This window comes from Acinetobacter sp. WCHAc060006 (genome assembly GCF_004209135.1).
Classification (GTDB): Bacteria; Pseudomonadota; Gammaproteobacteria; order Pseudomonadales; family Moraxellaceae; genus Acinetobacter; species Acinetobacter cumulans.
This window is the reverse complement of sequence record NZ_SGSS01000012.1, coordinates 57,672-111,695: the sequence shown is the minus strand read 5'-3', so window position 1 is coordinate 111,695 and position 54,024 is coordinate 57,672. Positions and strand designations below refer to the sequence as shown.

35 protein-coding genes (1 of these 35 cut by a window edge) are annotated in these 54,024 nt (G+C 37.0%); 14 read left to right on the top strand and 21 right to left on the bottom strand.

Annotation, left to right across the window (positions count from 1 at the left end; all coding sequences use genetic code 11):
* Nucleotides 1-141: 141 nt before the first annotated feature.
* From EXE29_RS09235 to EXE29_RS09200, 8 genes are all read right to left on the bottom strand, one after another.
* The gene (locus EXE29_RS09235) at nt 142-1,518 is read right to left on the bottom strand and encodes a hypothetical protein (protein WP_005005738.1); all 1,377 of its coding nucleotides are present in this window, start codon (nt 1,516-1,518) and stop codon (nt 142-144) included.
* 3 nt (nt 1,519-1,521) lie between these two features.
* Entirely contained in the window at nt 1,522-6,747 is a 5,226-nt protein-coding gene (locus tag EXE29_RS09230) for an AAA domain-containing protein (protein WP_005005740.1), read from the bottom strand.
* 894 nt (nt 6,748-7,641) lie between these two features.
* On the bottom strand, nt 7,642-8,448 hold the full coding sequence (locus tag EXE29_RS09225; RefSeq protein ID WP_010591556.1) for a hypothetical protein: 807 nt from the start codon (nt 8,446-8,448) through the stop codon (nt 7,642-7,644).
* 228 nt (nt 8,449-8,676) lie between these two features.
* Complete coding sequence (locus EXE29_RS09220) at nt 8,677-10,317, bottom strand: LPD1 domain-containing protein (RefSeq protein ID WP_120364235.1); 1,641 nt, start codon at nt 10,315-10,317, stop codon at nt 8,677-8,679.
* Nucleotides 10,318-10,335: 18 nt separating this feature from the next.
* Nucleotides 10,336-10,719 (bottom strand): hypothetical protein, encoded by a 384-nt coding sequence (locus EXE29_RS09215; protein WP_042892771.1) that lies wholly within the window; start codon nt 10,717-10,719, stop codon nt 10,336-10,338.
* Nucleotides 10,720-10,725: 6 nt separating this feature from the next.
* Entirely contained in the window at nt 10,726-11,493 is a 768-nt protein-coding gene (locus EXE29_RS09210) for a hypothetical protein (protein ID WP_043041614.1), read from the bottom strand.
* Nucleotide 11,494: 1 nt separating this feature from the next.
* Complete coding sequence (locus EXE29_RS09205) at nt 11,495-12,817, bottom strand: hypothetical protein (RefSeq protein WP_043041615.1); 1,323 nt, start codon at nt 12,815-12,817, stop codon at nt 11,495-11,497.
* 90 nt (nt 12,818-12,907) lie between these two features.
* A complete protein-coding gene (locus EXE29_RS09200) occupies nt 12,908-13,453 on the bottom strand; it encodes a hypothetical protein (protein WP_223213854.1) in 546 nt (181 codons plus the stop codon).
* 48 nt (nt 13,454-13,501) lie between these two features.
* Between EXE29_RS09200 and EXE29_RS09195 the strand changes: the two genes are divergently transcribed.
* On the top strand, nt 13,502-13,855 hold the full coding sequence (locus EXE29_RS09195) for a hypothetical protein (protein ID WP_044432035.1): 354 nt from the start codon (nt 13,502-13,504) through the stop codon (nt 13,853-13,855).
* 99 nt (nt 13,856-13,954) lie between these two features.
* Here EXE29_RS09195 and EXE29_RS09190 read toward each other — a convergent pair whose 3' ends face one another.
* A complete protein-coding gene (locus EXE29_RS09190; RefSeq protein ID WP_044432037.1) occupies nt 13,955-14,701 on the bottom strand; it encodes a hypothetical protein in 747 nt (248 codons plus the stop codon).
* A gap of 60 nt (nt 14,702-14,761) precedes the next feature.
* On the opposite strand from EXE29_RS09190, the gene EXE29_RS09185 reads away from it, so the two are divergent.
* Nucleotides 14,762-15,124 (top strand): hypothetical protein, encoded by a 363-nt coding sequence (locus EXE29_RS09185; RefSeq protein ID WP_005005750.1) that lies wholly within the window; start codon nt 14,762-14,764, stop codon nt 15,122-15,124.
* A 175-nt stretch (nt 15,125-15,299) separates the two neighbouring features.
* On the opposite strand, the gene EXE29_RS09180 is transcribed toward EXE29_RS09185, so the two are convergent.
* The 6 genes from EXE29_RS09180 to EXE29_RS09155 form a co-directional block, all read right to left on the bottom strand.
* The gene (locus EXE29_RS09180) at nt 15,300-15,599 is read right to left on the bottom strand and encodes a hypothetical protein (protein ID WP_005005752.1); all 300 of its coding nucleotides are present in this window, start codon (nt 15,597-15,599) and stop codon (nt 15,300-15,302) included.
* A 147-nt stretch (nt 15,600-15,746) separates the two neighbouring features.
* Complete coding sequence (locus EXE29_RS09175) at nt 15,747-16,688, bottom strand: hypothetical protein (protein WP_024160864.1); 942 nt, start codon at nt 16,686-16,688, stop codon at nt 15,747-15,749.
* Between the two features lie 15 nt (nt 16,689-16,703).
* Complete coding sequence (locus EXE29_RS09170) at nt 16,704-17,483, bottom strand: M48 family metallopeptidase (protein WP_005005756.1); 780 nt, start codon at nt 17,481-17,483, stop codon at nt 16,704-16,706.
* Complete coding sequence (locus EXE29_RS09165; RefSeq protein ID WP_005005757.1) at nt 17,476-17,964, bottom strand: hypothetical protein; 489 nt, start codon at nt 17,962-17,964, stop codon at nt 17,476-17,478. The genes EXE29_RS09170 and EXE29_RS09165 overlap by 8 nt, the downstream gene beginning before the upstream one ends.
* 9 nt (nt 17,965-17,973) lie before the next feature.
* The gene (locus EXE29_RS09160; protein ID WP_005005759.1) at nt 17,974-18,483 is read right to left on the bottom strand and encodes a hypothetical protein; all 510 of its coding nucleotides are present in this window, start codon (nt 18,481-18,483) and stop codon (nt 17,974-17,976) included.
* 5 nt (nt 18,484-18,488) lie between these two features.
* Complete coding sequence (locus EXE29_RS09155) at nt 18,489-18,911, bottom strand: hypothetical protein (protein ID WP_065995271.1); 423 nt, start codon at nt 18,909-18,911, stop codon at nt 18,489-18,491.
* Between the two features lie 164 nt (nt 18,912-19,075).
* Here EXE29_RS09155 and EXE29_RS09150 point away from each other — a divergent pair, with 164 nt between their 5' ends.
* The gene (locus EXE29_RS09150; RefSeq protein ID WP_120364234.1) at nt 19,076-19,729 is read left to right on the top strand and encodes a hypothetical protein; all 654 of its coding nucleotides are present in this window, start codon (nt 19,076-19,078) and stop codon (nt 19,727-19,729) included.
* Nucleotides 19,730-19,794: 65 nt separating this feature from the next.
* On the opposite strand, the gene EXE29_RS09145 is transcribed toward EXE29_RS09150, so the two are convergent.
* The 6 genes from EXE29_RS09145 to EXE29_RS09115 all read right to left on the bottom strand — a co-directional run bounded on the left by EXE29_RS09145 (nt 19,795) and on the right by EXE29_RS09115 (nt 26,130).
* On the bottom strand, nt 19,795-20,307 hold the full coding sequence (locus EXE29_RS09145; RefSeq protein ID WP_005005767.1) for a hypothetical protein: 513 nt from the start codon (nt 20,305-20,307) through the stop codon (nt 19,795-19,797).
* Between the two features lie 7 nt (nt 20,308-20,314).
* Entirely contained in the window at nt 20,315-21,445 is a 1,131-nt protein-coding gene (locus EXE29_RS09140) for a hypothetical protein (protein ID WP_005005771.1), read from the bottom strand.
* A gap of 685 nt (nt 21,446-22,130) precedes the next feature.
* Nucleotides 22,131-22,976: a hypothetical protein gene (locus EXE29_RS09130; protein ID WP_024160863.1), complete on the bottom strand. Its 846-nt coding sequence runs from the start codon at nt 22,974-22,976 to the stop codon at nt 22,131-22,133.
* A 124-nt stretch (nt 22,977-23,100) separates the two neighbouring features.
* On the bottom strand, nt 23,101-23,703 hold the full coding sequence (locus EXE29_RS09125) for a hypothetical protein (RefSeq protein ID WP_005005776.1): 603 nt from the start codon (nt 23,701-23,703) through the stop codon (nt 23,101-23,103).
* Nucleotides 23,696-25,486: a hypothetical protein gene (locus tag EXE29_RS09120; protein ID WP_005005779.1), complete on the bottom strand. Its 1,791-nt coding sequence runs from the start codon at nt 25,484-25,486 to the stop codon at nt 23,696-23,698. The genes EXE29_RS09125 and EXE29_RS09120 overlap by 8 nt, the downstream gene beginning before the upstream one ends.
* 167 nt (nt 25,487-25,653) lie before the next feature.
* The gene (locus EXE29_RS09115; protein WP_005005780.1) at nt 25,654-26,130 is read right to left on the bottom strand and encodes a hypothetical protein; all 477 of its coding nucleotides are present in this window, start codon (nt 26,128-26,130) and stop codon (nt 25,654-25,656) included.
* 1,692 nt (nt 26,131-27,822) lie between these two features.
* Here EXE29_RS09115 and EXE29_RS09110 point away from each other — a divergent pair.
* The 11 genes from EXE29_RS09110 to EXE29_RS09055 form a co-directional block, all read left to right on the top strand.
* Entirely contained in the window at nt 27,823-29,457 is a 1,635-nt protein-coding gene (locus tag EXE29_RS09110; RefSeq protein ID WP_005005782.1) for a hypothetical protein, read from the top strand.
* 31 nt (nt 29,458-29,488) lie between these two features.
* Nucleotides 29,489-36,121 (top strand): strawberry notch C-terminal domain-containing protein, encoded by a 6,633-nt coding sequence (locus tag EXE29_RS09105; RefSeq protein ID WP_120364233.1) that lies wholly within the window; start codon nt 29,489-29,491, stop codon nt 36,119-36,121.
* A 312-nt stretch (nt 36,122-36,433) separates the two neighbouring features.
* The gene (locus tag EXE29_RS09095) at nt 36,434-40,867 is read left to right on the top strand and encodes a hypothetical protein (RefSeq protein WP_120364232.1); all 4,434 of its coding nucleotides are present in this window, start codon (nt 36,434-36,436) and stop codon (nt 40,865-40,867) included.
* Between the two features lie 2 nt (nt 40,868-40,869).
* Entirely contained in the window at nt 40,870-41,763 is an 894-nt protein-coding gene (locus EXE29_RS09090; protein ID WP_032055064.1) for a hypothetical protein, read from the top strand.
* Nucleotides 41,764-41,831: 68 nt separating this feature from the next.
* Entirely contained in the window at nt 41,832-42,260 is a 429-nt protein-coding gene (locus EXE29_RS09085) for a hypothetical protein (RefSeq protein ID WP_005028693.1), read from the top strand.
* Between the two features lie 9 nt (nt 42,261-42,269).
* On the top strand, nt 42,270-43,070 hold the full coding sequence (locus EXE29_RS09080; protein ID WP_227555118.1) for a hypothetical protein: 801 nt from the start codon (nt 42,270-42,272) through the stop codon (nt 43,068-43,070).
* 25 nt (nt 43,071-43,095) lie between these two features.
* Complete coding sequence (locus EXE29_RS09075) at nt 43,096-44,058, top strand: hypothetical protein (protein WP_044108754.1); 963 nt, start codon at nt 43,096-43,098, stop codon at nt 44,056-44,058.
* A 12-nt stretch (nt 44,059-44,070) separates the two neighbouring features.
* Entirely contained in the window at nt 44,071-44,907 is an 837-nt protein-coding gene (locus EXE29_RS09070; RefSeq protein ID WP_005028686.1) for a hypothetical protein, read from the top strand.
* A gap of 5 nt (nt 44,908-44,912) precedes the next feature.
* Nucleotides 44,913-46,103 carry a hypothetical protein gene (locus EXE29_RS09065; protein ID WP_005028684.1) on the top strand — a complete coding sequence of 397 codons (1,191 nt, stop codon included), beginning with the start codon at nt 44,913-44,915 and terminating at the stop codon, nt 46,101-46,103.
* Nucleotides 46,104-46,115: 12 nt separating this feature from the next.
* Nucleotides 46,116-47,357: a hypothetical protein gene (locus EXE29_RS09060; protein WP_005028681.1), complete on the top strand. Its 1,242-nt coding sequence runs from the start codon at nt 46,116-46,118 to the stop codon at nt 47,355-47,357.
* A gap of 208 nt (nt 47,358-47,565) precedes the next feature.
* Nucleotides 47,566-54,024: the 5' portion of an LPD1 domain-containing protein gene (locus EXE29_RS09055; RefSeq protein ID WP_120364231.1), read on the top strand. The gene runs 828 nt beyond the window's last position; 6,459 of the gene's 7,287 nt are visible here — the first part of the coding sequence; the start codon lies at nt 47,566-47,568; its stop codon lies off the right edge, out of view.

Here is a 54,024-nt window from a genome sequence, read left to right as displayed (position 1 = left end):
GGCTCAATTAGGGGCGCTTTGCATTTCAAATCTTTGTGCAACAAAGCCACTTCAAAGTAGAAATGTCTGGTCTGGATTGTTGCCACTCTAATTTGAGTTTAAAAAAGCTAGCAAATCTGCTAGCTTTTTAAGATGATTATTCTATTTTTTAGAATTTAATAAACCAAAGAAGTTCTCTCCATCGTTCTCTAAGTCTTCAAAAAACTTATAAAACGATTGGGCAATAGCCTTATTTTTGACAATAATACCCACAGGCACTGTTGTTAAAATATTTGTGGATGAATCACTAACGTGAATAATCAAAACACAAAAAGAGTCTTTCATAACCAAAAGCTCAAAATTACCGTCAAAAACTACACTACTTTCCTTAAACGTTAGAAAGTGCTTGGCTCCTGCCTCAGCTGTGATTAGTTTTTTATAACTTGCGATTGATTGTTTATCATTTCTGTATGCCACTGGTAAGAAGCATTTAAAGTTTTTGGTAATTGTGGTTGTCGATAAACGATCAATAAAATCACTAAATCTATCTGACTTACCCCAAAATTCATCTGATGGAGCTAACCAATACAGCTGTTTATCATCATTATTCTGGTCTTGATATTGTTTGATTGTTTTGAAAAACAGGTCTGAATTTTCCTTAGAATATATTGGCCCGATAAAGTATTCATTGGATTTGTGTTCTAGCTTAAATAAGCGATCTAAATTAAGCTTATTCTCGCTAAAAATAGATTCAACTGAAAAAGTATCCTCCATATCTAATTCATGGAGTACCTTTAGAATATCCTCAATATTTTGTGGCTTCTTAGCTGATCTAAGAGCAGCGTAAAGAGAATCTTCGATTTTGTTAAGATTTTCCATGTGATTAAAATCACTAATCTCTGTAGGTGTATAATTCTCATCAAGCGTCAATGGTAATGTAAAACGACGAGAATGGTCTCGCAATTTTTCCACTTGGCTCATTTTATACAGTTGCAGCTTCTTTTCATCCACTGATGGATTCAACTTAACTAATCCTTGGCTGAAATAAAATCGAAAATTTTTCTGAAACTCCTTACTAACCAAAGACTCACCATTTGAAAGGTATTGGTTAGAAGCATCTAATTTAATTGAATTTGCCCCATTGTCAGATGCGTTGGGATTAACTGGCTCAGGATTCAAGCCAATCATCTCAAAACTCATCTTTTGAATATTGTCCTCAATCTTATTTACATAAGGAATTGCACAAACATCCGAGAATGCTTTCTCAAGTCGCTGAGTCAGAGCAAATCGATCATCTTCAAGATGTTTTATCTGCATTTGTTTTAATAATTTAGTTAATAGCACATCTGTTTCATGATTAGATAACCCTAAGAACCGCGCTATTTTTTCAGCAGAAAGTGGTGCAATTACCAATAGGCGCAATACCATAGAATCAATAAAATCTAAGGTATCTGTTGTGGTATAGCTAAATGCCACATTGAATAGTTGTGATGGCAATGTAACATCTACGTCATGATAGCTTCTTAGTGAATTTTCCATGAGTTATACCCCTGCCTTTCTATATTTTTTTGATCTATTTTTATTAATGTGCGGATTGTTTTGTACTATTTTGACAATGGCGCGTTTTGAAATATATCGATATTCTAAAGTCTGATTTTCACGGCACTTGATGTAATTTAATACGCGTCCTAAAGGTAAGTTACTGTTGACTCCTTGCCACATTTCTGACGCACCAAAGATTACAAGACGATCCATTGCGCGAGATAAAGCCACGTTCACACGATTTGGTGACTTCAAAAATGCAGGAAACTTAGTTGGATCATTTCGCGTAACTGAGAGAATGATGATCTTATTCTGTTTACCTTGATAACTATCCACCGTATCAATACGCACAATTGATCTCAATGCATCTGACACTTCACACAAAGAGAAGGCTTTTCTTAACCGGTTTTTTTGCTCAGCATAGGTACAAATTACACCAATAGCAGGCTCTTTAAGGGAATCAGGCTCTGGCACTAATTTATTTAACAAGAGTTTGTCTTGGTCAATCCGCTGAAGAAAATCGATAATTTCATTAATTTCATGTGGGTTATAAATACTACTACCTTTCTCCATTTTGAAATGCTCAGCATTCCCAGTATCCACCCAAGTAACTGTTGAATTCAATTCTATTACGATGTCGGATGCATAGTTATCAGGCACAATCCGCTTTAACTTAATTTCTTTCAGCTCTTCATCACTTAAACCACGAGAATCGACAACTTCAGTTTCAAGTTTTCCTTCATAAAAACAGTCTGAAACTAATTCGCCGATGCTCGGACTCATTCGGTACTGTGACAAGAGTTCTGAACTAGCCTTTAGTCCATAATGTGAATTAAAGATACGGCCAAAGTCGCTTTGTAATTTATCTTCCAAATCATCATCTGATATCTTAAGTTGCTTAGCTAAAGCCTTTATATGATCGCTCGAATATAGTGGAGGAAGTTGGTCTTGATCCCCAACTAATAAAATACGTGCACCTGACTGCATTGCAATTGCCAATTCTGAAGCGATTGAACGTGCTGCTTCATCAATAATCACCCAATCAAATACGTGATTGGCGATTCCAATACTTTGTTGGCCAACACCAACGCATGTGCCACAGACTAATTGCCTTGTTTTGACCAGAAAACTTTCATAATTAGCATTTTGGCTTTCAATTAATGGTTCATAATCTAGGGCAATATTGATCAAGGCTTTCGCTTTAAGTCCTTCCTCATTAGATACCCCGTAGTATTGATTAAGTGCTGCGAACGTAATCATGTCGATCTTATTTAACTGGTTTAATACTGTTATCTCTTTATCATTGATACAGTCTTCCAGTTGATCCCAAAAGTCTTGATTTCCGTCAAACATGCTCTTCAGCTTATGCATTGCTGATTTGAAAGCCTGGGTATACTCTTCTAATGAGAAACTAAACTTTTGATCAAGATCATCTTGGTCGATTGACTGATACGCAGATTTAAGACTATTTAAAATAGTGACTCTGATTTCATAAAGATCGCTCAAGTATTCAGCTTCAAGTGATAAATCTTTTGCAAGCTCAAGCACTCTTTCTTTAATATTAGACTTAAACAGCTCTATCTGGCTCGTAATAATTGAGCCTGTATAGACATCTTTTAATTCAGGAGACACAGCACTCTCTTTATTGCTTATTCGAGCAATACTTAATGGTGTGTCATACTCTGTGCATAGCTGACGTATACGCTCAACACTTGTATTTACAGCTTCGTGCGACTGACTAACAATTAAGATGTTAGATACATTTTGTTTATCATAGAGATAGTGAGCCAGTATAGAGATAAATTCAGTTTTGCCGGTTCCTGGTGGTCCCTTTAATAGTGATACAGGTCCATACTTAAGCACATTACGGAACGCTTTACGTTGTAATGGATTGAGGGCTTTAACCAATTCCCCATTTTTGTATTTGTTATAGTGATCTAGATCTTCATCAGGCACTTCAATCTCATAATCTTTTGCTTCAATCACTAATGATGGTTCAAAGTAATCTACGAGATTTTCAATGACAGCCTTATTACTCAGAATATTTGTCAGAGCATCTGCACGTTTCCGATTAGATGACTTATCTGCCTTGCTTTGTAGAAACAGTGTTGCTTCTTCAGGAACTTCATTTGTTTTTTTACAAAAATCGATCCACAATTCTCCGACTTTTGATTGCGCAATATTCACCGTACCTATGCAGAAAGTGTAATCACCTCCCGCCCCAGTTTCTTTAGTGCACATTACATCGACTTTATCGGTCTTTGAAAATTTAGCTGAAACATCTTCTGCAGAGTCATAGTATGCAATAGCACTCTTTGAATCTTTAAAATGTTTGCTCGAAACTATCTTTAACGGCTCAGACAGAGTGATTGTAGGATGTGCATGACGCTCAGTCGCCATGACTTTTTTCCACAACTCTTTCGTTTCAATATCAATTAAGTGGCTATGTGTAGGCAGATGACTCATTGGCTGTGCCATAAGCTCATCAGTAGCTATAACATCGCCTATCTCTTCTTGTAATGCTTTTTGTTCACGCAGAGCCCGTAATGTTTCCTCTTTCTCTTGAGTCCTTTTGAGCTGTGCTTGCTTAAACTGTTCAATAGCATCCTTAAAGTTTTGATCTTTTGCTAAGAAGTCATTTAACTCTACAATGTTGTCACGCTTACTCATCCCAGATATCGGGTGGACTTCAATGCTAACATCAATAGTCAGATCTGCATCCCTACTAGCCTTCCACCACAGGTCTTGTTTTTTGACAAAATCAAGGAAACTTAATTGATTTTCATGGGGCTTATAAAACCCTTTTAACATGCCATTGATTCCGCTAAGTGTAAATCGAAAATCCCCCTCACTTGCTGCCTCAAGTTGGATATAAACTTTGCCGTTTTCGGGATAAATCGTAAAGGGCGTCTCAACCTTACTTGTATAAATACTAATCTGAGGAGCTTCTTTTACAATAGCACCCTTACATTCAAATGCCTCTATAAAGCGAGAATTATCAATATAGCGTACACTTGGATCTTCCATTCCTTCTATGCTCAAGGCTGTATTTAGCCAGGATAAAGTAGGATCCATTGAAGCCACATCATCCACAGCCAAGTCTATATCGTATAGATCTGCGATTAATTTCAATGCAGTAAAGTTGTCACACTGAATGACTGTTGGATCTTCAATATCAGATGGGAAATAAGCATTAGAAGAATCAGGTTGTGGTACTTCAGGATGGAAGCAATCATTAAAACTAACTTTCAAGTTTGTTTTATCTACTAGAATCTTTTCATCATCCAAGTTTCCATGTTGAAAGCCATGCTCATGAAATTTTTTCAGAGAATGCAATAACTGAAGTGAAAGTTCATTTTTTTCATCCTCAGTTAAGCCCTCAATAACCGTTGACCAAGCTTCACCCTTTACCATTTCAGTTACTAGATACACACATGCTGTGCTAGTTGATAAACCAAAATCAATAATCTTAGGAAGGTATGGCAAATTGAGAGCCTGCGTCATTTTAAGTTCTTCAAAGAATCGCTTAAAACAACTCTTTTGATAAGTTGTCATTGCAGATGCAACTTTACCCATCCATGTTTTGACTAACATGTTGCCTGATGCATAGAGTGTAAAATTTTGGTTAGCATCAATAGGCGCGCCAAATATCGGGTAACTGATATAGGTATTTGTCTGATTTAAATATGGATTCAGTACATCTGCATCAAGTTCATAACTAACTTGTTCAGCAGGTTTTTGAGCTAAGAAATCTTGGAATACTGCACATGCATTATCATATTTCCCTGTCAAAGCTCGTGTTAAAATACGCTCTAACCAGTGGTTCTGATCTCGCTCCTCAAGACTAAATTTTTTCAATGAACGTGGGCTCAGTCGAGCATTCTTCCAAATATGAAGGATTAACTGCCCTAACCAATACACATCCTTTTGTGCAGCTGTCAGCGCAAGATTCGGAAGATGAGCTGTTGTATTCAAAAATGGGAGTTCGTTAGCCAGTTCAGGGTCAATTTTCGAGGGCTGTGTTTGATCATTTGCTGCCGAAAAATTGGATAGCAATATCTCCTTTTTATAAGAGATCCACACACTATGATCACCCACATCACCATGAGTAATTCCCATTTGATGTAGGTGATTAAATTTACCAAGCAAAATCTGGAATAAATCCAATTTCTCAGATTCAGACATTTTCTCAGCATAAGCGCCGATGAATTCGTTGACTCGATAGCTGTTCTCAGGCAACTCATACAACTCATTATATTTTGATGTCATGTCATCAAGACTTGGGTTTGTAATCGGGTGCAAACAACTTTGATAAAGATCAGGCTTTTCTGTTTTAATTTTTTGGAAAACCCGGCGCTCATTGCAGATCAAGTTGAATCGATGTTGAGGCTGACTCATTCTTGAGTTACTCAACTTGAATTCATTAAAATCCCAACAACGCATTAAAGATTTTTCACCAACGATGGTCAATGAATGCGCTTTATACTCGCTATAAATCTTTTTAGGATGCGGTAAGATCAAGTCACCTCGTTCATGATTATTAATAATCAAAGAGCGTGGTTGAATTTGGTCAGGCGCAAAAATTTCATCAATAATGGCGTGATATTCTTTTTTAATATCATATATGCGACCATCACGTTCCAGATGCTTGCGGAACATATTATTAAAATTCTTCTGTTGAGCTAATTGTATAAACTCATCTATCGAAAGAATGTGCTCTAAATCTTCTGGAGGCAGGCGCGAATAATCTGCTTTACCACACATGACAACAAAGTGAGAAACACTTTGGTAATGAAATGTAATGCCCTTAGCTTTCTTTTCTGAAACTTTATCCTTTAGTTTATTAACTATAATTTGCATTTTTTTTACATTTTTAGCTACAGGGCATGAATCTTGCTCTTTATTACCTACGTACCATTTTCCTGCAACTTTTGTAATTTCCTTACCGTTCCAGTCCTTGAATTCAATGACCAAAATGTTTGCATGAGTAATAATTAGGAGATCATATTCAAATTTCTCAGAACTACCTTTCGCTACTGCTTTTTTTCCATTTTTATGCATAAATTCAAAACCAGCATATGCTCGCCAGTTTTTAGTTTTTTCGCCACGATCAAAGACCTTTTTAATCTTATCAATTGCTTTGAGTTCGTGCTCGTATATACCTGTCTCTGGATATGTAACTTTCATATTAAAAGATTCTTTATTTAAAATGTCTTGCTTTTGCACATACAACAAATAAGCGTCAAAAATGATGCTAAATTTTTATTAACATAAAGTAATGCTATATGTACGGTGTCTTTTAGAAAAAATACTTAGCGTAAGAATTTAGTTTTTTCAGGTTGATGGTTAGTTTGGCCAAATAAGCCCTCCGAAGGTTTTTTATATTCAGTTTAGGATTGTATTTAAAATAAAGTCTGCCAAATATTTTGGTGTAAAACCTGAGTCTTCTAGCACGATCATCATTTAGATGATCTAACTCAATCATTCGTTTAAGCAAAACGTATTTCACTTAACGGTTCATAATGTGACTTATATTACATTTAATTTTTGAGTATTCAAAATTATTTTATTGAATTATAAGAAAAAAACTTAAGGAATTCCTTAAAATTTGATGACAATGGTCATATCTCTAATCACTAAAAAGACCAAAAATAGATATCTACCCATATCTCTCGGACAAATTAACTCTATTTTATAAAAGTATCAATAAATTCATTAGGTTCATGAACCAAAAATTTATAATTATTTTTTTATTTATATAAGTTATTGAAAATAATAAATAAAATTATTAAAAGTTTTATTAACTAGACTTCAGGTGAACATAAGTTAAAGTTCGAATTAAAATGAATAGGGTAGTCGCAATTTCCAAAAAATGACAGCTCATGTGTCGTTTAGATACTAACAATTTGTTTATTATAACAAATCTTAAGCATGTTAGCTGTCGTCATTCTTTGATACGGTCTACGTACTACCGTACAATCATCAGCTATATTCATGGTGTTACTTTGCATAATTTACATTTTCTGCATTCAAACCAATCAATCCAAAATTACGTGCACGTTCGAGACACATAAGCTGTCATTGACGACACATGTAATGTCACTGGTTGCGTTCGTGCGTCTATTTCCGTTGAACTATGCTATACCTTGAATAGCCAGCTACTCGGTTCACTGAAATACTGACCGACACGTTAGATTTCAGTTTTAAATCAAAATAGCGATCAATCGTCACAATTAGATGTTTTACATAATCAAAAACTACATATGTTAAATCCTTTAAATCATTGTTCTGGTGTGCAACTTCAATAAATTCTGAAAACAACGCTACACCTGTTTCGTTGGCCAGATTCGCTAACTGATTATCCAATCCGGCAATTGCCGTTAATTCTGATGCAATCACCACTTTATGCATTGCTGTTTCCGCTTCAATGCCTTTGTACTCAATCCCCTTGTATATATAGACATCGTTTTCTCGTTTGCCTTGGTTCCAAGGGTTATCCGTACCATCCAGTCTAGGCATGCTGTACGGTCGTTTTAGTTTTGCTGGAGGTGTTTGTTTAGCGGTGACTTCATAAAGGTTAAATACGCAATCTGTGTAGCGTTTAAGGCTATGGTATGTCAAAGCTTGCTGTTTGGCGGTCAACTCCCGTGGTGATACATGATTCACCAAGGTTTTGAACATTTCTAATGATTCTGGTGTGAACGATCCATCTTTTTTTGCATTGTCCATCAGGTCTTTTTTAGCCCATTTATGCTTTAGTTTTTCCGCTTCAGCATCAGATATTTTCTCTCCCCGATACACGTATCCACGCGCTGCGTTTGAATACTCAAAATCTGCTCGTTTTACTGCCTTGTAGACCATTGTTTTTGTCATTTGTTTTGCACCAGTTTTTCCCATAGTTGTGGCGACCGCTTGAGGGCTTAACACGTACCCATTCTTTTTCGCTTCGGTCGTAACACCAAAACTCGTACCCTAAACAACAACGTTTATTCACGACATAGCGGTAGGTGTTGCAGATCGTAAGCATATTCTCAGTGGCGTTAACTTCCCAAGGTTTAAACGCAATAAGCTCTGTTATTGCTTCCCTGTAAAGTCGTGTTGCTTTGGGATTATTGAATAAGATCCGTTCTTTTTTTGAGGTCTTAGTGATTGCATTCATTTCGTCCACGACCTCACTAATGCTTTTAGCCAATCATCCATCAAATCAACTAAAATTGCCCGTTCTCTGCCTGTTGGATATGCGCTTAACTTCATATTCCAACTATTTGCCGACTCTTCTGTGCCGTGCACCAAAAACCCATTTTGTTGATCATTTTCAGCCAGCTTATCCGTCACCCAACATTCAAACAGTCTGGCAAAGATTTCTGTTGGCTGTGACCAATACATTGACCGTGATTGATCTAGGTGCATGGCGTTATTCATAAAGCCCGTACCGCCTTGTCTTTCTTCGTAATCAAGGTATTTGGTTGACTTAAAAGTAAGATAATTAACCAGCTTGATAAACTTATCTGCAGTCTGGCCATCTTTAAGATGTTTGTATGCTGACTCTTGATGATTCTGTACTGAGTAACGCCCTTTACTGGTGTAAAGAAAGTATTCGCTAAAAAAGTTATTATTGAGTCCGTTTCGTTTTGCCAAAACACAATCAAATCCGTGCGCGAACTCATGGGCTAGTGCTCCAACACCTTGCGTCTTGGTCAAATGAATAAGCATATTACCTGGTTCAAAGTGAGCTGCTGCGCTATCAACGCCTGTGCCACGCGAACCGAATGCTATTCCTAGCTTACCGCCTAAAGATGCGAACGTAACGGGTAGACATAGAAGTTCGACAAGATCCATTAGTGAGTCATACGTGCAATTCAGAAACCATGCACGTTCCTTTTGATTTACCCAATTACCGAACTCGACTCCAGAAAATTTGAAATAGTCCATAAGCAACTGGCTATCGATGTTTTCACCCTTTCGATGGTCCTTACCCTCGCGTACTTCAACTCTGTCGTAGCGCGGTCTTTTTGGGGGTTTTGCGCGTCCTTTTTTGGGTTCTATGACTCGTTCATCTAAAATTGGCTGAAAAAATGTTTTTACTTTTTCTAGTGCTGCATCGAATGTGTCGTATTCTGTCCAATTATCTAGTGTTTGAAAGCGCTTTGCTGAAATGGATTTAACGGCATACCACTTATATTGACCAGTCTCAGTGTTTAATAACTTTTTGGCACCATAATTATCTGCATCAAGTACACGATCGTCTGGCCATCCTAAAGGGATTAGATTATTTAAGCGTAACTGTGTGTCTGAACTAAATGATAGTGGGTGTTTAACTCTGCGATTGGTATGTCGTCCAGCTGAGTAGCGTTCTAAAATATCTTTTTCACTTCGTCCAGCACCAAACTTAACGGTCATGTACGCATTAAAGTCGTCTGTCAGTTGTTCTAAAAGTTCGTAGTGTGAGCTTTCATATTTGTTTTTTAAGAAGTGTAGTGTAGCAATGTAGGCATCATCCCATTGCTTTTGACCTATGCTAAACCAACCACCCCCTAAAGGCTTGTTGGTTAAGTTTGCATAGACCAAAGAAAATAATAGTGCATGTTTTACAGGTTTGTGGCCAGATTGGGCATCAGCTCTAAAATCAGGCTTTTGCCAATATTCCTTTTTAGTCACTAGGCTGTCAGACTTAATTCCATTCATGTTGCCTGAAAAGTCTGGTGATGGGTTGTCTTTACGTGCACCAGCAAACTTTTTACCTACATCCGTAATAGGACCATCTTTTTTTTCATTACTATTTATTTCTTCAGTCATAGCTAAACCACTTAATTGTTAGTTGCGTATATCGTCCAAGATCTCTGACAGATCAAACAGATTAATATCTTTGAGTTTCGCTTCAGCATTGATGCGCTCAAGTAATTTCATAAAGCCAACAAAAATAATGTGTGGTATTGGTCTATTGTTGATATGCACGGGTGTTGACCAAGTGCGTACACGCGTTTCGCATATTTCAAGCCCTTGTTCTTCAAAAAGCTTGATCAATGTCGGGATGTCTTTGTCTAGTTGAGTAAGGGCTAATAACGACCGAAATACATCATTTAAGCTAATAGAGTGGTGATGATGGTTCGGATTGTGCTGTTTTCTATTGTCGCCCTGTTGTTGATTAAAGTAATGATGGTTTTCGCGGTTTTGAGATGGTCTGTTTAAATATTTCATTTGTTATTAAGCTCCAAAAAGATAGCTGTAAATCAGGTACAAAATAAAAGTTATTGTTAATCCCGACACCAATAGAGAATTGATCGGGTAATTTTCTAAGTTAAAAGGTTTTCTGTGATAGCTCACTCCCCAATCTGAAACAGATCCTCGCTCTACGGCACTGTAAAAGTTAGTTTGTGAGGCGTTTAAACGGTTGTTGTCTACTGATATGAATTCCAGTTTGCACAGCAATTCGTCACTCAGGTAGTTAAAGAAAGTCGTTGGTGCACCATTTGATAGGATGTGTATAAAACCGACCTGTTTTTGGGTATAACCCATTCGCTCATACGCTTTTTGAAATTCGTGCGTTAAAGTCGCACTAAACTTATCCCCCTTATTTTTGCCAATCAGTTCAATTGGTGGCTCAGCTCCAGCCTGAATAAGCTTGGTGAATTTAGGACTACCACAACCCCAATTTTGAGAGATCCAAACACCGCGTTTTGTGTCGTGAATCAAACCATCAACAATGACCACGGCTGCATCACCGATGTCGCCGTTTTCTTTTTCTGTAAATTCGGTGTTATCAACGTCTTTTCTGAATTCTTCAGGCATTGGCCTTAAAACTTCTAAAAGATTGGTACTGTCACTTTGTACATGACCAGTAGCCAAAATCATCGACTCAATTTTTTTTAGGGCATGTTCAGGTACTATCAATACTGAATGTACACGCTGGTCATACGCATCAGATTGAATGTCTTGAGCTTCGGTATTCTTTTCAATAGTGCTTAATTCCATATTATTTCTCTGCCTGAGCTTTCTGGTATTCAACTGCAGTCTTCATTGAATATTCGGTATCATCTTCGTGCTCTGTACCAACCATGCTTTGCTGACCTTGGTATATACCTTTAACAGCATTGACGAATGCGTTATGCGCCGTAGCGTTGTAATACGTTAAGTTTCCAGCACTGGTCGAATCATTGAATGTCAAAGTATTAGGAACATGCCAAACTGCTGAATAAGCCTTGCCATCGATAACAACAATAGGTTCAAACTCGACCGCTTCACGGTGCTTGGTTTCATTCCATGGTGTATAGAAAACAGTATTGTTTTTGAGGTTGTAGACCTTGAATACGATCTGGCCAAGATTCCGCATTTTGGCCTCTTTGTTGTATGCCTCTAAAACCTTGTCTTTTTGGAAGTCTGTAATTTCAAGCTCAGGGTTCTTCGTAATCACCAGTGTTTCATCAGACGTTTTAATCTCAGATGGAACGTAGATTTTTGAACCTTTAGGGAAACGTCCTGATTTCTCCAATGCGGATCTAAACTTGTTATTTGCAGCCAAGAAGTTGCCAAACTCACTACTGAAGTAGCTGTAAAAATTTGATGCACTGGTGAACATGCCAAACTGATTCACCCGAACAATCTGCTCAGATACAGTGGATGCCAAACTTGCATATGGTTTGCCCGACACATCAATTTCGCGCCATTTGTAGTTACGTACACCTACTTCTTTGTCGCATGCATCATTAAACATAGATGTAGAAACAATATCGCCGTCCAAGCGCTTCACATAAGCAACCGGGTAACTGCGGATAGGTGCCATACGAACAGCTTTGTTTGAATTGGTGTAAAAGCCAGATGACGAAATGATATTTTGTTCAGATGATTTAATTTGATAACTTCGTAATGTATTTAGCTGTCGATCAAAGCTATCAATTTCAGATTCATATAAAACATCACCCTCAACAGATGTTGCGATTGAATAAGGGGCATACATCACATCGCCCTGAACTTTATCCATGATCTGCTCAGCTTCAATACGATATAACGGCTGTGAGAACATGCCATTTGATGCCAAAGCTGGTAGATCTCCCCCTACACCAAAATTACACGCTACTTTGTGGTTGGTGGTAGAAAGGCTTGATTGAGGTAATTTGTAGTTAGATGGATTGTAAGTGGTAACACGTTCATCATATTTGCGAACTTGTTCCTCAACTTTCTTTTCAATGGGATCTATTTGTTCTTCTTGAGATGCAGTATCAGTATTTGAAGGCTCTAACTTATCACAACCAAATAGTAAAACTGACAATATCGCTATGGTAAGGGTTTTCTTATTCACTACTTAATGACCTAACTTAAAACTACTAATACCCCACATTATAATTAAAAATAAGTATTAATGAAGTGGTATTTAATAGTTTAAGGACTTTTAAGCGAAAAACCCAATATCATTAATTAGTTTTAACGAACATTCTTTTAATGCAACTTCATAACCGCCGTTAATATTAAATGTAAAAGCAAATGGTAGCATTTTATCAATCGCAAATATCTTCTCTAATAAGTCGTTGTTTTCTGCAGATGGCTTATCCTTTAAGGCATATTGCATGGAAAACTTAGCATTTATACCCGTGCTTTTATATACAGCATTTATTTGTTCTTTAAGGCATTTTTCAACTTCTTGCACTGTATTGAAAATAAAATTCTGATTAACAGTGAATTTATCAGTTTTCAAAGATCCAAAGGTCCACGCCAGACTCTCCGAAACCACATACCCTAGAACAGTCTGCAATTCTTCATCTTCAAATTTGTGATAATGAACGTATGATTTAGTTTTACCGTTAAAATATAAAATAGAAATGGAGAACAACACCTCTTTGTGAGCATATTTAAAAGGTACTTCCACAAGACTATAAAAGTTTAATAGCTCAACGTTAGAGGCTTTAGACATATTTTTTAAAAAAAGTTTTAAAGACATTGAAGTGATTATACTAAAAATATCAAAGAAATGTTAAAGGGTTTAAAAATGGATACAGTTGTTCTAAAAAATAGTTTAATTGCTAGTTTAGTTTTTGTATGTGTGTTCCTGGTGTTCCAAAACATCGACCATAGAGTTTCTGAACGTATACAGCTTGAGTCAACCAGTGCAGCATTCGAGTCGCTTGATAAAGACTTTTCTGCGATCAATAGAAATGTGGATACTGAATTCAATAAGCTGCCTAAGTACGTGAAGCCCAGCAAAGAACAATCAATCAATGATGCATTGGAATTCATTAAATTCTCGAAACAGACCTTTACTGACACAATGGCCCAAAATAAAGAACTTTTAGCAGAAGTTAAGGGTTTTGAGAAAAAGGCAAATGATGTTTTAGAAAAATAATAGTTATTTTAAAAAGAAAAATGGGAAGCTATAAGCCTCCCATTCTTTTAATGTCGTAAGAAACATTTAAATTTTGTTCTTAAAAGTATTATAGTAAAACTAATAATTTATGCAAATACTTTTAACAGAAATAGCTAAAAGGTCTTTAACACTTAACGAATCCGAATAACTTAGACAATGTGAATAAATTGTTAAAGTAGTCGAGTGTATATGTAAAACATTGGTATACCCATTAGAGATATGCGAATTATTATATATGTAAAACCTAACATACTTTTTAGTCGTATCTTGCGTAAAACTTACCAGATAATCTTTTGTGTTTTCATTTATGTTATCTTCGTATTGCTCTGTTATGCTCAGGATCTCTTTGCTGTTCAGCCAATAACTGCCTGTTTTATCTTGTTTAATCTGTTCCAAAATCAAATTATTTAATGACTGGTACTCTTTCGTTATTGCTTTGGCATATCGTTTTGATGACTGATGTTCTTTCCAGTCAATTTTTGCTTTCTTAAACAATTTGAAGGCTGTAACCGCACACAATATAGCTGAGATGGTACATAATATTATTCTACTACTATCACCTATAATGCCAATAATTCCTAAATGCACATCTTTTGAAAATAAACCGTTCAAAGATAGGTATACGCCAAAGATACAAAAACTTAACGCAAAAACCACAACTAAGATTAAAGTTGCTCTAATTAAAAGCTCATTAAAAGTAATTTTTCTTAAGCTTTTGGTATAAAGCTTAATCTTATCTTTTTCAGATTTTAACATTTTAGCCAAGAACTTATGTTCTCTTTTTCCTCTGCTAAAAGGTGGTGTTACAGCATCTTTAAAAGTCATGTATAATCTAAAGTATTTTAACGTTCCATTAAATATACACTACACCTGGGCCTATTTAAAATGAAACATTATAGAATTATCGCTATTTTAATACCTTTAATATTTTCAGGTTGTGCAGCAAGCCACTCAGACAAAGAGCTTGTTGACTCTTATTACAATGACCAACAAAAAACAATAGAAAGCGATGTAGATCAACTCGTTAATTCCTACTCCGCTAAAGTCGTTACTCAGTACTACCCTGAACCATACTTCAATCCAACCAAGCCAATACCGCATTATTACGCTTTAAAGCTTGATGAAATGGGTATCCCTTACCCAAAAGAGCTTGTATACGACAATGCCGACTATAATTTTTATAAAGAGCAGGCTAAGTTTAATGCAAACAATAATGACGTAATTGATACAGATCACCACGATCACTAAAACTTTTTTATCGTAGGTGTTTTGTTGAGGGGCGTTTCTTGCCGAAACCTTTCTTAACCCCTTAGTGTATGAGGGTAAAAGATTCATACTATATTTTAGAAAATACACTTGATGGAGATAAAGACCAAAAAATCAAAGTGTTGAGAGTAAGCCAGTATGATACTTTTTATTACCCTCATACATTATCTTCTGAACTATCTTCACTCCTTTTTTGATTGGCTTCTTTGATAACATTTTCAATAAAACAGATAACTAAATTTAAAGCGATTAAAAATAATACGATATAGCCAATAGTTTTTAGAGTTAGTACAAAGTTATTGAATACATAAGTTGATGCTTTTCCTATTCCTATATAAACCACATAACATGCAAATATAACCAATGCTATTGCACTAATTGAAATTATTGCAAGTCCAGTATTTTTTAAAAATGAGCGCAATAAGTATTTATCGAATTTAGAATTATTCATAGCCATATACTATCCTTCATAAAAATTTCATTTTCTAACATTGAACGAAGCGCAACTATTGCTGCACCACCGCCAACAATAATTATGATAAAGCCGAATAAAAAATTGAGATTCATGTTTGCAGCTATGTTTAATTATTTAGATTTAAGCAACTTAATTAGTAGCATTACAATAGTTATTGTACGAGAGTACTTTACTCTCTCGTACACTTAGAAGATAAGCATCTGGATTCGTTTTTAATTCTTTATCTAACATTATTAGCTTATTCAACATATCTTGGTTTGTCGTCTTGGGAATGATCCAACCGCCAAAACTAATATTGTTTAATTTGATGTTAGGTAGTGGATCTTGTCTATTTTGTTCCAGTAACCAAAGATAGTTTTCACTACAAACAAATAAGACTTTTAATTCCTGATCAATGCGCCGTAAATCACAATATCTGAATAGGTTTACGTTACCTGGTGCTTCAGCATTGATAATTGGTTTTTTTCTTGTTTTTTCACCATGTAACTTAAAGTATTTAACACAACTTTCAATGTCACTTTTTAAATTGATTGGTGCAGTTTCTATTGGTGCCTCTGATAATTGTTCTTCAGCATATTCAAAATAGATCCAACATACATCTTGGTCTTTTAGCTTTTCAAAAAGCCAATCTGGAACGTCATGCAATTTTTGTTTTAGTACAAATGGTTTTCCTACATTCGTAATCTTGACGCTTCTTTTCTTGTACGTGTCCAGCTCCCCTATCTTCTTCACGCCACTTTTATATAAATAACGGTTTTTGAGAACTACTTTACTCTTTTTTACCTCTTTTTCAGGTTTAGGATCAGTACTGGATTTTTCAGGCTCAACATTCAAACAAAAGTAATCTATTCCTTTGGTAAACAATTGAAACTTCCCCTCCTTTTCAATTAAGGCAAAATTCCCTCTGATTTCAGCACCTACTATATCTTTAGATATTAGAAATCGATCATCAACGGTTTGTTCATTTAAGAGCAGTAAAGCCGATTTAAAATCTACTTTGTGTTCTGGTATTACAACATAACCGTGGTCAAACAACTTTTTGCTCACTCGGATAACTGTGTAAATATCCATAACCAGCTCCTTATATTATTTCCTGTAATTTTGGTTGATGTATTCTTGGATCGCTACAATTCTTTTTTCTGAAGTAGGATGCGTTGATAAGAAATCAATTTTAGTGCCCTGTTTTTCTTGGGCTACTACTTTATTCCAAAAGCTGACTGCGCCCTGTGGGTTGTAACCAGCACGAACCATAATATCAACACCTAGAAGATCCGCTTCACTTTCAAGTTTGCGCGAACCAGGTAAGTTAACCCCATAATCGCCTAGTAAACTTGTGCCAGATACAACCATGTCACCAAGACCAGCCGAACTAGCTGCAAGCACACCTAAACCAGTTAAAAGCTTTTTACTTACCTTTTCACGCCCATGATCACGTAAAGCATGTGCAATTTCGTGGCCGATCAGTGCAGCCAATTCATCATCAGTTGCATTAATTTTTGTGATAGAACCAGTCAACACACCGATCTTGCCTCCAGATAGACAAAACGCGTTGATTTCATTATCTCGGATTGTATTAACTTCCCAATTCCAATTTGCTGCGTCAGCTCGATAATGTGGAACTTGTGCGATAAGACGTTTTGCTACTCTATTTACTTGAGCGTTATTCACAATCAATCCACGCTGTTTAGCAGTCGTGATGATGTTGTTGTAAGACTGAGTACTTTGCTGAAGATATTCTTTTTCAGAATACAACATGATTTGTTTGCGTTTAGAACCCATTCCATCAATAGTACTAGATACGCAACCAGTTAAAAGAGATCCGGCAACAGCCAAAACACACAAAGATTTCATCTTAAAATCAAACATTTTGTTTTCCTTTATGTTTAAAAACATTTAACAAGTTAAAACTGCGCTTATTAAGCTTGTTTTTATCTTCCAAATCAGTAATACATTTAAACTCTTTTAAGATGTTTTTGTAATGCTCTTTTTGTTCATTTTCTGACTTATTAAAACCTTTCAAAGCTAACTGTTCAATAGTTTTAGGGCTGAATAATTTCAGAAGAACTATATTTAATATTAAAGTACCAGCCAGTAAGCCCAACGCATAAAGCTGAACAACTGAAGTACTGTATTTAGGTTCCATCGGACCAAGTGAACCAAAGCATATAAAGCTAAATACAGATAAAGTAACTGCAGCTATAAAACTAGATACCGTAACTCTAATCTTGAACTTATATCGTGCAATTAAAGCGACAATTAAAAAACCAAAAAGTATGGTACCAATTGCCGTAGCCATTATGACTAAAAAGAGCCCAGGGTTTGTGTTTGATGGATCTAACATTTCCATAGAATATCCTTAAATAAAACCCTTGCTTTCTAATAGGGTGAAACGATCTTTAAACAGTACAAAGAATGTTTTTTTAACGCTTTCGTACTGGTGTTTGATAATGTCTAAAGCACTATCATATGCACCTAGTTTCACGTAATTAACAAAATTGGCATGATCAAAACCTTTAAGTTTGTGACGTTTAATAAAGCCCTTAAAGTCTTGCTCTTTTTCTTTAAATTGATTCTCAAATTCAAAGAAAAGTTTGCCTAATTTCATGCTGTATAGTTTTAAATTGACAATAAATTCGACTAAAGGTGTTTCATTTCCTCTAATCGTAACCAGCATGTCTTTATCTTTTGTGATTTCGAGCGATGGTAAAAAATTAGAAAAATTAACCAGTAGATCACTTAATAAAACTTGTTTATTAAAGTATGTGACCAAAACAGGTGCGCTATCTGGCACATACGCTTTGATACGTTCAAATTTACTTAAAGCTTCTGGAGAAGCATGACCACTAAGGGCTAATTTCACTAACATATAATTCACTCGACATCTAATTCATTTTTTAAAACCAATTTGTATTTTGGATGAACCCCAAGTCTAAGTTGAAGTAATGTCCACGCTTGCTTTGTTATTAACTTTTCGCCACTTTCAAAGTTTGACCACTGTATATTGTTGTACAATCCTGTGTGACTAGACATTTTGGTTTTACTTAAACCACTCCAGACTCTTAGTTGTTTTCCTAAGACTGGTATTGGAACCAGCATTAAACCATTGTCCTCTTGTTCCTTTAAAATCTTTAAAGCTGCCTTTTTACCTACTAATTGACCGCCATCTTCACAAATATAAGTAATACGAGCTGTATATTGTTCAGAGTTTAAGCACTCTTCTAACAATGCTAGAACTTCATCCTGAGGATTCGTTAAACCCCCTCCAACCGTATCGCCTGTATCAGTTTTAATCACGAGTTATACCTTTTAAGATAGATATTCTTATAGTATATACGAAAAACATTTAAAAGATTTTTTTAAAAAAACAAAATGTTCATTTTTTGTATTTTAGCTAAAACCACTTATAATATGATTATTGGTATTAACCAAAGTTTAAAACATATTGAAAGGTGTTTAAAATGACTAACTCTAAAACTAACGCTAAAACCAAAGAGAACCACTTAAACCAAAATGGCAGTTTAAGCAAAACCGACCAACGCAAGCTTAAACCTATTTCTTTTTGCTTATTAGATACAGAACAAGTGACAATGCTGGAGAAAATTGAAAAGTTTCAATATGGCAATTTCTTTAAAAACATTATAGCTTCTATGACTGATGAAGAAGTTGAACAGATCGCGAATAGCAACAAGAAAAGCGATCCAATCATTCCTCAAAAATTACTAGATCTAAACATCACAAAAGGTTTCTTATCTTGTCGTTCAATTGCAAAGGTGCTTTTTAAACACAATAAAGTTGAATCTATGCTGCATGAGCTACGTAACTTTATCTCTGACGAATTCATTTTAAAGTTAGCTGAAGACCGCAACTTAACACTATCTATAAGCGACTCAGAAGTCGATTCTAATACCTCTTCAGGTATGTTTGATGATCGCTATGCGATGGCTGATACTGGCTATAAGAGCCGTACAACACCTGTTTTCAATCAGCAAAATATTGAATCTATAAAATCCATTGTTCGTGAACATGAGAAGCTTCCAAAACATGTCGAATTAGACAATGATTTCATTGAACAGTTTATGAATGACAATCCTGAAGTATTCGCAAAATTATAAAAACACAAACAAAAAAAACCATCTAATTTTTAGATGGTTTTTTTATGTCTTAATTATTTCTAGAATCAGCTATAAAGCTTCGCTGGCTCGTCTGCAACTGGTATCACTGGCTGTACTTCTTGCATAAGAATTTTAGTCACTTCATCCAGTGGTGCAATGTTGGAAGGTAAAAACTCTATTGCTTCAGGAAATTGTGATTTAAGGTAAGCATCTATGGCTTTGTGAATAGCTCGGTACCATTCTCGCGATTCGCTCTCTAAATTAAACATGCTTGAAATTGAAGCTTCTAGATCCGCAATATATTTACTTGGTAGTAAAGCTTTACGCTCCATATAAGCTTGATGTGCCATAGCAAGCCAGATAAAGCGATTTAATTCCTTACTACTTCCCTCTACGCTATTATCTTTAAAGTTCAACGTTCTAAATTTGCAAATGTGAAAATGTTGCTCACTAAAATATTTAAAGAAATCTTCATACTCAATTACAGAAATGGATTTTTGTAGCACCAATGGTATATCTAATGCGAGATCCACTTCGACTTTACGTGTACCAATGCCATTTTTAATAACAAATTTCATATTCACCTCAAAATAAATTAAATTGTTTAAAGGTGTCTTTATCATTAAAAGTAACCAGGTGATGCGATTCAATTAACGATTTAAGGTCCTTAGCCTGAGCAACTGGCTGTATTTCAATGCTGGCGATTTGTGCAGCTTCATGAATTAACCCTATGATTTGAGCACGGCTTTCTAAATATGCAGATAGATCGCGAGTTTCTTTGAATGAAGAAATGACAAAGTTAATATTCTTTTCTAAATTCTCACTCAAACTGCTTAGTGTTTGGTTAATTGGTGCATACTTTTCTATATGCTCTAAGACTGTTGCATGATCTAGAAAAAAACTAACTTCCAGCAATAATGAATTGTAAAAATCAATAAAGTTCGTTTCTTTTTCAAAGATGAAAATTTCTTGGCCATCTTCGTCATTAGGTATCTCAATTGAACCTTTTGAGATCTCAAAACTTTCATCCCCCAACAATGTATGCAGAATTCGGCCTAAGTGTTCTGCATGTGGTTTGCTGTTAGTAAAGTTGATTTTCAAGTTTTCATTTGAATCAGCAATACGGACTAAAATATAGTTTGTTGTGTGAAATAATTCATCTGCATTGTCAGTAAAATTTAACATTGAAATCTGATTATCTGTTCCAGCATCAGAATCAAGTTGCTTATCCAAAAATTCATGGTTATCAATAAAAAGCTTAGCTACACCGTTTGTAATAATGCTTTCGTATTCACCAAAGTTTTGTGCAAGGTATTCGCTCATTAAATTTGGCAGAACTTCTAATAAACTTTTTTTAAGATCCGATAATTCAATAGCAGAATTGAATAACGAATCTGGCACAAGGTTCTCTACCTCTTCATCAAGTGCTTCATCGTTTGGTGACAACCCTTTTTGCTGTGCAATTGCATTACGGAAGGAAGCCATAATTGAGATTGTCAAAATTGAAAGTGTTACCGTTTTAACCCATTCACTTTTCACATCGTTAGGCACGTAAAAAGCGCAATTACTAACCCACTGGTGGTTATGATTAAGAATCCGCTTTAAAGGGGTTTTAGTGGCTGGAAAAATTTCAAAGACAGTATTTAAGATTGGGTTTTTACCCAATTTGATGCTTTTATTATTACCGTAAAAATAGATGCTGCGAATATCAGACATAATATACTTTCTTAAACTTAACGTTGGTTACATATTATCACTGATTTAGTTTTAAAAAATATTTTTTAAAACTATTAATTTTATTTTTTTGTGTTTTAATTCTGCCCTTGTTCACTGCTTTTAAAACCCAAAAAAACAGGTAACTTTTGCTTAGGCTACGGTGGGAACTTGGTATTACAGTGTTATTTGGTAGCTAAAAAATTAAACATTGATAAACTATTGATAGTAAAAGAGATAAGGAATAGATAGATTTCTTTGCGTGTAGGGATATACTTTTCATCAAACATTTTGTTTATCGCATACAGAAGTGAAGAAAAACATAAAATGAATATGATGATTTGCAATATATATGATGGAGTATTGAGGGTTTCTGGTAGATATTTAATCTTGTATATCGTTGTATTTAAAAACATTTCAAACACAAAGAATACAACTACAAAGATGTAGCAAATATTGAAAATGGCAACTAAGTTGTATGCCGATTTGAGTACCAGGCCTGTCATCGATTGTTCACTTGAATCAATCTCACCCGTTTTTGGAATTTTAAAAAGCACAACGCATTCCAGTTTTAAGAGTGTATCTATTATACTTTTAGAATACCTTTTATCAACTATAAAACTTTGTTATTAAAATAAAAAAATGGCCTTTTAAGACCATTTTAAAACGCCCTACCCTCCTTTTAAGACTAGCCGTTGTGCTTATCTTTAGAATCACGGTAAGTAGAGATATGGTAGAAGAAAAAGCACGATAAAAGTGAGAAAAGCACCACCCCGAACGTGTTCCAAAATCTGCTATTTGATAGTTCAGAAATACGTTTATTGATTTCTGAGATAACACATGGATTCGCTTTTGCAACTTCAACATTTACATTGCAGACTTCAGCATATTGGAATAGGAATGTTTTATGGCCAATATCATACATTTCTTGGATCTGGTTAATATTGGTCGTATTCAGAAGAACCATAACAAGAGAGATCAGTGCTACAAATATAGAGATAACAAGAAAGCACTTCACAATGATTTCACGAGCCACATCATCAACACCACTTAAATATCTTTCGAGCAATATATTTAGCTTAGTTCGACCATCAAGGATAATGTTATAGTCATGTTTTACTTCATTATTTCCTGTATGGTTTTGATTTGTTGGTTCAACAGGAATGTCAGATAATTCGGCTGGTAAAGTGACTGCAATTACATCTTTTTGTTCTTCAGGTGCTAAACTTTTATTGCTGCTGTTTGATACAAAATCTTTTAATAAGGGTACTGGCTCACTTTTAAGGTGTTCTGTTTTTACAACCTCGTGAGCCGACTCATTTGCATCGAATAAGATCTTGTCTGTTCTTTCTGGATGCTTGAGATGTATATATTGATAAATAAAATAATTGATCTTTTGCTGTAAGACCGGGCTTTTATCAACTTCACTTTCCACATCTGCACCAAAAGTCTCAGTTATAGATGATTTTAATTCTTGTACTTCGGATTGATTCAGCAATTGATATAGTTCATATATTGTTTTAGAACTGATCATGATAAAACCCACATTAATATTCATTAAACTGTTAGTAGTATATAGAATGTGGTTTTAAAATAAATAGGTATGTTTTAAGAATAAAAAAACCGCCTTTTAAGGACGGTTTTAAAAGGGGGTTTAATTAGTATAAACAGTTGCCGTTTGCACCAATAGAGCGTCCATTCTGGCTTAAATACCGTTGTACGGTGTTAGCAACATCTCTTGGGAGTTGATTATTCACTTTTTGTATAACATCGACTTTGTATTTATTCTGACAACTCACAATACCAGCCAACATGTTATTGATCAGTGATGTATTGTCTTTACCATCCAATTTACGTGTTTCTTCGTTTATCACTATGAATTGAACAATATTTAGATAGTTATTCGTGAGGTTGTCACCACTTTTTGATGACTTGTTTAGATTCTCAATGGTCGAATTCAAGTTATTCATTCGTGCTTCAAGGCCAGAATCACCAGTGACATTTGCATTATTGTTTTGGTAACGCGTAGCTGTGGTGTTCCGATTAGAATTATATTGTCTTTGCTGTATCGGCTGTTGCTGAACCTGAACTGGTGCTTGCTGTTGAATTTGACCAGGTGCTTGCTGTTGTTGAGCTGGCACTTGCTGAGTTGAATCTTCATTTGAAGTTGCTTTTTTATACCAATCACTAAAATCGGCATTTGCACTACTACTCAATATAGTAGCCGTAAAAATTGCACATAAATAAAGTTTATTATTCATTGTCTGAACTCTCTTTACCGTTGTAGTTCGCTGGACTAATAGCTTTTAAACTGAACTCATTTGCAAGTTTCCACAACCGCATAAATGTCTTTTGCTTTTCTTGTACCCAATAGTCCTTATCTTTTTTTAGAAGATTCTTTAATACATCTGAGTTCAAGTGGAAATTATCATCAAAAAAATGTTCAAACAGGAGTTCTGTTAAATAGTTTTGAGTTAACGTTTTTTTATTTTCATTACCCGTACCAAAGAATATTTGGCAAAGCTTTGTGCTTTCACACACGAGATCTATGTATTTTTTCTCGTCTGCATTTCGCTGGTGGCGCAAATGAGGATGTGTAATAAAAATAGAATTACGTATGAAAGCATAATCAATAATTACAGTAGCTTCCGTTTTCTTTGAAATGTACTCAGCGTTTGTAAGAATTTCACAAGTGGTAACATCAACTTTGTCGCGAATATTAATGAATTCGCTTGAGAAAGTAGATGCACTTTTGTTTTCGATCTCAACTTTCTTATCACGATTTCTCAGATAAAGTAAATTATCTGCTTGCTTCATATCGTTTAGGAATCTTTCAAAGAAGTGATTACTTTTATATAGATCTTCTAGAGCTCGCGTAACATAAGACGCAACCAAATTAAGATTTTTAGCTAAATATGATGGTCCATTCTTAGTTGTATAAGCAGCTAAACGATCCTTAACAAGTTCTATTACTTTTTCAGGTTCACCATTATTCAATCGAATTGCTGAAGTGAAGAGCGCATTACTGATTTTAAGCTCATTGCCCTGTTCATCCTGAACCTTTGCACACATTTCATTTAATGTATTAAGCGCTTTACGATAGTTGGACTTCAACTGAATCTGAAAACGATAATTGCAAAAATTGTCACGATCTGGTGTACGCTTATTGCATGGTTCATACTTAACAGAAATAAATAATTCAATAGATGGATTGTTATTCAGTCTTTCTAATGAAACAAGAAGTCGTTTACGGTAAAAATCACTTGCTTTGTATTTAAATTCTACTGAAAACTCGGTTAATGCTTTGAAGTCAATGTAAGGAATAACCACTTCGCCACGAAACTCATTGATCTTCATCAAGTTATACATATAAAGATCAAAACGGTCCTTAAATCCAAGAACCGTTAAAGTGTCGAGAACTGTGTAGCGCCCCTTTTTATCAAAATCTAATTCAGATAGATTGGCAATCAACGTTTCTTCAAGCTGATAGCAAATAAACGCATTGTTATCTAATTCAAAATAGCCCGTACTGGCAAACATTCTTTTATGAGTTACGCTGTCTACGTCATTTCTTGAAAATGGTTCGCTGTCCATTTGGCGTAAAGAGCTCATTGGTAGCATCACTTTACCAACACTATTTAGCGTATTCCATGCCAAAGATTTGATACGGCCATTGCTAAGGTAATTAGCTTTATTTTTGAATAAAAGAATTTGACGGATGTATTCAAAATTCAGAACAAAGTTGTTCGCTAGTTGTAATGCTTCAATTTGGGATAATTCAGGTTTTTCAGCGATAACGCGCTGCAGCTGATGTGCATACTTATTTTTGGCATTCACCAACATTAAGTAAAAAATGAATTGATCAACAACTGGAATATCTAGATAACATTCGACTATGAAATTACTGATTTTGTTGCCGTAACCCAAGAGATCCATGGTTTTTGTTTCGGCATTAATAATTGAGTCTTTGATTGACTGCGATAGTCCAAAAATTTCATCTTCTGAAATTCCTTTACTTATGCAGACTTGTGAAGAATCTTGCATAACTGCTCCACTTTAGACAACGTACAACGTACATTGCCTGAGATTGAATTAAAAAATAAAAATAAAAATATATTTGCAACCCAACTAACGTTGTAGTCTTTTCGCTTTAAAGCTGTGTATATACTAACTAAATTTTAGACAATAAAAAAGCCTCGTCAGAGGCTTAATTACGCAATTAACATTATTTGTTGACCGATCTGCGGTAACTCTAGTTTAGAAGTAGTGAACCTGTATGGTAGCTTCTCATATATGCTTTTAAAACTAAGAGAATTTCTAAAAAAATCAAAGCTTTTAGTGAGTTTAAAAGTAATATCGCCACTTGATAAGATTTGAATTTCGTCAATCATAGGTGCTGCAGCTTGCTTCGCATCTGTATCAATCATAAATGATAAATCACAAGCTTCACGCATGATCTGGTTGATAGTTTTCTTATTAAAATCTAGACCTGTAACGTGGTTAACTTTTTCAGCTGATACAACGTATCTACCGTCTTCTGCAGAATAAAATGCATTTAAATTATCAACTAGAATAAGCAATTCGGCAGATAAAACACCTTTTAGCAAAATATCAGACGAGCCAGAGCTAAACACATTGAAGTCAATGAGTATTTTTTGATGTCTAAGACTAAATGATTGATATTGCATATCTCGAATTCCCATAGGCATTCTGAGTAGACATTATAGCATCAATTCGTTAATTAGACTACGATTAAAAGCATTTTTAACAGTAATTTCTTAATAAATAAGACTATGAAAAACAGTGCCTTATATGAGTAATATTCACAATTACAATGTAAGTTAACCAATGTAATACTTGATCAAATAAATATGTGCTCAAGATAGGCACCCAGCGAAACTTTTTTATAAATGGTTTGTAAACTTTCTTCCGTCCTAATGACGTAAGTTATTGTTTTATAGTGGTGCCAAAATACGAGCGAAACTTTTTTATAAATGGGTTGTAAACTTTCTTCCGTCCTAATGATGTAAGTTGTTGATTTATAGTGCTGGCAAATTTCGAGCGAAACTTTTTTATAAATGGGTTGTAAACTTTCTTCCGTCCTAATGATGTAAGTTGTTGATTTATAGTGCTGGCAAATTTCGAGCGAAAGTTTTTTATAAATGGGTTGTAAACTTTCTTCCGTCCTAATGATGTAAGTTGTTGATTTATATTGCTGGCAAATTTCGAGCGAAAGTTTTTTATAAGTGGGTGTAAACTTTCTTCCGTCCTAATGATGTAAGTTGTTGATTTATAGTGGTGCCAAAATACGAGCGAAAGTTTTTTATAAATGGGTTGTAAACTTTCTTCCGTCCTAATAGCGTAAGTTATTGATTTTACTTTTTTGTCCAGATCCAATAGCTCAACTATCATAGATAGTATGTTTAGTATGTTTTAAGGTTAGGTTATAACTTTTTGGCTGTACCTAACTTCCAGCGAAAGTTTTTTATAAATGGGTTGTAAACTTTCTTCCGTCCTAATGACGTAAGTTATTGATTTATAGTTGTGTCAAAATACGAGCGAAAGTTTTTTATAAGTGGATGTAAACTTTCTTCCGTCCTAATGGCGTAACTCATTGATTTTCTGTTATAGTCTGAACTCAGCGAAAGTTTTTTATAAATGGGTTGTAAACTTTCTTCCGTCCTAATGGCGTAAGTTATTGATTTGTCGTAAAACAAGCTAAATAGCGATCGTTGGGTCATATATAAGGGCTATTCCTCATAAAATCTGAAAGTCTTTATTATCAAGGCTCTCAGGAAATTGGAGAAGTTATCCGCAACGTTTTGAATTTAATTTGCGCTCAAATGAATTTAATTTGCGCTGGAAGTATTTTTTATTCTATTTAATTTTATTATAAACAGCGACTTACAACACTTGCTAGTTTGCAAATTTCCAATATTGCAAAAAGCTAAAAAATGAACAATATTTTACTCATATTTTTAAATTCATTCTAATATACAAGAACTTAATTTGTGGATAGAATTTAATAGGAAAGTGGATAAAAACATCAAAAACCAGCTAAAAACGCCTTATTTTCTAAAAATTCAAATTCAATTTGCGCTCAAATGAATTTGATTTTCGCTCGTACCATTTGTGTTTTTCCGTACTAATCCTGTAATATCATGAAAAATAAGCATAAAAAATGTCCCTAATTAACTTCCCTTAATTAGAAAGATAATAAACAAAAAATTTCTTTTTAAAAATTTACTCTTAAACTTTTTAATATATTTTTTAATTTTTTATTTGCCTCCTTAGTATATACCAATGAGGTTTTGTAGTATTTTATAAATAGCTTGAGTCAATGACCAGCAATCAAAAATATAAAGCGTGGAATTTAAGAAATGAGTAAAAGTGATAATACGATTAAACGTATCGTCATGACTGTAGATCAATTTTACAAACATGATGAACAAGACGAGCTGTATGCATACGGCTTTGATATGTCTACCAATGAACCAGTTCGCATACGAATGAGTTCATCTGAAGAATTCACGAAGATCATTAATAAACTCAACAAGCATCATACTGAGAATGTTTCAGTAGATGAAGTCCACGCAAAATTTGATTCTGGACGTAACCAACGTACTTCATTAGACACACATAATCGCGGTGCTAACCGTGGTCGAATTATCTGTTTTGACAAATGTGTTGACTCACCCTACGAATCTCTTGACGGTTATAAAACTTATGTTGCTCAGTGGTGCAACGTAATGAGTAACAACCCGAATTCACAATTAATCAAAGCAGTCACTTCTATCAATGTGCATCAACAAAAAAACGGCGATTTCTTTGTTAAAGCTCAAATCATTGAAGATGCAGCACATATGCAAGTGCCCAATGTAAAAATTAATTCTCCAGCACTTCATAACGCTATTATTAAAAATAATTTACAGCTTCTTGTTAAATCTTTATCGAATAGTACTGACAACCAACCTGAGCGCATTCCATTTTCAAAAATTGTTGTGCGCTATGAGTCTGGTTCTGTATTAACTACAATCCCATTGATTCCAACCTATGACAGTGCTGATCGTGAAAGTGTTAAGCAATTCGCTAAGCCAGATCCGTTGATGCAACGTGGCGGTATTGATAAAACTAAAAAGTCTTATCGGGTTGCTAAAGATCCGATTGAAAGTATCAAAGATATTTTGAACGGCAATGACTTTCACACCGCAACTTTTGATCCAAATTTTGTACCATCCAACCAGCATGAAAAAGACCAGTTCGATAAACAGGCTCAGAACGTTTATGTTATGGACCAGGCCCGTATTGCCCTGTTTGCATTACTTGGCGATCGACAAATTAAAGTGTTCTACAATGAAGATGTAGACAAAGAAAAAAATCAAAATTTAAAACGTCTTTACGCTGGCTTGGTGAGTCAAAAATTACTGCCTGAGGTTTATCATGGCCAACAACTACAACTAGGTGCGCTTTACAAAGACACGTTCTTAAAGAAATTTTTCAACAATAAAACGCCTCACGCTGGTTTTCGCAAGGTAGATCCAGAAATAGATTTACGTACTGGTGAGGGTGTTCGTGGTGTTGGTGCACCTCCCCTAGTGAATCAATTTACCGATGACTACGGCAATCCAAAACCGCACGACTTAAATCCTCAATTTTTAAGTCAAGTTGATCGTCAGACCATGAATAAATTGACGCATGCAAAACAGCAATTTGCTGAAGCGTTTATTGTTATTCAACCACACCAACGGAACTCGAATAATTGTTTTGTCTCGTTTATCGAGCCTGTTGAACTTACTCAAACCCGTATGAATGCGTTGAACTTTTCAGAAATTACGGTAGAGCATGTACAGCAACATAAAGCTTCAATCGATAGTCCGTTATCTAAGAACTTCAACCACGATCTTTTACCTGATCCACAAGAGTTAATGATGAAAGTCAGACAGCCAGAAATGGATGTTAAGAAAAGCCAAGAAAAGGCTGCGACTTCTGATGTCTATAACGACATGACTTTTTAATCAAATTTAATAATTCTTCTTCAGGTTCGCTATGACTACTCATGATTTAAACGAAAAAATTAAATGGATCGACTTATCACAAGCTGGTGTATATCTCGATGTACGGCGTGTTGGCCAGACGGATAGCCAATTACTCTTATTGGACGTTCAAAAAAAACTATCTAAAGAAAATTTGAATAACATTGGTTTTACACCGATGAAGTTTGAGGCTTATCCTCACTTTGACGGTCACTTGTATCAATACAATTTGAATGAAACGATCAAACCAAGACTGTTTCATGAAGTTTTGGGTATTCCAAAAGAATTTATCCGTAGTGTGCTTGCGACTCGCCAAGAATTGCATGATTTGTTCAATGCCCAAGCAAAAACATTGGTGCCACAACGATTGAACGTTGCGTTGAATAGTGCAACTCCACTCGGTTATAACTCTGATGGCAACAAAATCTATGCTTCAGCTCATAACCGTTTTTACGTGAATGCCCAAGGTACGCAAATACCTGAAGGTCCTAATGATCAGCCGTCTAGTCTGTACTTACGTGCGACCAAGCAAAAAGATTTAAAAGAATGCTTAAGAGGCTATATCTATCAATTAGAACATGAAACAAAGAGCCATAATCACCAGGACTTTTTAAAGTTTTTAGCTCTAATCACGCAAGCCAAAAATGCTGACGTTGATGTATCCAAGGTAACAGATAAACAGATCCATACTGCAGAAGAAGCGCTTGAAACAGTGATGGTCGAAAAGTTAGGTGAGCTTGATTTTACTGAGAGCTCATTTAAAACGAGTTTAGCGTTATACAATCGCATGCCGACTAAGACCATGCGAAACAATACGATTCGTATGTTACAGCAATATTCGACTCCAATCCCGATGTCACTTGTGGCTCAGCGCTTATTGATTGAGGGTGATAACCGAACAAAACAAAACTTTTCCGTGCTCGAGCCAACTGTGGGTAATGGATCTTTAATCGGTTTATTAACCCAAGAGCGTAATGCTTCTGTCTATGCGGTTGAGTTAGATCCCAAACGTGCTGAACGTACAAAAGCACTGACTCAAAATTATGAATGCACGGTTGTTACTGCAGATGCTACACAAATTGATTTTGAGCAAACGTTTAAGCAAAAAGTTGACTATGTGATTGCCAACCCTCCTTTTGGTGCTATGGATAAACTAGAACGTGTTGCACCAATTTTGGTTCAACAGCGTAACGGCGTAGATCCAAACCCATTATTGGTAGATCCATCAGAAAACGTCTGGTTCAGTACGGATAAATTGGACCATGCCATTCTGGTTAAATCACTAAACGCACGAAACGATCAAGGGCGTTCAGTTTTCATTATTGGCTCAGATAAACAGATTTCAGATGGTACGGTTGAGCGTAAATCAAAGAATTTACTTAATTATCTCTATAAGCATTATGAAGTTGAGGCGGTTGTAGAAATCCACGGCAATGCATATGCACGAAACGGCGCTAATCAAAATGTTCGTATGTTAGTGGTAGGCAATCGTAAAAACGAACAAGCGTTACTACAAACTTACCAATCTTCTGTGGTACCAGATAAGTTGAAAGTCATTACGGACTATGACGAACTTTGGGGATGGGCTAATAACGTAATCTATAATCGTTTGAATCCGAATAAGGATCTATACTTCAAGCCAACTACTCCGACTCCAGTTGAGCAACAAGCACAACAAGCACCAGTGGTTGAACCTGTTGTTGAGGTTAAGCCTGTTGAAAAAGAAAATGACGATTTGTTTGCCAGTCTAGGTGATGAACAGCCTGTTTCGCCACTTGAAGATATTGCATCAAGTGTAACGCCTACGTCTGCAGTCACTATGTTTGATGAAGTCGTGGTCGCTAAAGAAGAAGAGATTAAGCAAGAGGAAGCTGTCAAACCAAAACCGATGTTTGGTCGTAAACCTAAATCAAAACCGAATAAAGTTTCTTTTGACTTCGGAACCGTTGAAGTTAGTACGCAAACAACCAGTTCAGATGATGATGTACCTACACCAACTGAAGCTACACCAACGTTTGAAAATGAAAATGACAATGATTTCGTGCCTGAGGTAAAGAATCCGCACGAGAACCAAAATCTGGATGAAGACCTTGACGATGACGTTAATCTTCAAGTAGGTGATACCACGGCGACCAATGAGGGTGAAACACCTGAACAAACACCAGCTGAAGAACCAGCGGTAGAGCAAGTAAAACAGGAACCGGGTTTAACTGCTGAAGAGATTGCTAAGTTAAATTCTGAATTAGCGATCGGTACTGAGCAAAAAGAAGAACCGACTGTTGAATCTGACCAATCAAATTTACAGCCGATTGTTCCTGTTCCTAATGCTGAAAACACAACAGAACCAACTCCGGAAAATATATACCAAGTTAAGTATATACCGATGTCTATGGCATCTGAGCCAATTGCTTTAGTGGCTAAAAACCAGATTAAAGCGATTAATCAGGCAAATGCTCAATTGACTACACACATCCAAAATGTATTAGGTTTTGGGGGTATCAATTTCCAAGCTGAAGTCGATAATGGTAACTACCCTACTCTTGTTGATGCCTATGTCGCTAAGAAATTGCAATATGACAATTTTGATGCACTAAAGTCCGCTTTTGCATGTGAACAGGTCGATGCGGTTGCCCATATCATTTTACGTTTTGACCAAAACTTACCTGTGCTTATTGGCGACCAGACGGGTTTAGGTAAAGGTCGTATTGCAGCTGCGTGTTTACGATATAGTGCGTTAAGAGGAAAGCCCCCTGTTTTCCTTACAGATACAACGCAACTCTTGAACGACATTTGGCGTGATATTGTTGCTACAGACAGTGACAAGTTCTTTAAAGATCCGTTTATCTTTAACTCGGATGCTGTGATTAACCGCTTTGGTACTGAAGAGGTTTTATTCACTGGCCAAGATCTACCTAAGGAAATTGAAGATATTCCAGCGCAACATGACTTGGTATTGGCAACGTATAGCCAATTTAACCGACCAAACCGTAAACGTGCGTTATTGACTCGTTTTATTAATCAAGACACTGTTTTGGTGATGGATGAAACGCACCGTGCAGCATCCTTGAAATCAGCTACAAGTCAATTTTTCTTAGATGTTATTGATCAGACCAATCTAATTAATTTCCAGTCTGCATCGGCAATTAAGAAACCTGAAAATCTTGAATTCTTCCATAAATTGTTCCCTCGATCCGTATCTCGTAATGACTTACAAAAGGTTATCGATAATGCAGATGGTCCAATTTTGGAGTTTATTTCTGAAGGTTTGGTAGATAGCTCTGCAATGATTCGTAGAGAGCAAGATCTCTCGCACATTACCATTCAAACCTTTGTGCCAACTGAAGAGGAAATTAAGAAATTTCACAATTACTCAGATGTTCTTTCTGACATCTTGACGGACATGGTGAAATTTTCTAAAGACATTCGCCTCGATGCGCTAGAAAACATTGCCAATGATGATGATGCTGTTGCCAATTTAGACTTTCATCAGGATTCAGACGATCCGAAAAACCGTTTAAGTTTGAGTGTGATGAACTTTGGATCTCGAATGTACCAGATCCAAAAGCAATTCCTATTGGCATTGAAAACTGACTCTACAAGTGATGCTGTGATTCAGGCGTTACATGAGGGTAGAAAGCCCGTGATTGGTTTGGAAAATACGGGTGAGAGTCTATTCAACATTTTGATGCAAAGTCACATGGAAGCGATTTTAAAAGCAGATACGGCGCAAGACGTTACCGCTGATTCGCCTGAAAAAGAAAAAGCGTTTAATAACTTCAAGTCGGTATCGTCAGAAATTGAATTTCTTGAAAGTGAGCTTCAAAAACTCATGATCAAAGAAAACCGTGACGCTGGCGATGAAAAAGCAGCGAAAAATATTCAAAAGGAATTGACTAAGCTTGAAGATAAGCGCGGTAGCTATCTGCAAAGTCAAATTTCTGTTTTAGATGAACTCCCACAATTCCGTGACTTGCTTGAAGTGATGTTAGATCGCATCGATGTGGTGAAAGCTGAAGATAACTACGGTAACTCGTTCGTTAAGAAGCTCAGTACGGAAGTGACATTTAATGAAAACGGCGATCCAGTGGTAAGTCCGTATAAAATCATTTTGGATCGTATCAAAGAAAAGATTCAAAAGTTCCCTGACCTACCTTTGATGCCTTTGGACGTACTACGTAACAAGGTGACAAAAGCTGGCTTCAAGATTGATGAAATCTCTGGCCGTCAGATCCACTTAACGGAAACAAGAGACGGCAAATGGAAGGTTAATAAACAAGAGAACAATACGACACAAGGTAAGATTTTGGTTCAATCAAAATTCCAATCTGGTGAAATCGATGTTGTTATTGTGACTCGCTCTGGTTGTACGGGTATTTCTCTACATGCAGCCAAAAACCCTGATCCTACAATTCCATCGGATCACTTGCGCCAACGTGAGTTGTTTTTCTTGCAAAAACCTGAGAACTCTACCGATACGATTCAGATGATCGGTCGTGTGGGTCGCCGTGGTGAAGAATCACATCCGATTATGACGACAGTAGATTCGGGTATTCCAGCAGAAACACGTATGCACTTAATGATGATGCGTAAACTGTCTACCCTATCAGCGAACGTCTCTGCCAACTCAGAAACCAAGTTTAACGAAAACGATTATCCTGACATGCTCAACTACATTGGCAACCGGGTAGCGTTGGACTATTTAAAAAATAACGTAAACTTGGCGAACACACTTGATATTGATATTTCGGATGATGAAAAAGGACCATCATATCGCACGGCGCAAAACTATCATGTGAACCAGTTGCTATCTAAACTGATTTTGATGCCGATTAGTCAGCAAGAACAGGTTTATCAAGACTTGGTTGTTGACTATAACGATAAGATCCGTGAATTAGACTTGTTGGGTCGTAACCCTCTCAAGACCAACTTTTTAGACTGGAAAGCTAAAAAAGTCTGTGAGTTTGAAGTGAAGGACAACTTCTTTACCGTGACTTCAGAAACAGAAGCAGCCAAGATCAATACCTTTGATCTACCTGTGCGTTTTGAAGGTCTGCAATACATTGAACATGTTGAGCCATTACGTGCTGACAATCTAAAACTCATGTTCAAAGAAAGTGATGATTATCTGGTGCGTCAATTTAAACGTATCAATGAAAACATCAATGAAACGGTACACGGACTACTACACTATGCCTATAACTTTGAGGCATTGATGTACCAAAAATATGAAGGCTTTGCTAAGCAAAAGTTATTTTTCAAAAATGGGCAAATGCGTGGTGAAGTGATTCGTGATTATCGACACGAAGTATTTGATCATTTCGGTGTTGTTGAAGCCAATGTAAAACACATTGATGATATTCAATTTCGTAAACCTGATGATCACTCTGCAGATGCTTTTGAAAAAGTAGCTGAAGCGGTTTATCTTGCCAATGATCCTATTTTGACCTCTAACTTTGATCGCATGTATCGAATTGTTCAGGATCTAAAATTCTTGGCTCGTTCTATGGAAAGGAACGAAAAAGAAGGTCATTCAGCGCATGGGTTATTGTTCCTTATCTCAAAACCTAGTCTTTTTGATGATGAAGTGACGCCAGATCACAAAACAGGTGCTTTGCTACGTCTAGACCTACCGCCGTTACGTGTAGGTGCAATCACACCGAATGCGGTTAAGCTTGATTTGGTTTACCCTGGTGATAAGAAGTCGTTTAAAGTTCCACTGATCAATTACACCATGCAAAATGCCAAGCAAGACTTGGATTGGGTAGCTCCAGTGAGTGAAAAAGGACGTATTATCCTAAAACGCTTCAATCCTGAATTTTATTCTTATGCTGATGTGAATAGACGTCATGTTGAGGATCGTCAACCCTTGGTGAACTTATTTACTGAACAAAACAATTATTCCCGTTATACGCGTACCTATTTTGAGAAAGCGCCGTCTGGTGATGTCACACGACAAGCGATTACCTTAACGGGCAATATGTTCAAGGCACATAAGATTGTCAGCTCACTAGATCTACGACATTCAACCGTTATATTTACCGATGCTGATGGTATGCGTAACCGTGCGTTATTATTGCCATCAAATACACCAACTGACTTGTTTGAAAGCTCTCTTGAAAACCAAGTGACGTTTAAGCAAGTTAAAGAGATTGCGAACTTCTTTAATCAATTGCCTGTAAACATTGATTTCAACCGCAATAACTATGTGGGTACTAAGGTTAATTTCCCGTACAAGAAAGCAAGTATTGAGTTCTACTACAACGGGTCAGACTGCTTTAATGTGACGGTGAAATCTGTTGCAAAACAGTTCAATCGCTTTATGTCGAATACCAACGTATTCCATGATCCTAAAGGCGGTAAAACAGATGAATCGTTGAACATCCACTTTACTGAGCCAGGCCGTAATGAGTTTAGATTTGCGCTTGATCTCAAGGATGTTGAACGCTTTGTTGACGAGCTGGACAGTACAACCAAAATTGAAGCTGCCTTTTTGGATTTAAAATCTAAGCTTCCTGATGGTAATGATTACTTTTTAAATGAAATTAACCGTATGCTTAATCCTCCAGAAGAGCCAGCTTATAAGGCTGAGTTACCTAAGGGTAAAACCTTAGATAACGATCAAGAAATCCAGCAATTATCTTTCTAAAACCCTCCCTTAAAAGGTATATACCAGACCATACGTGAATAACAATTACGTGTGGTCTAGTTCGTATATACCATGTATCATATCCGTGACGATCACATTGACGTTTTAAAAAACAAATACAGGTATTTTATGTGCAACTCTAATCCCTTAGAGGAATCTTCTAATAACTCAGATTTAGTGGATTTTGACAGTGAATTAGACATCACAACTGGTTTTAATTCTGACTTTAAAGAAGACTTTATTTGGAATGTTGATACAGATTCTAAAAAGGACTCTTAAAACCAGGAAGGCCACCTGTCATAAGGATCAAATATGGACCAAAGCCCTAAACAAGATAATTTTGACGAGCAAACACTTGATCAACTGCAAGACGGCCAATCATTAACTTTCAATGAGGGCCTGGAACAGTGGGATGATTTAAGTTTGGACGGCGTGGAATTTCAATCCATCCAGCCTACGCCACAACAAAACAATGTTGCACAAGATCAATCGCAACAATACCAGTCTGAACCATATCCCAATGATCCCCTATCTGAACCTCCATTAATGGAAGAACCGCCAGTCATGCAAGATGATGGGTATCAAAATAATCAGTATGATCAGTATGAACAATATGATCAGCCTATGGGCGGTAACTCTGTACCTCCTGGGCACCCAGATTATGATTACGCTCCCCCTCTTGAAGATACTCGGTTGAACGATGATGAACCGATGTTTTTTGACGAAGGTGATTATGAGCGTAGTAGTTACCCGAATTACGAGAATGAACGGTCCATCATTCCTGAAAACACGTTTGATCTTTCCGCTGTCACTGTCAATGATTTAGCTGAACTTGATCCTGTTCTGATTGGTAAAGTATTTGATGCACTTGAGCAAAGAGAGCCAGCCAGTCAATTAGAATTCTTTGCAGACATCGGGCTTGATCTGCAGAATGATGATGATCTTAAGTTTATTGCGGCTCTGAATAAAATCCAGACTAAAAACGCACTGGACCAAGGATTAGGCAATATTGCTGAAAATAACAGTTCATTGCCAGTTGAAGACCGTGTTTATACAACTGCAGACTCTAAATTATACCTATCAGACAATGATCCTGATTTCCTCCTTTCCAAAGAAGAGAATCCATTTGAAGCCGTTCAAGTGGCTGAAAAAACCCTATTTAACTTTGAGACAAAATCTTTTATCACTCAGCCCTACTATGGTTTAAGCCTGAAGGGTGCAACTAAAGAAAATGCCCTCAACTTCCTGAGTAATCGTCAATTCGCGATTGAAGGCCTGATTAACCAAAACCAAGTCGTGCGTGAAGCAAAACAGCAGATCTACAACGAAGTTACGGGTGCACCGAATACCTATTTTTCAGGTGAATTAACCGATAAAAACCAAATTAACGCATTGATGCGCCAAGTGCGTGACTTTTGCTTAATTCGTGGGATTGAAGCTGAAGAACTTGGCTTAGTGCCAAAATCTATCGTCATGGATCAATGGCGTGTGAATAGCGACCATACAGCTGCTCGACTTGAACAACTTGAGATTCACTATCTTGAATTCAATACGGACACGTTAACCAAGGAAGTAATTCAGTTATTAGAAACCCGTGAACATAGCGACCAGTTACAAGCTGCTCTACTTTTGAAAGAACATAAAGAAAATCAGAAGACTAAAGAGACAGTAAAGGAAGATGTTGAATCAGCTGATCCGAATGCACCAAAAGGTACACCAAAGAGCACATTAAACATTGCTGGTGGTCCACAAGACAAAGCAAGTTTGGCTGCAAGTAGCGTTGCCTCTAAAAGCTTTAAGGATATGCGAAATGAGGAAGGTAACGAACGTCCTCCTTTAGCGCGTGAAAATAGCCACGGCCATCCACGAACGGTCGCTGATGAACTCGCTGCGCTCAGTGCAAAAATGATTGCAGTCATGATTGAACTGGTTAAGAAAACAATCAAGTTGATCATTGCAGCGATTATGGCCATGTTCAACAAGAACAAAAGCCTTGATAACCTGAAAAACATTTGGGATAAACCAATCAATCCTGATGTTACCGTTAAAAGTAACCATCCAGACGCACAACAACCCGAACAGCTTGCCAATACAGCCGATAAATCAAAATTGACTGAACTTGGTAAGAATGCCGATATTTTAAAACCGATCTCTAAAGAGCAAATGTTGCCTCTTTTAAACGATCCATATACCACTCAACTGAATAAAGACCGTGACGGCGTTACCTTAGAAGAATTCGATCTAAATGTCGGTAAAGTCTATGCCATTGACGGTGAACAATACATCGTGATTGATGTAGTCGGTAAGGATTCTGTCGAAGGTGTTGAATCCTCTACCCCATTTATCAAACTAGTTAAAGAAGCAGATTTACCGCCTCAAGTGGAAGGTAGCGATGCACCTACCCCGATTACGCCGTTCTATTTAGAAGCGATTGAAGACAAAGTAACGTTTCTCTCAATTGAAGAACTGCATGAAGGCATTAAGTCTGAAAAGATCCATGAGTTTGAAGGTCGCTTTTTTGAACCCATTTGTTCTCAGTACTTAGAACAAGCACGTATGTTCCTTGGTGCCGAATATCCATTAGGGCAAGATCCAGAACAAATGACTGAAGAAGCCAAAGCTTCATACAAAGATCAGTTTATTCAACGTGCCTATCAATCAGGTCAAATAATTTCGGATCAAGTAAAGAAAGTCAAATCTAAACTTTCAAACCTTTTGGGTAAGTTTAAAGGCAATACTGCAGAACAGTCGGCAACTCAATCAGCACCGCAAAGCCAAGACCAAAACAATGACGGTAAACCAATGAACCCTTATGACAGTATTTATGTTGATCATGATTCTGACTTAGAAGCATTCTTTAAAGACCGTCACAACAATGTTTCTTATGCTGAAATTGAACAGTTTGTCGGTATGGTTTATGAAGATGAAACAACCCAAACCAATATGGTTGTTTTGGATATAGCTTCCGATAATCTGGATAAACGTGCGATCGTTGTGCCTCTTTCGGTGATTGAAGATCTCGAAAATATCACTGAACAAGATGTGCTTTATCTTAAAGACATCGTGAATGAATCCTCTACCGTTCCACTGTATGAGCTGGAGTCTGTCGAGCCGATAGACGAGTTAAATGCGCTTGGTAAATTTTCAAGTGAATATTTAGACAAGCTCAAAGCCGATACCATCAACAATACTGCAGAACAGACTAATACTTATGCCAGATCTGCCGAACGTGAACTTGAACTTTCAAAAATGATTTTGGAAGGCAAGCTCAGTGTTGTAGGTGCCATGGTGAAAACGGATTACGGTCAATTCGTGGTACTGACTTCAGATTCGGAAGGTCATAAATCAATTGCACCCGAATACAACGCCGTGGCCATTACTAACCTTGATCGTCAAATTACCACGGAAGATATTATTAATGCCGGTATTACAACGATACCGCGTAAAGATATTTTAGAGTGGAATACTGTCACGGCGCTCAATGAAGAATCTGCCAATCAGGTGACTTATTTAGATCCTGAAGTTTACCAGGCAGTAAGTAATGCAATTCATCAAAATCGCGAAAAAGAATTGATTCAAACTTTGAGTACGTTACAACCCTCTGCAGCACTCAATAGCATCGGTTCAAAAATCATTACGCAAGATGGCAATACATATATTGGTCTATGCGCCAAAGATGATGGCAAATCAGGCGAGTACTACGCCGTAAAAGCTCCAGATAATCAACTCTCCCCGATTGGCGCAAGCTATATCAATGATGTTGGTGTTGAAGTCATTAGCCGTAGTCAAATTGCTGAATTTCAGAATGCGGAAAATAATCAGCAACAACTAATCAGCCATGATGTGTTTGTTACATTGCTAAATGCAGTCAATAACAGCAATGAACAAGAAGTACTTCACCTCTTCTCTAACTTGGACCAGGTGAAACAACAAATTAAAGATTCGTTATTCAGCGAAAAGGAAAGTGAAAAAGTGATTGAACAAAATCAATTTATTGAACAACTGAAAAACAATAACCTTGTGAAAGCCGATCACATTAACGCGCTTAATCAAATTGCTGATCAGATTCAAAATACGCAACTGAAAAATGTTGTTAAAGGTATGGCCTCAACCGTTGTTGCGCCTGAAAACTCTCAAAACGAGATGTATGTTCAAAGCTTTCTACATCTCAACCAACGCCTAGACACGTTACAACAAGATTTAAAGCTTCAAGCAGCATCAAATCTTATGAATGCTGAATATAAGCAACTTTTTGAATGTATGGATGATCATCTAGTACTACCTACTGCGTATGGTGATGCCAAGTTTGTAAACCTTAATAGTGTTGAGCCTCGTATTGTTGAATTTAGAAACTCGGCTGAAACAGGTCAAATCTTTGACAGCTTCAACGCCGTGATTGCCGAAACAGGAAACGTGGAAATTGCGCTTCAGCACTTAAAGCAAGAGATCTTAACCGATCACTATATCGCTGCGATTCATGAGGATGTGAAGTTACACCGTCTAGAACAGCAAGACATGGAAAAAATCAAAGAAGTGAATCAGATCCTTGAAGCTGATTTTGATAAAACTGGCCTACGCTTAGAAGCGCTCCAAGATGGTTTGAATCTCAATACTAAAAACTACTTAGACCAAGTAAAGCTTGAGAAAAATACGACATCTCAATTTTTGAGTGACCTTGATAAGCATATAGATTTAGAAGTCGCACGTAGAAACGATCATGACAATGATCAAACATTGGGGCGTTAATCATGGATTTCTATAAAAACGTAACTGGCGACATCGATGCGATGATTGCTTTTGATAAAATCTTAGGTGGTTTTGGTCAAAATACAGTGAATACCACGCGTGAGCGTGTTCAAACCAACTCTAAGCATGAAAAGGTAGAGCGTGAGATTGAAGGTGCCAGTCCGTACCTTAAAAGCGATTATGAGCTATTTGTCGAGCATCACAATATGTTGATGCAAGAGTATCGGGCAACTCAGCTACATTTACGCAACATCTTAGAAAAGAAAAATGAGGTTAAAAGCATTCAAAAGCTTGCGGATCTCTGCGAACGGCACCAGTGCTCCAACATCGCTCAATTATTCGTTGAGAAAAATGAAGATGAATATGTATTGCAATGCTTTCAAGACTTTCAGCAAGACTTAGAAAACAATAATGCTCTCCGAAAAGACTTTAATCACTTTTCAGACTCGTTTGAAGCCTACCGATACAATATGGAGATCTGTAATAAGCTTTCTGGTATCGATCAGCCGTTTACCCTTGAACGTCCGAATGACAGACAGTTGAATTTCGTTATCCATAGTCATGAAAATATCAATAAAACATTGTTGGACTATCAGGCGAAGATCATTGAGCAACAAACAACTGTAGACCAGCTCAAGCAAGATGCTTCCTATACTGCCCTATTTCCGATCGCAACCAATGATAAGAACATGTTCTCAATTGCAGCGACCGAAGTTTATGTAGAACAGTCACCAAAATATCAAGACTATCTTAAGGTCATTAAAAATGAGCTTAAGAACATAAACGAAACGGGTAAAAATACGTTTAGTCAGCATTACAAAGATACTATTACGCAAAGCAATCTTGAAAACGTTAAAACTAAAGAAAGCGCTTCAACTTATAGCAATGGGTTTTAATTAATTTTAAATAAAAACATTTAGGGTGTTTTAAGATAGAATCTAAATACCCTTTAATGGAGTTAAACATGATTCAAACTAAAATCACTGAACCGACAAGAACGCCGTTTAATCCTCATGGTTTTGCAGATGCAACGCCTTTACATGCGTTTTACTTGGAATTATTAGAAAAGGGATTAATCCATAAAGCTCTTGAAGAAGGTAATTTGGAATTTGAAAACCAAAACTTGTTCATGACGATCGATTGGGAATCAATAGACGTTCAAATGGATGCTTATACGTTTGATGTGAAATTAGATATTGTATGTGGCGTCATACTTGATGAACAAAAAGTCACGAATAGCATTCAAGTGTTTATTAATGAGCAAACTTTGTTTATAGCTTCAGCTAAAACCTTTAACCCTAAATCTGGTCTAACGCAAAGTCTTAACTTTGATATTCCTTTACGTGTTTTAAGTCAAATGGGCTATTACGCCCTACCTCTCAAAGAGGACTAAATCGTGGGAATGAGCATAGAAAGCCAAAACATAGCATTGTCTCAAGAGCCTACAACCTTTGTACCAGAAGCTTTTGTACACTCTATTAACTACTTTTGTCAGACCTTAGAGAACACTTTTCATTTTGATAAGCGTTCACTCAATTTCTTTGAATCAGGTACACCAAAAGAATACGGCTTGTATCTTACTGAACAGCATTGCCTTGTTTTTTTGAATGCTTGCAGTAGTGGCTATCTTGGCGAAACACGCAAAGTTACCAGCTTCACCGCTTTTGTGCTTTTAAATCAAAAAAATAATGAATCTGAAATGCTCGACATCACGTTAAACGATCCAAAACGTGTAGAGGAACATTTCAAAACTGCGTCTAAAGATCAGATCAATATTTACTTAAAGAACGTGCATGAATTAAGTAATTTTCTGAAAAATAAGTACTCGGATTCAGGTTTTTTAAAAGATATTGTGACTGAGGAAGGTTTTTCTAAAACCCTAAAGCCATCGGTTTTACAGGAATGCTTAAAAGAGGAAGTAGAGCTAATTAATACTTTAATGTGTTTGGTTAGTACTCAGTTTATATATATTACGACAGCTATTATTTTTAAGCGTCCTATTTTAAAAGAATTCATAAAACTATGTTTAACCAATGAGAAGTATATACTACAATATGGTGAAGAATGGTATTATGATTCTATATATAAGTTCGCTAAAAGGATATATGAGTTAAAACACCTTATAGCTACCTTATATTTAAGTAGTGAAGCTGTAGTAAAAGATGTTGTAGTGCTTTGCGAACTTGCTTCTAAAAAACATTAATCATAACTCTTTTAAAGGGCTAGATATGCGTAACAATCACAAGAAAGCTAAAAGGCTACAACAAGTTCGGGGCAAGACTTTAAGGACTAACCCTAATCTACAAAATGTTAAGCCAGCTTTTAAAACTAAAAGTGCTTTAAGCATTTTTGTTGCTACCGTTATTGGGTGTTCAAGTGCTATTGCAGTTCAACAAAGTTCCGTTGCTTCTGTTACCAGTAATACTCAAAACATGGGTAACTTAAACATCGCAACATCATCGACCATTGCAAGTAGCTCTGGTGGTGATACGCCTTTGTCGAATTCAAATAGCGGATATTATTCGTCTACCAGTTCTAATTCGTCATTCAACTCTACTGCTGCTGAAAACAACTTCATGGCGGTTAAAAAAGGTGAACAAGCAGCTGCTCAAAACATTCAAACCAATATTGAATCATGTGCAACTGATGGGATCGGTAAAGTCGTTAAAGACAACTTAGATCTACAAATGACGGTTTGGGGTCGTCCAATCGATATTAACAAAATGTTCAGTCCAGCTAGTCAAGGTGGCTGTTTTGCTGACATCGGTAAAATCATTGACCTTTCTGTGACTATTCCATCACTTGATACAATCATCAATGCAGCGCAACAAATGGTTGTCGATTACGCGACTAAAAAAGCGTGTGACGCAATGAAAACTGCAAGTACTGAACTTGTTGGCCCATTGAATGATGTTATAGGTGAAATCAACAAAGCTGGTCAATATACTGATGTATCGGGTGCGCTTGGTACTGCTGTGAATGGTCAACTTGGTAAACTTGATCCTGGTCTAGTTATGCCTAGCGGTGCTTTTGAGGGTGGAGATACTTATACAATCAATGGTAGTAGCTCAACTGCTCCAGTTTCTTATTCAACTGATCAAAAAGCCAGTACTAGCACACCGTCTAACGCAAAAACTTCAGGTTCAGAATCTACTTCTGTCACCCAATCAATTAAAGACTTTTTCTCTTAAGTTGGGGGTGGTATGAAAAATAGAAATAATCTGCGTAAAAGAAGAATTACTGTTAATCAGTTTTCACCTGTTAAAGCAATTGCGGTGGGTACTTTAACGGTTGGTCTATTATCCGTACCACTTTTTACCAATGCTTTTAGTCTTGGCACTATCCTTTCTGAGCTTGCAATACAAGCTCAGCAATTGATGGTACGTTCTGCTGTGCGTGTATCTACTCAACAAACAGCGGTCAGTGCAAATCAAATTGTTGATAACCAAACGCGTGATTCAGAAATGATCGTTGCTGGTATTCAAAGTGTCGATAAAAATATTGAGATCAAAAAAGCGATTTTAAATTCTGGTACGAATGCTGCCCTCCCTGATTCAGCTTTTTGTACGGCTCTTGAAGAACGTGAACAAACCGATCTCAATAGAAACTTAAAAGACTTTAACGTTTCTAAATACATGCAAGATGTTTCAGGGAAACTTTTCTCAAATTCAACAGATGAAGCAACCTCACCATATGCGTTTCACTTGGCGACCTCGTGTGGCGTAGAAGAAGCAAAAATGGGTGTCTGTAATTTGATTCCAAATGGTCTGCAGTATGGCGACATTGATACTGCTTTTGTTTTTTCTCGTTCTCGACTTTCTGAACAGCAAGCGACTGTTGCATTGAACTACTCGTCAATTGCATCTAACAACGTTGTTCCAGTCGGATTGATGGAATGCTCTTCATCAACTTGCGTTGATTTTCAAAATAAATACATGGCTGGAAGTACTCTTTCATCACTGGCTAACTATTCGGTGGCTAATAATGTGATGCAACGCACTACACCAAACTCCAATGCTTCAGCCAAATTCTTTGAGTAATGACTATGAGAAAGCGTAAAAATACTTTAAGACAGCCTAAAGGAAAATCAAAGTTTGTACCTGTCATTTTAGGTGCAACTTTGGTGATTAGTAGTCCTGTTTTTGCTGAATGGGCTACGGTTGGTTTGGGTACGATTATGAGCGAGATGTCTTCTCAGATTCCTAAGCATGCAAGCAACCAAGCAAATGATATTCAACAAGTATCTCAAAGTACCCGTAGAAAGTTAGATGATTCGACTGAAAACATCGTTGCAGCGCTTAAAGTTGCGGTGAAGCAAAAGGCGCAAGCTGCTAACCAAATTACCGATGCGACAACTAAAAACACCCAAACTATTGCCTCTGGTATTCAAGCGCTTTTACAGTCAGATACCATGAAAAAAGCACAATTTGCTTATGGCGCCAATACTGGTCAAGGCTTTAAGTCTTGTGAGGTTTTGGCTGAAAATACAAATATGTCGAGTGCATCTGGTCAAGTGATTGATCAAGCAGCTGATATGGCGACTCAAACTTCTCAAGTCGGCGGTAAATTAGTTGGCTCTCAACAGGAAGTGATTAATCAACGCCTAAACGTGCATAAAGCTGAATTCTGTACGGTTGCTGAAGCACAAGCTGGTCAATGTACGTTGTCTAAATTACCGGGTGGCGATACCAATGCTTCCCTACTGTTTAAGTCTGTTGCACCTGGCTCAAAAGAAGCTCTTGCAAGACATTACGTGCGTGAAAACATTTTAGGTACACCAGATAAATCATTGTCTAATGCAACGGCACGTACTCCAGCTGGTCGAGATTATTTGCAAGCAACCAACCAAAAAACAGCTTTACTTGCTATGCCAGCGTATAGCTTGGCGGTTATTGACGCGCAAAATACAAAATCATTCAAAGATATTGACGGCAAAATGGTGTCTGCCAACGATTTGATCGACCAAACAATCGCACGTTACTACGGTGGTCCTGAAGCTAAAAAATGGCAAATGGCGATGGCGATGCAAGATCCACGCGGTCTACTTAAAGAAGCCAATATCATTAACGGCGTTTCTGTTTATTTAGATCTTCAAACTTACAAGCAAAGTTTGCGTGAAGAAGGTTTATTGTCTGCATTACTTTTAGCGAAATCTCAGCCGATAAAAGATGATGTGAAAACGAAATACGGCCAGTCAGTGAAAGTTAAGCTTTCACAAACTATGCCTCAATTTTAAGGAGACTAAATAATGCGTACTCCGAAAAGAACATCACGTAAAGTTATGAAAGCGCCACAAGCGCACGGCTCTCGTTCAAAAATTAGTGCACTCGGTTTAACCCTCGCCATTATTAGCGGTTCTGCATCTGCTTATTACTGTGCTTCCGTGGGCAACCCGATGGCAGTAAATACCTTGAATATGCTTATTCAACAGGCTGATGCGGTGGAAAGCGCTGCGTTACGTGCGTTGGACACAAACTTATCTTTGGGCATTAAAAAGCAACAAGATGATGTGACGGCAGCGATTAAGATCCTGACGAAACAAGAGGCTGTATCTGCTCAAGGTATTTCAGATAACGCACATAAAAACGCACAAAGTCTTGTAACGGCGTACCAAGCTGTTAAACAAAGTGAGCAAATGAAAAAAGCTCAATTTGAGTTTGGTGCACATGGCCAAGCATTTAAAGCGTGTGAAGTTTTAGGCGATCGTGAACAAGCTCAACAAGACAATAAATCTGCTGATAGTTCAATTTTAAATAAAGTTGGCTCTGAAGTGGTTGCTGCGCCTGGTGTCTACATGAACCCTCACAAAGCACAAGAAGCTATGTTACAAGCTCATAATGAGTTTTGTACCACTTCTCAGGCTGCGTCTGGACTATGTGGTGCTGCTGGTGAAAATGCTGGTCTAAGTTTACAAGCTTCAACTTTATTCACGACTGCAGCGCCAGACACGGCGATGGCTCGTGCTCAAAATGCATTGATCAACAACATGGTTGGTCTACCTGATGCTCCAATTGACGGTAGAATTGCGAAAACATCTGCTGGTCAAGATTATGTGATGGCTAAACTGGCGAAAGATGCTTTAACTTCTCCAGCAATTACCTCTTTGAAAGCAATTCAAGCGCAATACTCCCCTGTTGCTGGTGGTGGTACCAATAGTCATGATTCAAGTACCAAACTTGCACCGATGCAACACTTGGAAAAAAGTGTCTCTCGTTATTTAGGTTCAGGGCAAGATTACAAAGACTTTGCTAAATCACAAGCGATTAAAGATGAACGTGGTTTGATGGTCGATGGTTTAATTCAAAGTACTGAACGCTTGAACTTGCAATATCAACAATACAAGTCAAATGAACGTAAAGAAGCGGTATTGGCTGCGCTAGTTTCTGCTGAAAGCAAATTAACTGACGGCTCAATTGAAGTGACTGATCGTTCTAAGTCTACGGGTAACATTCGTAGGATTGCACTTTCACAAGCAATGGCAAGTAAATAGCCTGATTTTTTCATTATCAGGCTGATAATGAAAAAAACTTAAAAAAAAGGGATGGTTTTAAGCCATCCCTTTCTTTGTTTAAAACCCTTTTAGATAGTTTCTTTATATAAATTCTCTTATAATCTTTAGTATATACCGTTCAAAAGTAACCGATGGTGCTTTGATATTTTAATTAAAAGATGCTTATACATATTGCCATGGAGTTTATATGTCAACTAAAAAGAAATGGTTGGATCTGAGTAGCTTTGGCGCTCAACTTGTAGTAACCCCTAAAACTGATTTAAGAAACCAAGCAGCCATTATTAAGATTAAAGATGTTGAGCTTTTAGAGAAAAAGTTGAACACATCCTTAAACAGCTTCTTAACAGGTTTAAAACAGACTGGAAAGTTTGTTTATATCACCAATGAGCAAAATAACGACCTTAGTTTTATGTATAAGAGTTCGCAAGATAGTCTCTCTCTTGCTGACATAAAATCTGTTTTTCCTTACGACTCTAAAAATGACCTCATTGAAATGGATATGTCAGATATATATCTGCAAAACCCAATGAGTAGTGCTGAAAAAAACCAGTGGCAATCCCTATTTGAACTCAATAATCAAAAGTCCGTTGTGCTTTACCAAGCAAAACAGCAAAAACCGTTTGCCCCAAATACAACCATTATGGGTGCGGTTAAACAATTCAATAAAGCAGATTTAGGCTGGAATAAGCTACCGACATTACTGCAGTCAGTAGATCCATTGCCGTTGGCTGATTTAGACAATTACGGGTACCAAGCAGATAAAACACTGACTCGTTATTATGTTGATAAAGAAGCAGCGCTAAATGCTGGACTCATAGAAGATACGATAGAGCCTATTGAACTAAGCAAACAGCTAGTGATTTCGGTTAATTCAGGCGGTGAAGTACTTGCCCTAAAAGATATTACGCAAATCCCTGAGCTGACCAATTATAAAATATCTTCACATCCAGCATGGCCAGCGTATAACAGCTTACCGAAGCAATTTATTGATATTCGAGAGCTGAATAAGGGGCTGAATACGAGCATTGATCCAATTGTGAATGCGCTCAGATCGGATGATCATGCCGTTAATCACCAAGGATTGATCAAGCTTCAAACCTTAGTCACGAAAATCAATGACTGTTTGTATTCATACGAAGAAAACAGCATTCCGTCAGCATTGGCACCATTTGGTATAGAAACAACTGCGTTACAGCTGGTGGACAATGATTGGAAAGTTTGGGAATACAACAACCAAACTTTAGATGTAGAAGAATTCGACCTTGCCGATAAGATTAAGGACCTGATTCAAAGCGTTCAAAATAATATTAATAATTTAAGAACATTTGATCCCTACTCTATTGGTGATAGCAGTTTTGATCGTGAATTAATTTCTGAAAGTTTGGATGACATCGGTACAAGTTTAGAAAGCTTGGATCTCAATCAAATTAAGCAAACCATACCGCCTGAACCTAAGGTTCCAGTAAAACGTTTGTTCAATCGAATTGATCACTTTTTTAGACACACCAAGTTTAAGCCGAACATTCCAGAACCAGTCATTAAGGACTCTTTGACTAAACTCGCTTTAATGCGAAAAATTAAGCAAGAATACCTACAAAAAATTGCAAAGCTCAAAGAAGAACGTCAAGCGATTGTTGAAGCGAAAGCAACACATACCATCAGTGAGCGTATTGAAAAAGCGGTTGCGATTCAAGTCGCTGTTGCTACTGAAAATGCGTATGTTTTGGATCAGCAAGCCTATGACGATCAAGCTTATGAAATGGAATTGGCATTAAGTCAGTTAAACATTGCTTCTACGCGTCTGAACAATCTTTATGATAGTTTTTTTGATTCAGTGATAGACCGTGAAGAATACGGCACGGATCTGGATAACTTCCTACAAAGCGTTGTCACCGATGATGAATTGCAAGATGAAATGCAACGTCTATTGGATGAGGCGAACGAGTTTGAAGCTACTCACACCTCAAATGACATTGACATTTATCATTTCAACGTTGATCTAGGTGAAGAACCTAACGGGCTTTGGAATGAAGCTGTTAACCAGTTTGATGTGGTTCATTATTATGATGAACAAGATCAAGAGTTATCTGCAGTCGAAAAGTTTGAATATTCTATTTTGGGATATTCACCATCTCAAGAATCTGCAATGCCAGATTTTAACGATATGGTGTTCTCGAATGCTGTATCAGTGCTGGATAACAGTATTGAGGACATGATTGCGACCAGTGCTGAAAATGTAGGTAAAAACTACTTTTCATTTCATCAGCAAATGCCTCGTATTCTTCAACAACTGCATAGTATTAATAGCCAATTTACGGCGCTTGGTGATGGTGATGCCCATAGCATTGCATCACAATATTTATCGGATGAAAGCTTAGAGCGATTCTATAACCTGTTAGAACAGGACGGTAACTACAAGGGTTTTAATAAGCGTATCGATGTGGCTCATGTGCTTTCTGAGCTGAGTAGCAATATTGGCAACAATCCTGACTCCCCTATCCTTAACCGATTACCTGATATTAGGTCGCAACTCAATCATGCGATAAATGAGGAATTACGTGTACGCACGAATCCTGGTAATGCACTGGCCAACGCGATTGTTTTTGCTGCGACCAATGAAGTTTTGTCTTTAAAAGAAACACTCGAAAAAGATGAAATCTATGTGGTAGACAGCTTTCAAAACTATCTGCCTAAGGTGATACATAAAGACCACTTCAACTCAAATACACAAGAACAGCTTTTTGCCTTAAATAAAAAGGTCGCGGTAAGTATGGCGTATAAGCGCTATCTACAAGACTTTTATCAAAATGCCGTGGGTGAAGAGTCTAAATCTGAAGCGGTTACTGCCATTATTAATAATGAGCACAAGCATATTTTGATGGCACTAGGTTATCTAACACCGACCTACAATGAAGTCACGGCGCCAAAAGACTCGAAAATTGAAAATGTCGTCACGTTGACTGAAGAAGCGGTAAAAACCTACCTAGCTGAAGGTAACGCTTTGATGGTTGAGCCTGAAGTTAGCGCACGTTCTTTGGCGGTGTATAGCAGTACGATAGCATCTGATCAGAACTTCATTCGCTTACTGCCGATGGATCTAGGTCAAAAGGTTAGTTCATTACAAAAGCAAAAAACCATTATGATTAATGGTGCTTCTTCGTTTGAACATATCCTGAGCTCTAATCCGATCAGCAAAAACAAGCTGACCTATGATGACCTTAAGAATGTAATTCTTAATCGTATTTTGACCAAGGAAGCGGTACCGAAATATGAAAAAGGCTTAAAGCTTGATATTGAAGTTAAGAATGTCTATGAGCATGCATCAAGTTTCTTGCCACTTGAAAAGACCGATGTTAACAGTGAAAATGACTTTGGCAATCTCTTTAAACATGGGCTTGTGCTTGAAGCATTACAATCGACTCCAGACTCACTCAAGAATGGATTTAACCTCAACCGTGATTTAATCAATTCTGCCCTACTGCAGTCATTTGAAAATCGTTCTATTGAAGAATGGACGGCACTAAAAAATAAATCTCTCGAGACAAAAACGGGATCTCTTTTAAGCATTATCACCAATCCAGAACGTATCAAAGAGTTTGAGTTTCCTGAGATAAATTTTTATCTCACGGTTTCACCAGCTGATGAACAAAAGCACGGTGCGATTAACTTATATTTCAGCGGTGAACAGATTCCGTCTACCGATCGCTTAATCGTTAAATCAAGTCTGAATGACTTAGCTGCAGACGATAAGGCGCTGTTTAAAGCTTTGACGCTTAGCAATGATTCAGTTTTAAGTACGCAAGAGCAAATGCAGTACTTGATCGACTCATTAGAAAAACGCTATCAGATCTTCCAGTCGATCGAAAACCTACACCTTAAAGAAAAGGTATTGTTTAACCCTGAGTTGGACGATTACAAGGCATTAACTTTGCGTGATGCCGATAATCAATACATCGATCCAACGGCGAAACAAGATCTAATCGATTTTGTGAAAAGCAATGATGTGATGACCAATGTTGATTTGATGAACGTCTTTACCGACTACATCCATCAAAAAGAAATGGATCAAGCGTTTGAAAACGGCTCCAAAATTATTGTGGCCAATGACGGTGCTGATTTAGTGATTTCTGTCATAGATAAAGACACACCAGTTTTACAGCATGATCAATTACGGGTTTTTGATAATGTTGAGCAGTTTGCTAAATTCAACGAGCGTGGTGGATTGTTTAAAGACTTCCAGTTAAACGGGATAAAAGCGCATCTTGTGGACCAAGTATTAAATGATCTTGGGTTACGTGAAAACATACTGCAGACAATCAAGGTGCCATTATCACCAAGTTTTGAAAATATTGATGTTAAAGGCCTTAATGAGATTGTGGCTGTTAATATTTCAACATTGGTCAATAAAATTGATTTTGCCTTTGGTGAAAAGCTACTTGAATCTAAAGACCGGTTCGATCTCGCGATTAAAGTTGCCGATGATCAAGCTCCGTTAAAACTGGCCATTGTGAATAATGCCGAACATCAGCAATTTGTTGATCAAGGCTATAAAATTCTTCCTACGCCAAAGCACCCGAACTCTAAGAACTTCTTAATTACTGATTTTGCAAAATCATTCAAAAAAGCAGAATTATTTAAGTCTCGCGATCAAGTATATAAACCTGAACATATGGTTCAAAGCGCACCTGTTGTAGAAGTTGCCCAAGAACCATTGGTTGAAGAACCGACCGTAACTGAGCCTGAAGTTCAAAAGCCTACTGAACCAGAAGTACAGGAAACAACGGTAGAAGTTGTAGAGCCGACTGAGCCAGTTGCTCCAGAACAAACATCACTGTTTGAGTCTGAGGGTAAGCCTGAAGCTGAAGCACCAAAAGAGCCAAAAACAACCAAACCGAAAGCCACTGAGCCACGTTCTGAAGTTGGACTTATTGAAGATACGGGTATGAAAATGCCTGGTGCGAAAAAGGATCTGTATGGTCCACGTTTATCGCTCAGTCAGATTCAAGATATGTCGCTTTTGCAAGTCAAAAACCTAATTACGCGTGACAAAATTTGGAAAAAGGAATCGGTTTTACAAGCAAAAGAAGCTGGTCGAGATATTTACATTCACTTGCTGACTGACGCTGTACGTAAGATGACGAATGATCAGCCACGTTATCCGCTTGAAAATGCCACTGAAGAACAGTTTAAAAAAGTAGGTGCTGGATACTATGACGCTGTTTTAAGTATGCGTGATGCATTAATGGAAGCAAAAACAGTTCGTGAATTTATTCCTAATGCATGTGATTTATACGTTCGTTTGAATGAAGACAAAGATCTGTTCACGGCGTTTAAATCATTAGATCGGTCATTATTTTCATTGGTAGAAAGCTATGCTGAATATGCTGCCACTGACATGATTATTAGTTCTGAATTGGCGAAAACCGATAGTAGTGAAGCACGTAAAACGCTCACTGAAGCACTTCATCATTTAAGGAAAGAGTTACCGCCAGTTAAAGGCACCTACTCTATCTATAAAAAAATACGTAGTGCGATTGATGCCAAACCGTTCCAAGACAAAGTAAAAGCGACTGTTACTTTTAGAAGTGGCAACATTATAGATTCGAGTACGCTATTTAGCAGATCTGATGCTGGTCTATCTGAACAGGTCATGGATCTGTTAACTGCTAAAAAAACCAAAGACGCAACTGCAGAGAATGATGATACTCAAGAAGTCTCGTTATCTGAAAAGAATGTATCGCACATTGTAGATGACACGGCGAGTACCTTAGATGCCCTATTCAAAGAGTATGCTAAGCCTCGTACTATGCGTAAGGCATTCAAGCTCAGTGATGTGGTTGTGACGGAAAACATTGCTTCACGTAATGGCCAAGATGTTACAGCACATACCTTGCAAGCGACCTTTGGATTTAAAGCCGTAGAGTTTGGCGAGTACTTGAACCAGAGCGATCGTCAAATCGCGTTAAATAACGCATATGACGGTTGTTTCGCTCTTGCTAAGGCACTTGATATAGATCCGAAATTTGTTGGCTTTAACGGTATGTTGGGTGTTGCTTTTGGTTCGCGTGGACGTTCCGCTGCGATGGCACATTATGAGCCATCTAACCGTGTGATTAACTTAACCAAGAATTCAGGTTTTGGCTCGTTTGGTCATGAATTTTTCCATGCCTATGACCATCTCATTTTTAGTGCGATGACACGCAATCAACCAAAAATGATGATGGAAAACGTACAGCCTTATCTAACTCGTTTTGCAGAATTGAATAACATTAAGTCTGAGAAGTATGCCAACATTAACCAAGATTTGTTGCAAGCTGCAGCCAAAGTAAATCAAGCGATGTATTACTTGCCAATGAAAAAGGATGACTCGATAGAAGTACTTCGCACGAATCTTGAGAATCAAGTCAAGTTTTATGAAACCAGCATCAAAACGATTTTGGATAAAACATTGGTAGATCAACCTGACATTGTTGATTTGTTTACGCCAGATAGAGACAGCATAAAAGAGAAAATTAATACGTTTATTGCGGAACGTGGCAAGTTGCATACTGAACTATCTTCATTGATTAACTTCGCTAATCGTCATGAAGATCCTGAACTTTTCCAAAAGGACGCCATACAACATAGACGTTATATGCACGTTGCC

Coding starts and splice junctions, on each gene's coding strand:
- EXE29_RS09235 (WP_005005738.1), bottom strand. CDS start 1,518: ATGGAAAATTCACTAAGAAGCTATCATGACGTAGATGTTACATTGCCA.
- EXE29_RS09220 (WP_120364235.1), bottom strand. CDS start 10,317: ATGACTGAAGAAATAAATAGTAATGAAAAAAAAGATGGTCCTATTACG.
- EXE29_RS09215 (WP_042892771.1), bottom strand. CDS start 10,719: ATGAAATATTTAAACAGACCATCTCAAAACCGCGAAAACCATCATTAC.
- EXE29_RS09210 (WP_043041614.1), bottom strand. CDS start 11,493: ATGGAATTAAGCACTATTGAAAAGAATACCGAAGCTCAAGACATTCAA.
- EXE29_RS09200 (WP_223213854.1), bottom strand. CDS start 13,453: ATGTCTTTAAAACTTTTTTTAAAAAATATGTCTAAAGCCTCTAACGTT.
- EXE29_RS09195 (WP_044432035.1), top strand. CDS start 13,502: ATGGATACAGTTGTTCTAAAAAATAGTTTAATTGCTAGTTTAGTTTTT.
- EXE29_RS09190 (WP_044432037.1), bottom strand. CDS start 14,701: ATGACTTTTAAAGATGCTGTAACACCACCTTTTAGCAGAGGAAAAAGA.
- EXE29_RS09185 (WP_005005750.1), top strand. CDS start 14,762: ATGAAACATTATAGAATTATCGCTATTTTAATACCTTTAATATTTTCA.
- EXE29_RS09180 (WP_005005752.1), bottom strand. CDS start 15,599: ATGGCTATGAATAATTCTAAATTCGATAAATACTTATTGCGCTCATTT.
- EXE29_RS09175 (WP_024160864.1), bottom strand. CDS start 16,688: ATGGATATTTACACAGTTATCCGAGTGAGCAAAAAGTTGTTTGACCAC.
- EXE29_RS09170 (WP_005005756.1), bottom strand. CDS start 17,483: ATGTTTGATTTTAAGATGAAATCTTTGTGTGTTTTGGCTGTTGCCGGA.
- EXE29_RS09165 (WP_005005757.1), bottom strand. CDS start 17,964: ATGGAAATGTTAGATCCATCAAACACAAACCCTGGGCTCTTTTTAGTC.
- EXE29_RS09160 (WP_005005759.1), bottom strand. CDS start 18,483: ATGTTAGTGAAATTAGCCCTTAGTGGTCATGCTTCTCCAGAAGCTTTA.
- EXE29_RS09150 (WP_120364234.1), top strand. CDS start 19,076: ATGACTAACTCTAAAACTAACGCTAAAACCAAAGAGAACCACTTAAAC.
- EXE29_RS09145 (WP_005005767.1), bottom strand. CDS start 20,307: ATGAAATTTGTTATTAAAAATGGCATTGGTACACGTAAAGTCGAAGTG.
- EXE29_RS09140 (WP_005005771.1), bottom strand. CDS start 21,445: ATGTCTGATATTCGCAGCATCTATTTTTACGGTAATAATAAAAGCATC.
- EXE29_RS09130 (WP_024160863.1), bottom strand. CDS start 22,976: ATGATCAGTTCTAAAACAATATATGAACTATATCAATTGCTGAATCAA.
- EXE29_RS09125 (WP_005005776.1), bottom strand. CDS start 23,703: ATGAATAATAAACTTTATTTATGTGCAATTTTTACGGCTACTATATTG.
- EXE29_RS09120 (WP_005005779.1), bottom strand. CDS start 25,486: ATGCAAGATTCTTCACAAGTCTGCATAAGTAAAGGAATTTCAGAAGAT.
- EXE29_RS09115 (WP_005005780.1), bottom strand. CDS start 26,130: ATGCAATATCAATCATTTAGTCTTAGACATCAAAAAATACTCATTGAC.
- EXE29_RS09110 (WP_005005782.1), top strand. CDS start 27,823: ATGAGTAAAAGTGATAATACGATTAAACGTATCGTCATGACTGTAGAT.
- EXE29_RS09105 (WP_120364233.1), top strand. CDS start 29,489: ATGACTACTCATGATTTAAACGAAAAAATTAAATGGATCGACTTATCA.
- EXE29_RS09095 (WP_120364232.1), top strand. CDS start 36,434: ATGGACCAAAGCCCTAAACAAGATAATTTTGACGAGCAAACACTTGAT.
- EXE29_RS09090 (WP_032055064.1), top strand. CDS start 40,870: ATGGATTTCTATAAAAACGTAACTGGCGACATCGATGCGATGATTGCT.
- EXE29_RS09085 (WP_005028693.1), top strand. CDS start 41,832: ATGATTCAAACTAAAATCACTGAACCGACAAGAACGCCGTTTAATCCT.
- EXE29_RS09080 (WP_227555118.1), top strand. CDS start 42,270: ATGAGCATAGAAAGCCAAAACATAGCATTGTCTCAAGAGCCTACAACC.
- EXE29_RS09075 (WP_044108754.1), top strand. CDS start 43,096: ATGCGTAACAATCACAAGAAAGCTAAAAGGCTACAACAAGTTCGGGGC.
- EXE29_RS09070 (WP_005028686.1), top strand. CDS start 44,071: ATGAAAAATAGAAATAATCTGCGTAAAAGAAGAATTACTGTTAATCAG.
- EXE29_RS09065 (WP_005028684.1), top strand. CDS start 44,913: ATGAGAAAGCGTAAAAATACTTTAAGACAGCCTAAAGGAAAATCAAAG.
- EXE29_RS09060 (WP_005028681.1), top strand. CDS start 46,116: ATGCGTACTCCGAAAAGAACATCACGTAAAGTTATGAAAGCGCCACAA.